The following is a 41831-nucleotide window of genomic DNA, read 5'->3' on the forward strand; positions in this document are numbered from 1 at the left end:
TCAGGGTGAAACTGAAAAGCAGATACGTTTTTTGACTCAATTGATGCAACAAAATCGATATAATAATCTGAATAAGAAGAAATAATTTCTTTATTTTCAGGAACGACATAATAAGAATTTACAAAATAAACGTACTCGTCAGTCAAAATACTGTTATTTTCAGTTGTTTTAAGTTTATTCCAACCAATTTGAGGAACTTTTCCTTCTGTAAATTTAACAACTTTTCCCGGAAAAATACTTAAACCTTTTACTCCCGGAGCTTCTTCGCTTTCTTCAAAAAGAACTTGAATGCCGAGACAAATTCCCAAAAAAGGAACACCCGAATTTATTTTATAAATTAAAGCATCAGTAAGACCTTTTGAGCTTAAAGACTCCATAAACTGCCCGAAATGCCCTTGCCCCGGAAGAATAATTTTATCAGCTTCCAGAATTTCCTCTTTTTTATCGGTCAATTTATACGTACAACCCAACTTATCGAGGATGTTGGTTACGCTTTTAATATTGCCTGCACCATAATCTAATACTATCAAACCGCTCATATTCTTAAATTACCCCTTTAGTAGAAGGTAATAATTCGGAATGTTCTTTATTTATGCTGCAAGCGTGTTTTAATGCCCGTGCAAAAGCTTTAAATATAGCTTCAATTTTATGATGAGGGTCTTCTCCGTCAAGAAGCCTTATATGCAAGGTCAACATACCCGCTGTGGCAAAACTTATAAAGAAATGTTTAACAAGGGCTGTTTCAAGATCACTTGTTATTTCTTCCTGAATATTTGCGGTGAAACCGCAAAAAGGTCTTCCGCTTATGTCTATTGAAACTTGCGCCAACGCTTCGTCCATAGGAATAAAAGTAAACCCGTATCGATTTATGCCTTTTTTGTCGCTCAAAGCTTTTCTGAAAGCTTCTCCTAACGAAAGTGCAACATCTTCAACAATGTGATGAGCGTCTTTGTCCAGAGAATTTACCTGAATATCAAGATCAAAATAGCCGTGAGAAGCAAGCTGCTCAAGCATATGATCAAAGAATTTTATACCTGTTTTAATATTTTTAACGCCTGTTCCATCAAGATTCAGATTTATTTTTATTTCTGTTTCAAGTGTTTTTCTCTCAACGCTCGCTGTTCTCATAATTATTTGACTCCGTTTGTTATTTTTTACCACTTTAAAAAATTTTCAACTCTGATATAATGTTAAAAAGGGCGGGCAGGTGTTGCAAGCACTTACCCATCAGAAGCCCTATTTCGTCAAAAGAAACAAAATAATTTTCAGAAAAAGCTCTAGTACTAATAGGGCTTTTTCTATTTTATCCCTTTTTACTTGCATCACCTCCTTTCCGATAATCAACTATTTTAAGTAGTGTGCCGGAAGTTAGTGAGTGGCTTCTTAGCCAATAAGCAAGAATAAGCTTTTGCGTTTTAGTTTTTAACGCTCCGCTTGGCAGATTAAATTTTCAAGGTTCTTTCTTAATTTATCATATCATTGCGGAAATTTTAAATAATTTTACCAGATCTTCTGTGTTTTGCAGAACTTCTTCTGCGCCATATTGAACAAGTTTTTCTTTAAGTTCAAAACTTTTATCCTGCGGAGGAAGCACACCTATAGCTTTAATACCTGCTTTTTTGGCTGAAATCATATCATCATGAGTATCTCCCAGATAATAAGCATTCTTTGGCGAAACTGTTTTCAAAATTTTCAATAATCCGTCAGGCTCGGGTTTGTGTTTTCCTTCAGGAAGGTCTTCCATCGTAATTACTGGGCTAAAACAGTCCTCAAGTCCCCATCTTTTAAGCACAAAATCTGCTTCCTGTGCGGGTCTTCCCGTAAATATCGCCAAATCATAATCTTTTGAAAGATTTTTTATAGCTTCGGGAGAAATAAGTATTTCTTCGTTTAAAATAAACCCGTCACCGTTATTTCCAAAATATAATTCCTGAAATTTATCTATAATTTGCTTTTTAGGAATATTGAAACCTGAATTTTTGAGCAAATACTCGGTTAAGTCCCAGTCATTGTTTAAACCGCCCAAATTTTTCGCATTTTGGATTTCTTCCTGCGAAATATCTTTCTCGGAAAAATGTCTGTAAGTTTCTTTTATTGCTGTTCGATAAGAATTTCTGGTATCTACAAGCACACCATCAACGTCAAAAACTATCAAATCTCTTGATTTAAGGCAATCAAGAATATATTTAGTATCTTCAACAGAGGGAAGTGCTATTCTAAGGCAATTTTCAAGGTTTGCAGTTTTTTCAAAATTCTTAACTTTTATCCCTGAATTCAAAAGTTTTTTGTAAATAAAATCAGATTTTTCACCGAAATCAACAAGTAAAAAGTTTGCATTACTTGGATAAACCTTTACAGCTAAATCTTTTAATCCGTCTGTGAGAAGTTTTTTTGATTGATTAACCTGAGAAACCACATTATTTAAGTATTCTACATCATCAAGCGCAGCTATAGCTGCTTTTACAGCAACGATATTTACACTATAAGGTCTTAGAGCCTTCTGTATATGCTTAATATTTTCTTTGTTGGAGATTATATAGCCGAATCTTAAGCCTGCAAGCCCAAAATCCTTGGACATTGAACGCGTTATAAAAACATTAGAGTATTTTTCAATTAAATCCAAAAAAGTCTCATCTGCATAATTGAAATAGGTTTCATCAATTAAAATATATTTTCCATTAGATGCTTCAATAATTTTGAGCATATTTTCTCTTGATATGACTTCGCCTGTGGGATTATTTGGCGTAGTAACAATGATTAACTTGGTATTTTTACCAATATTTTCAAGTATTTCTTCAACAGGAAAAATAAATTTTTCCGCATAATTAATTTCCTGATAAGTACATCCAAGAATATTTGCATATATTTTTGGCATTACAAAGCTCGGAGTAACTGCTAATACTGTATCTTCTTTCTCAACAAAAGTATCAAAAATATAATTTATCGCTTCATCAGCACCACTTGTCGGCAAAATCATATCAGGATCTATATTATTAGCACTTGCAAGTTTATTTATAACTTCACCGTAAGCAGGATAGTATTTTATATCTTTTGCAGTTATCTTCCTGAGTGATTCTAAGACTTTCGGGGAAGGCCCCATTGCATTTTCATTCGAATCCAATTTCAACCTGTATTCGTCAACGCACAAAGGTATATCATAGCCTTTAGCTTCTAAAATACTCTTTTTGGGAGAAGTCATTTTAAAATTTACCTTTTATTTTATTCTGCTGTTTTTACCAGTTCTTTTTCAGGCTCATTAAATTGGGCAATCGCTGATCCATGAGCTGTCTTACCCCAATCCATTGTTCTCTTGGAAAAGATTATCTTGAATATAATAAATGAAACAACAGGAACCCATACTATAAACATATAAAATATAGTTTCAGCCGCTTGTTTAGCTGCATCTAAAAGAGAAAGCCTTTTATATTTTCTTAAACTGTATATCAAGCCTGAAATAAAGAACAAAGCTATGGCAGGAATGATTGATAAAGTGACAAGAATGTTGTTTTCAATCCCTTTTATAAATTTAAATCCTTGAATACAATATTCTGAAACAAGCCATATAGGCAAAATAAATTCGGCTATATACGCCCACATATCAACACTTACCCTGAATGAAATTTCTTTTGAGAACATTACATCAAGGAAATAGTCCAGATATCTTCTTATGCTTCCCTCTACCCATCTTCTTCTTTGTCTTAAAAGAGGTAAAAAGGTTATTACACCCTCTTCATAAACACTTACATCAGGACATAATCTTATATCCCAACCTTTTAAATGAAGTCGCGTTGAAATATCCAGATCATCCGTTAAAGTAAAATTATTCCAGCCGCCTATATCAAGAAGTGCCTGTTTTTTGATAAGCTGACCATTTCCTCTTAACTCAACAGCACCTTTAATACAGTCTCTTCCAAGCTGAAAATGTGTATCGAGAGCATATTCATTGTCCTGACATCTTGTTAACAGGTTAAAATCTTTATTGCTGATTATTTTTCTTGCCTGAACTGCACCAACATCAGGGTCTGAAAGGTATGTAATAATTTTTTTCAGAAAATTAGGCTTAACTCTTGCATCGGCATCAAATACACAAATCACTTCCCCTTTTGTTACGGGCAAAATCTCGTTTAAAACTGCTGATTTCCCGGGAAAAGCATCTTTATCCCTGATATGACATTTTAAATTTTCATATTCAGCGGACAATTTTTCAAGGACTTTTGCGGTATTGTCAGTACTTCTGTCATCTATAACAATAATTTCGAAACTTTCATAATCTAACAAAAGAATATTGTCTATTGTGTCTTTTATAACAAATTCTTCGTTATGTGCAGGAATTAAAATACTTACAAAGGGCTTATATTCTCTTTTTTCAGCTTCTATTTTTTCAAAAAGCCCTTTTTTAATCAGTTTTCGTTTTTTTCTTTTCTGATGATACTGCGCTGCCTGAATTAAAAGAGTATATAAAACCATACCACCAAGTAATATATAAATTGGCGAGGGGATCGGGATATATTTTTGTAAAATTATCAATATAGCCCAGGACAGTATAATTAATATTCCCAATACAAATCTGTCCTTCAAATCTTTTTCCTCAAAATTTATTTATACATTTAATTAATTGTAGCATTTACTAATAATATTGCAATCTTGAGGAGTATTCTCTTAAAACTTCTGCCGCTTTTTTGCTTCCCTGAATTTTTTTCGCCATTTCCTTGAATTTTTCGGCATTTCGCTTATATTTTGGATCATAAATTATTGTTTTTACCGCTTCAGCAAGTTTTTCAGGCAAAAGTTCTTCATAGCTTAGAGTTATAGCTACTTCCATTTCGCTCATTCGCGATGCATTATTTTCCTGTTCAGTTTGTTTTGCATCCGGAACAATGACCGAAGCCTTGCCAAGCGTCAAAAGTTCCATTGCTGTACTGTGTCCTGCCTGAGTTATAACCACATCAGAAGCTTTTAAATAGGGCGCTATGTTCGGAACCATTGCTTTTATTTTCAAATTATCGGGAACGTCCTCAACTTCAAAACTTGTAAACACATCAAAATGGACATCTGGCATAATTTTAGCCGCCTCAATAACATAGTCAAGAAGAGGTCTTCTATACTCGTGTCCCCCTAGAGTAACAACCACATATTTATCATTTGGCTTGTCTATAGGTATAATTTCATTATCTTCAAAGGAAACAAGGGGACCGACAAATCTTGTCCGCTTCTTAACCTTGAAATTATGGCTTAAATTTGGCAAACAAACCGTATAAGGCGGAGGAAAATCAGGAATCATAATTTCTTCAGAAGAACTGAGCCAGGTTTTCATAACCCAGTCAAAAGATCTCCCGAATACCCTTACTAAAGCAGTATCCTGCTCGAAAAACGGATAAAAAGCGCTCTGGTTGGTTATAACGACACAAGGAAGTCCTAATTTGTCTGCCGCCATAACAGGCGCAAGCCTTCCGTCTGCAACAACACACGAAGCCCTACTGTCTCTTATTATCTCTATTTCTTTTTTTACAATACTGTTGAACGTATAAGCCCAAGTATGATTTTTTATTATGGTTTTTTTAACGTCAAATTCTCCTTGTTCACCAACGAGCTTCAACTCCTGAGGCAACTCAATGCAAGGATAACCGGCATATTTAAATCTTTCTAAAGCATAACTGTAAGTTCCAACCAATATTTCGTTTCCGGGGAATTGGCGTGCAATAGCCATAGCTCTGCTTGAATGCCCATAACCTTCGCTGCTTATCGAAAGATAAACTTTATGAGAAGGATTTAATTTTTTTTTCTTTAAAAATTTATATGCATTAAAGAATGACACTTTTAAATTTTAACTCCATGAAGTTCTTTTTTTACTCAGTTTTCTCTCTATTTTTTAAAATACCCCAAACACCAAATAGCGCAACAGGAATTCCAACCAAAAATAAAATTTTAACAACTCCAATTAAATCCGCAGCATAAGCTGCTATTATAATCGGTAAAGTTGAAGAAGTACTAAGTAATGTAAACTGGACCCCAAAAACTTTTCCTCGCATAGATTCAGGCACTTGTGTATGCAAAATTGTTTGAACAGGAATGGCTGACATCGCACATCCAAATCCTAATAAAGCTGCGAAAACATAACAATATACCATTCTTAAAGTAAATTTAACTGCCTCAAAATAAATTCCTGCAATGTGTCCTTCCGGAATAATTACATGTAAACCCTGAGGAATAAGTTTTAAAGCTGTTAAAAATACCAGACTCACTCCTATAATAGTAAAACCCGTAAAAGTCGTGAGAAGTTTTTTTTGTTTTTTAAAGAATTTACCTACTATTAATGAACCAATAACCATCCCCAATCCGCTGAAGGCAACTATATAAACAAACTTTTGAGCTCCGAGTGCGAGTTGGTTAGGATAAAGAATTTGCTGACTAATGCTTATCGAAAGAATACAGAGCATTACTATTATAGAAAACAATGCAGAAAGCTTTAACATGGCGTTTAAAACAATTGGATTGCTTTTTATATAAGCAAAGCCTTCTTTAAGTTCATCCGTAAACTCTTTAAAGGTCTTGTGCTGGTTTTTTTCGGCTTCTGTAGGTTTATATTTCAAAAACAAAAGAGATATTGTAGAAAGCACAAAAAGTGATGAAATAGCTATATAAACTTCTTTAAGTCCAAAAATATTGATTAAAGGGTCTCCAAGAACGAATCCGAAAATAATTGATCCCATCATTGTAGCTGTAAAGAGTGAATTTGCAGATAAAAGCTGGCTCTTTTTTACTGTTGTCGGGATTGTACTAGCTTCTGCAGGTACAAAAAATTGTGTTATGGCAGAAACAACAAAAGCAAGAGCGTAAATCCCAAACAATGATTTGCTAAACAAAGGCAATAATGCTATTAAAAAAGCTCTTGCGATGTTTGTAACAATAAGAATATGCTTTTTGTTCCATTTGTCTATAAAAACTCCGGCAACCGCAGTTAATAACACTGCAGGGATTGTAAATGCGACATACAATAAACTTTGAGGGGTAGTTGATGTAGAAATAAATTTGCTTGCTATCACAGCAACAAAAACCACAAAAATTACCCTGTCCGCAAGTTGAGAAAAAATCTGTGCTATCCATAACGCCAGAAAATTTTTATTTTTAAGTACAGACCTGTACCCATCAGGTTTTATATGGTTATTTTCGTTTATTTCTTCTTTCACAGTTTCTTTTACTTCTTGATCTTTTGTCAACATAACGCTTCAATCATTTCCGGTGTTTTAAGTTTCTTATCCGACCTTACAGAAACATATTCCTTCATTATATTAAAACACGAATAGAGCAGTGTTCTGTCAAAACATTCCTTGTCTTCGGGGAAATCATATATTTGTGCATCTCTAAACACATTAAGATGTCTCTTGTCTATTTGCAAAGTTTTAGGGGTATTTGCATTGCAATCGCTGCAAACAACTCCACCTGCTTCAGGGCTGATAAAATGATAACCGCCAAAATTATGCTCTGATTCATTACATTTTACGCATTGATTAATTTCTGCTGCATAACCGATTGCTTCCATGAGCCTGAGTTTAAATCTAATAACTGTCCATAAAATTTCTTCTAGAGATGAAAAAATTGAAATATTTTTTAATGCTTCAAATGAAATATCATAAATATTTTTGCAATTAGCATCGCTTTCAAGCCCAAAATTTGTTATAAGTTCAGCGCAATAAAAAGAATAAATAAGTTTCGTCATGTCATTGCGAAGACTCGAAAAGCTTTCTACAACTTCTGCCTGACAAACTATATCCAGATTTCTTCCCTTTGCAAGAAGCAAATTATTCGCGATAAGAAGCTGCATTCTGCCGCCAAGAGTGCTTGAAGATTTTTTAACACCTTTTGCCACGCATCTGATTAATCCATGTTCCCTCGAGTACATGACCATAATTTTATCTGATTCGCCAAGAGTATATGATTTTAAATTTATAGCCTGAGTTTTATAATTTGCCATTTAATTTCTCAAAAAACATTTAATCTACTTAAATTCTAGCATAATTCAGATAAAAAATATGATTTTTATAAGTTTATAAAGCAATTTGTACATAAACGAACGCTGGATTATTACAAAATGTAAAGATTTTATTTTTTGATATCAACTTTTATTTTTACAGTTGTTAAGCATAATGAGACTTAAAAAAGGAACATTAAAATAATGAATATCACTAACAGTAATAAAATAACCATTGGTTTTAACGCAAATAAAATACCATATAACACAGCAAGACCGATAGAAGAAAGAATTAATAAAGCATCTGTTGTAGATATATACTGCCATAAATCTCCTGATGATGATACTTTAAGCTCAGCACAACCACTTGCAAGATGGCTCAAATCAAAAAATAAAATTGCACGTGTCATAGCGGATGGTGATTTAAAAGGAAGCTATATAAGTGAGGATATTACTGTAACTTCACCAAAAATGCTGGGAACCAAAGGAGATCTTGCTATTATTGTTGATTTTAACGATTTATCAAGAGCCTCAACTGAAACAGCAAAATTACTGGAACAATATAAGCCCGAAAACATCGTCGGATTTGACCATCATACAACTAATGAAAATCCGGTAAAATCTTCCCCTAATGCGCCTATTTATATTGATACAACGGCAAAATCCTGTTCAAGTATAATTTTTAGATTTTTTGAAAGTTTAAAAATAAAGCTTGATAACGAAAGTTTGTTAAATCTGTTTTGTGGAATGTCCGATGATTTCAAAAAATCGGGATTGGTTGATATTTCTTCGACAAAAATAAATAAAACGCCTAAAATGCTCGAACATCCGACATCTAAAGAAGTCTTTGAGCAGATAGAAAACGCTCTGCCGGAAGGAGACAGGAATAAAATTATAAAGAACTTTAATATTCTTGAGAATTTAAACATTAAAGAAAAAGCTTTTCAAAACAAACTTTTTACTGAAAAAATTCAGTTCAGCCCGAGTAAAAAACTGGCATACATAATTATAGAACCGCAAGACAAAGAATGGATAGATTTAGGACAGGATAATAAAGTAACCAGCCGCATTCTGGGTGATTTTAGACGGCGAATACTGGCAAATAATCCTGATGACAGCTTAATCTCTCCACAAATTAAAAATAAGCTAAATAATGTTCAGGCAGTAATCACGTTTTACAGAGGCTCAAAACAGTTGAACCCTGCCGATGATGTTTACCAGATGAGCATTCTTTCAAAAGACGATTCAGCAATGAAAATATCAACTAAAGCTCTAATGTTGGGAAACAAAGAATTTGATGCCGGCGGACACCCTAACCGCTGCGGAGGAAGGATATCTTCAATCGATGAACACAAATGCACTCATTTTGTAAAATGCTTTATTGATGCAGCTGAAGAAATTCTTTAAAACAAATCTAAACTCCACTCAATTCAAATATATTAATGCTTAAAAAAAAACCCGCATGAGCGGGCAAATAAGTAGAGGTCAATTTGTTTCTATAAAAATTAAAAGAAGTAATTGGAATTTATTTTATAAATTAGTTTAATCTTTAATGTTTCGCTTATTACTTTGCATTTTCATAATATCCGTTTGTTGAGTCAAAACCACTCTGAATTGTTGCTAAAAGCGGAATCATAACCAAAATAATCAATATAAAGGTAATCAAAAAAAATGAAATTTTTTGAATCTCTTGTTGCATATTCCGGCACCCTATCTTAATCATATATTAATTATAGACCTACTTTCTTAATATCACAACAATAGTTCCGATTTTAAGAAAAAATAACAAGAAATGTTACGTTAATAAACATTTTAATCAAATATGATAAAATTGTCTTATGGACAAAAAAGAACCAATAACACTTGCAATAACTGCTGCAAGCGGAATAATTTTCGGTATTCGAACCCTTGAGTTCCTTCTAAGAAATGATTACAAGGTCGAACTTATAATATCTTCAAAAGCTTATTATATATTCGAACAGGAACTCGGGATCGAAATTTCGCATGATAAAAATATTATTAAGGGGCAAATCCTCGATTATTTGGATATTGATCCGAATATAGAAACTTTAAAAGTCTGGCTCGATGATGAAATATGGGCAAGTCCTGCCAGCGGGTCTTATAAATCAACGGGGATGATAATTGCACCTGCAAGCATGGCCTCTATTGCCTCTATTGCTTCAGGATTATCCGAAAATCTTATTTCACGCACAGCGGATGTTTCAATTAAAGAAGAAAGAACTCTGGTTATCTCTCCGAGAGAAACCCCTTTTAGCGCAATTCATCTTGAAAATATGCTGAAATTATCAAAATTAAGAGTAAAAATTGTTCCGCCTATCATTGGTTTTTACGGAAAAATCAAAACACTGGAGGATGGAATAGATTTTGTTGTCGGCAAAACATTGGACGCTGCCGGCATCCCCAACGATTTATATGAAAGATGGAGTTAGGACTTAAATATTTTTTATTTTATGGCATCAAAAATTCTAAACATTGGAAGATACATGCCAACGATTACAGCTCCGACCATTCCTCCAAGAAAAACCATCATTACCGGTTCTAAAAGAGAAGTTAATGATTCAACTCCTGATTCAACTTCAGAATCATAGAAATCAGCTATTTTTGTGAGCATTAAATCAAGTTCACCTGTTTCTTCACCTATTGCAATCATTGACGTTACCATAGGCGGAAAAATTTCTGATTTTTCAAGCTGTTTATGAATCATTCCGCCCTGTTTAACTTCTTCTTTTACATCCCTGACAGCTTTTGCAAGCACAGCATTACCGGAGGATTCTTCCACAATCTCAAGAGAAGTTAAAATAGGAACACCGCTTTTTATTAATGTTCCAAAAGTTCTGGTAAATCTAGCCACGGCGACTTTTTGCATAAGTCCTCCCGCAATGGGAAGCCCTAAAAAAAGTTTATCAAAAAAATATTTTCCTCTTTCAAGCGAATAAATTTTCTTAAATCCGTACCCCAAAAAGCCAAAACTAATTATTAAAAGCAAAGATCCCGGTGATCTTAAGAATTGACTTAAATTAATTAAAAATTGTGTATAAGCAGGCAGTTCACTTCCAAGACGGGAGAAAATCTCAGAAAATTTCGGAAGAATAACAGTAAGCATTACAAAGAATATTATAACTGCAAAAACGGAAACGACAGCAGGATAAGCCATAGCAGACTTGATTTTTGCAGAAAGCCTTGCCCTGTTCTCCATGAACAATGCAATACGGTTCATAACTTCATCCAAAACGCCGCCTGTTTCTCCTGCCTTAATCATACTGACAAAAAGCCTGTCAAAAACAGACGGATGCTTTCCAAACGCCTCGGAAAGGCTTATTCCCTGTTCAACATCATCTTTTACCTGTTTTAAGATTTTTGCCAATTTAGGATTTTCTGTCTGCAAAGATAGTATATTAAGCGACCTCATCATTGCCACTCCTGCATTAACAAGCGCAGCAAATTGCCTGCAAAAAACAACCAGATCTTTGAGACCAACGCCCATTATTTCAGCAAAAATTCCGTCCAACTCAAAATCCAATAAAGCTTTTTTATTATTATTAATTAATTCAAGTTCTATTACCCACAACCCCCTTTCAAAAAGTTGTGTTTGAGCATTCTCAATTGATTCAGCTATTACAACATTTTGATGCAAGGCTCCTTTTTCATCTCTAGCTTTATAGAGGAATTGAACCATCTCATACTCCTTGTAGTGGTTGAATTAATTATTTTATGATCTTTCGATATTTTTTACAGGGTGTTTTCAATCATACGTTTCAAATCATCTGGACGACTTGACTTTGTCATTGCATCTTCAAACGTAATCAGGTTTTTACCATAAAGTTCTTTAAGAGAAGCTTCCAGTGTCTGCATTTTATGAACACCGCCTGTTTGTATAGAAGAATATATCTGTACTGTTTTACCTTCTCTTATAAGGTTTGAAATAGCAGGAGTAACAACCATTATTTCCTGAGCAAGAACTCGACCCTTTTTAGTGCCTTCCTGAGATATTTTTGGCAATAAAGTTTGGCTGAATACTCCGACTAAACTGTTTGAGAGCTGAATTCTTATTTGTTGCTGCTGTTCTGCGGGAAAAACGTCTACAATACGGTCAATTGTCTGGGAAGCAGAAGAGGTGTGAAGTGTTCCAAACACAAGGTGTCCGGTTTCTGCTGCGGTTAATGCAAGCGAAATTGTTTCAAGATCCCTCATCTCACCAACCAGAATAATATCGGGATCTTCCCTCAATGCCGCTCTTAGAGCATTGCTGAAACTTCTTGTATCATGACCGAGTTCTCTCTGGTGAATAACACTTCTTTTTGAATAATGCAAAAATTCTATAGGATCTTCAATAGTAATAATATGCTCAACCCTATTTGTATTTACGTAGTCAATCATTGCTGCAAGCGTTGTAGACTTACCGCTACCTGTAGGACCGGTTACGAGAACAAGCCCTCTGGGCTTTTCTGCAAAGTCTTTTACAACTTCAGGCAGTCCTAATTGGTCAAATGAAGGAATATCCGTGGTAATTGTCCTCAAAGCAGCTGCAAAGTGTCCTCTTTCTCTATAAACGTTAATCCTAAAACGCCCTATAGCCTCAACACCATAACTGCAATCGAGTTCCCAGTTTTGTTCAAGTGTTCTTCTTTGTTCGCTTGAAAGCATGCTGTATATTATTTTTTCAACATCATCCTTTGTTAAAGGCGGGTGATCTACCCTGAGTAGTTTCCCGTCAATTCTTATAATTGGAGGTAAACCTACAGAAATGTGCAAATCACTTGCTTTTTTAGCAAATACTAAATTCAATAACTGCTCAATCATAACTTTATAACTCCTCTTTCTCTAACTTTCTTTTTTTATTATTTATTAAATCAATATAACACCACGGACAGTTTCTCATATCATTTGAAATATCGCCACCACAATTTTCACACAATGTATCAGCAATATCATCTATAAGTTTTAAACCACAACATGTACAAGAAATCCAGCCTTCTTGAATTGTACTGCCGCACCTTTTACAGGTTTTTTTAAGTTCGTACTGACAGAAAGGACATTTGTAAAATTCTTCTCCAACAGGTTTTCCACATCCCGGACAAAAAGCCGAAGCTCCTTCTCCTGTAAAAGTAACCCTTATCACCTCATCAATAGTTGTAAGTCCTTCCTTTGCTAGGTTAATACTGTACTCAACAAGAGTTTTCATCCCTGATTGTTGTGCGGCATATCTTAAGATGGCTGTATTTGCACCTTTTGCAATCAAATTACGAAGATCATCATTTATCTTCATAACTTCAAAAGCCCCGATACGCCCTTTGTATCCAGTCCAGTTGCATTTTTCACAACCTTTTCCTTTGTAATAACTTCCATTACCGGAAGTCCCTACTGCATGAGACACACTCGTCTCACTTCCTATACCAAGGAATTTAAGCGTTTTCTCATCAGGATAGTATTCTTCTTTGCAATTAGGACAAATTCTTCTTAATAATCTTTGAGCGATTATGCCTATTGTCGAACTTGAAATCAGGAAGGGTTCAACATCCATTTCCTGCAATCTCATAACAGCGCCCGGTGCATCATTTGTATGAAGCGTTGTAAACACAAGGTGTCCAGTAAGAGCAGCTTCTATTGATATTTTTGCTGTTTCTTTGTCTCTTGTTTCCCCTACAAGCATAATATCAGGATCCTGCCGAAGAAATGCCCTTAATATTTTTGCAAAATCAAGCCCTATTGTTTTGTTTACTTCTGTCTGTGTAATTCCTTGAAGATCGTACTCTATAGGATCTTCAGCCGTGGAAATATTTACTTCGGGGGTATTTCTTTCACTCAAAGCGCTGTAAAGAGTTGTAGTTTTTCCGCTTCCTGTCGGTCCTGTAACAAAAATTATGCCAAAAGGTCTGCTTATCATTTCTTTTACAATGTTTAAGGTTTCCCTGTCGGAAATAATATTATCAAGACCGAGAGAAATGCTTGATTTATCAAGGATTCTCATTACTATTTTTTCACCAAATTTACCCGGCAGCGTAGATACACGAAAATCTATAACTTTATTAGCCATTTTTACTCTAATTCTACCGTCTTGAGGGAGTCTTCTCTCCGCAATATCCAAATCAGACATAATTTTATATCTTGAAACAAGTGCATTTTGAACTTTTTTGGGAATTAATTTATATACGCTTAAAACCCCGTCTTGTCTAAATCTGACCATAAGGTCCTTTTCTCTGGGCTCTATATGAATATCGCTGACACTTCTTTTTATGGCAACGCCCAGAATACTGTTTGCAAGCTGAATAATAGGGGCTTCTTCGGCAGAATCGGTAAGATCTGCAACATCAATATTATCAGGACCGCCTTCTAGAAGGTCTATTCCCATTGAAGAAATAAGTTCATCGGCATTTTGCTCGATTACCAATGTTTTTTCTTCTTCATGCTTTGAGAATTTCAGGGCAATAAACCTGTTAAAATCATCTTCGAGCATAACGGTTTTTTTTATGCTGACGTCTTTAAACTCTCTAAGCCTGTCCTTTATTTCTTTTTCGGCAACTATATTATTAGGATCCACCATCGCAAGAGTAAAAACATTTCCTGATTTTTTCAAAGGCAGAAATTTATTATTTATTATTAACTCTTTGGTAAATAAATTTAATAATTCAAAATCAAACTCTGTAACGGACAAATCCGTAAAAGTTACACCATATTGAATTTCAAGAGCTGCTTTTATCTGAAAATAAAGTTCTTCTCTGTCAATTATTTTCAAGTCGCTAATTGACTCAAGCAAAGTACTTTTTGTTTTTCTTGTATGCTCAATCACCTGACTTAACTGATCTTCAGTTAATATTCCGGCATTTAACAATATATCATTCAAAAAGCTTTTCACTGCTTGCATTTAGCTATTCCTATTCATGATAAATTTTTTCTATTTTAGTAAAATCATCGGAAATTTTAATTAAACCATCCGCAGGAGTTGTAAATGCGGAGATTTCATCATTGAATTTCTGTATTGTAATAACTTCTTCAGAATTAAAAACTGTTATTCTTGTTAATTTCGAGAGCTGCATATTCATTAAAAATACTTTAAGATTTTCAAATAAAGCCGCTGAAATTATCGCCAGTTTTTCGGATTTTTCATCTTTATTTGTTGATTTAACAAGTTTTCCTGAACCATCTGATACCGCAAAGTTTTTTATCTGATTAAGTTCAACAAGAGGAGTCAAATCTGATTCCGAGATTAATTTATTCTCAATAAAACCGCCCAATTCAGTATAATCCACATGCTTAAAGGCTTTGTCACATATTGAAAACAAAAATTCATCATTAGTTTTTATTATGAAATTATTGGAATTTTCTGTTTCAAAATATATTTTTTGCGGATTTTTAAAAGAAATTTGTGCCAGATAATTTTGCAAAGTATGATAAGCTCCGGCAACTAATGCTCCTGTAATATGCATTTTCATTGTCTGATTGCCCGTATACAGAAGTGTTTCAGGAGGACAAAGACTGTTTTGCAGGGAATTTGCTTTCTCGTTATCCTGATTGCTCGCCAGAATAAAACCGCCTTTATCAATCAAGGCAATCTCTTTTATGTGATTAAATTCCTGTTTTAGTTTATTAAATTTTTCATATATTTGTTCCCCGCAAGCAGACGAAAATATATTTGTCTTGCCTTCGGCATTTCCTTCAGCAACGGCTGCGCTTGACTCTATAACTCCTTCAATATCTCTGTTATTGACAAGAAGCTTTCCTATGGCAGCTATCTTGCCTTTAGAGTCATTTTCTTTTGAAACAGGTGCCGAAACAAGCCTTATATCAGTTGGAATAAAATCAAAATATTCATTATCATCTTCTTGAGAGGGCAATGAAGATATTTTATTTTCATGACTAACCTCTTTAAAGTCTATTGAGGGAAGCGATTCAAGCTCAACAATCTCATCAGTTGCTATTAAAATTTTTTCTTTATTTATATCTGTTTCAGTACGGACTTCATCTTCATTTAATCTAAAAAACACTTCCTTACTTTGAGATTCTTGAGTATTTTGACTTTCATTTTTTGCCTGAGGATAAAGTTTTTGATACAAAGACTCCGGTTTTTCCGCGATAGCTTCTTCAATTTTATTTATAATTGGTTTTGTCGGCTCAGCAATTTTGACTCCTTCAAAAGAAATTATTTCAGGCTGAGCAGCCTCAACATTATTTTCAAGTTGTTTTTCGTTTTTATTCTGCACTTTTTTATTTTCTAAAGATTTTTCTTCAAACCTTACAATGCTGATAAGTGTAATAAAACCAAAGAAAAAGCTTAAGGCAGGAGTTAGCGGATTTATTAATATAATAAACTCTGAATTTAAAGAAATAAAAGCGAGATTAAAATACTTTATTCCATAAACAGCAGCAACAAGAACTAATGTGCTAAGAAAAACTCCTGTTATAGAAAGCTGTATTATCTGGATGGTAGTGGCTTTTGGATAAGCTATTAATGCTAAAACCAGATAACCCAGGATAAGTCCTATAATTAAAAGCGGTATCGGCAATCCGAACGGAGAAATATTTATATTTGAAGAACCTACTGACAATGCAACAGCAGCTAAAAAAGCAAACAAAGAAGGAGTATAATTTCTGAATTTTAATTCTTGCATAATATTCTTGACTCCAACAGGCATTAATAACAAGTTTAACTCTTTTTCATCATTTGTGAGATCATCTGCGAAACCCATTCTTTTTGATTTTACATTCATTTTCTGTTTTTTGCAATATTCAAAATTAATTTCTGTAAATACGAAATGCCCTAAAAAACGGCTACAAGCTATATATCTCTCGTCCTTAAAGACAAAATTATAAGTTTAAAAAAGTTAACGAAAAAACTTTAGTATCAATTCCGAATATTTTCTTATAATAAATTTTTAACTTAAACCCTGAATCCAATTAAGTTCTCGCGAAATTTTATCTATGTGATGTTTTAAAAAATTTAGTTGGAAAAATTTATCTTTATTTTCCTGCTTGCCTGCCAGAGTTTCAAGCAACTCTTCAGTGCTTAACAAATGGATTTTGTAATAATTTTTTATCGAATTTATTGTATATTCACGTGAATTTTCATCCAACAAGTCGAGAAGCATAATTTTTATATTTATAAGCTGATTCAAATGAGAGGGAGATTCAATTATTTCCGCAACCATAAGCTCTTTAAAATAATCTTTTCCTTTAGCCGTTATAGAATAAGTAAAACTTTTCTGACCTCCTGAGCTTAATTTTCGTTTTGCGCAAATAAAACCGTTTTTTTCAAGTTTTACTACGGCAGGATGAATTGACCCGAAACTCGCGCTTAAAAATACAGAAAAATTATTTTTTATTTTCTGTTTAATTTTATATATTGTGCACTCACTGCTAAGCAAAATTGCAAGTATAAGAAGTTCTGTCATTTTTTTAATCTTAATAAAAATTAAGTAAATAATAACAGATTATTGATATTAATGCATGGTTTGATATAACCTTTCATTAGATAAAAATTATAATTTTTTATAAAATACCAAAAAGAGTTTTTAATAAAATGTCAATAAAATTTGAATCATTTACAGAAACAACCGAAGACCTCGTTAAAAAAACAGGTATAAAACATGTCGCAATAATTATGGACGGAAACAGAAGATGGGCTCATATGAAGAATCTTCCCTCCGTAGTCGGGCATAATGAAGGTGTAAAAGCACTGAAACAAACTGTTCAGTCCTCTATTGATTTCGGGATAAAATATCTTACGGTTTACGCTTTTTCTACAGAAAACTGGGGCAGAAAAAAAGAAGAAGTTGATTTTTTGATGTTTCTTTTAAAAGAAACTATCAAAAATGAAACTGCCGAATTAAATAAAAAAGGCGTAAGAATAAGAATAATAGGAGATTTAGATCCTTTAAGCGAAGATTTGAAAAAAGTACTTGCAGGTGCAGAAAATCTAACCAAGAACAATGAAACGCTTAATCTTCAAATTGCAATAAATTATGGCGCAAGAAGTGAAATAACAAATGCGATAAAAAATATTGCCTCCAGTGTAAAATCAGGAAATTTAAATCCTGAAAACATAAATGAAGAAGTTATTTCAAGCCATCTTTATACAGCTAATATTCCTGACCCTGATCTTTTAATAAGAACGGGCGGCGAACAAAGAATCAGCAACTATCTTTTATGGCAAATAGCCTATACAGAGCTTTATATAACGGAGGCTTTCTGGCCGGAATTTGGAGAAATCGAACTTTCAAAGGCTGTTATGGAATTTGCAGGACGTCAAAGAAGGTTTGGTAAAGATTAATTTATGACACTAAAGATAAATAAGCTCATTTTTGCAACAAAAAACAAAAATAAACTTGCTGAAGTAACTGACTCTTTGAAAGAAACGGGCGTTTCATTATGCGGAATTGAAGGAGATTTTGATCCGGAAGAAACAGGTTCAACTTTTGAAGAAAATGCCTATATAAAAGCTTTTGAAGCAGCAAAATTAATGAATACACCAGCTTTTGGAGATGATTCGGGACTTGTTGTAGATGCGCTTGACGGTAGACCGGGAGTTTATTCTTCCCGTTATGCCGAAAATGACCTGAAAAGAATTGAAAAACTTCTTGAAGAACTCAAAAATGTTCCTCAAGAAAAACGTACAGCTCGATTTATTTGCGCAATGGTGGTGGTTAATCCTCATGGAGAAATTTTATATTCATGTCAGGGAACTTGCGAAGGAATAATTATAGATTCGCCAAAAGGCACGAAGGGCTTTGGATATGATCCTGTATTTTTTATACCCGAAAAAAACTCTACGATGGCAGAGCTAACAATGGATGAAAAAAATACAGTAAGTCATCGAGGCAAAGCTCTCAAAAAAATTATAGAATGGCTATTGAATAAATAAATAATTTAATTACTGATTAATTTATTGTCGTTGTTTTTAAGCAAAGGACAGATTCTTGACAGTATATTTATTATAATTTGGGGAGCGATTCAAAATGCGGCATTCTTCGCATAAATTTTTAGTTTTTCTGTTTATTACATTAATTATGTTATTTTCTTTACCTGATAAAGCATGTGCCTTTATAGACAAAGAATCTACGCAAAAAATATTTTCTCTGGGAAGAAGTGTAGGGTCGTCCTATTATCACTTGACTGCCCTCTGCGATAAAGCACGATTCAAACCGTATTCGGCCATTAAAAACGAATACGGTGATACTTTTCAAAGTCTTAATCTTATGGATATTATTCTGGATGACCTTGAAACAAATACAAATTCCCATCTACAGCTTAACAAATTAAGAATGAATTTCTATAATTCACTTAATGATAAAGATTTAAATGAAATTTCTATTTTATGCATAAGAGACGCATATATTTTATATTATGAAACTCTGGTAAAAGACATTCAGAGCCGTTTTTCTTCAGAAGAAAGCTGGCTTTTTGCTTTAGGATTCTATTCTTCTTTTCAGATGGAGTCTTTAAATTCTTCTTCCGAATCAAAGCTGCTTCTTTCAGGTTTTTCTAAAATACTTAACTCTAATCCTTTTTTGAACCTTCCTGAGCCGGTTTTAACAAACTTAAAATCAATAAATAATCTTGATAAAACTTATATAAGCGAAAAAGAGCTCAACTGCCTTAAACAAAATATTATCAGGGTTACCGAATATTTTGGCAGTTATCCTGAAAACCAGCAGGCATGCGGAGACAAATCCGTTCAGCCCTTATTAAGAATTAAAGAATTTACAGGTCTCTGGCAAGGAGTTATGGTTGATCCCGAAAATCAAAGACACAAAATAAAATTGATTGTTAATAAAGATATGAATATTAAAATGGATATTGACGGAATTGCCCAGAATATTTTGATTTCTGACGTTAAACTTATAGATAATTATTTCACTTTTATGTTTAAACCCTTTGGCACAGAAAAACTTTATATGAGATTCAACGCAAAAATTTCCAATAATACTTTTACCGGAGAAGTCATTGATGTATTAGGGGAAAAAGGAAACTGGCTCCTTTCAAGAGCTGTTCCAGAAAAACAATAACAAAAATCGGACATCTGTCAGACCTCCGATTTTTTTGTATTAAATATTTGATTAAATTAGGCTGTTAAAGAAAGTTTATTACTGTCGGCAGATGGGTTTAAATCAGCTTTTGCTTTGCCTTGCAACACTAATATATTCAACTTGTTGAAGATACTTTCTTTTTCTACAGTAACACTTTTATTTACAGTTAATTCATTTTGTTTTGCTGTAAGTTTATTTTCTATTGAAGAGATTACGGTTCCTTCATTGCTTATTGCAGCTTCATTTTGACGTTCTTCTTCTTGTTTAGCCAGTATTTTTTGTTCTAATTCGGCTTCTGTTGTTTTTTTAGCTACTATCTGTAGAGCTATTTGAGCTTTTTCAGTTTTTTTAACTTCTAAAGTTGCTTGCAAATTTTTAATTTGAGCATCAATTTGTGCATTAGCCAGAATATCACTAGCCGAGGTAGCCTTTAAAACTTTTTTGGCGGTTAATAGACTAATATTAGTATCAAGAGCACTGATTGCGTTTTCTAATACGCTTGATTTTGTTTCCAGTTCGGCTCTGTCTTGCTCTACAGTTGATTTATTTGATTTAAGTGTATCAATTGCAGCTAGATTATCAGTACTTTTTAGTTCCAGGTTAGTTTTAAATTTTGTTGCGGCAGCTTTTTCTGCACTTACTGATTCTGATTCGCCTCTAAGAGCATTATCTTTATTTAAAGAAGCATCGTAATTTCCTTTTGCTGAATCTGACGAAGTTCCTGTTTTGAAAATTGATCCGCTTTTTTGAGTTCCAGCTCCGGTTTGTTTTTGGCTGCCGCCAAAAATACCAACTTTGTTACTTGTAGCAATAACCGGGTTTTGAGTAATTGAATCATCTCTTTGGATTTGCAAAGATAAATTGTTCACACCACCTACAGACATGTACTTTCTCCTATATTTTACCTACATTTTTACTTTTTAAACTTTATATACTTTATACCCTGTATATATATAAAGTTTAAATACCTCCCTTGATTTCAATTTACAGAAAATATTTAATAAAACGTTACAATAAAAATCCTGCCTCGAAAAAACTCGTCCACTACTAAGTTTCAAGGTTGACCATAAAATGATTTATTAAAAAGCCCCTAATAATTTTATTGAAAAATTTATTAAACAAGGCGCTTGCTAATATACAAAGTATATACTATCAAAAATCTATCTCTCAAAAAGTAGCCTAAAGCGGATAATAAAAGCACGAAAATGTTGTTATACTTTTTAAGATATTTATCAAATTAACTTAAATCTATTTTTTAAATTATTAAAAACTACGGGATGAGAACATGACTAAAACAAGAATTTTAATAGCCATAGATGAACCCGAATGGGCAAAAACAATAGTTCAAACTGCTTATAATTTTATAGACAGAAAAAATTCCGAAGTAACTTTATTAAATGTAATTGAAACAAATATTGCTGAAGAAGGCTATTTTTACAGTAAACCGGAAAAATTTATTGAACATGAGGCAGAAAAATCAAACTTTTCAGTATTTGAAAATTTATTTGAAAACTCCGAAGTTGATTATAAAGGATTTTTATATAAAGAAGGCCATCCTGCGGAAACAATAATTAAACTTACCGAAAAAGGCGGCTATGATCTTTTGGTAATAGGCTCTCATAACAAAAATGCCATCGAACGATTATTACTTGGCAGCGTGGCTTATAAAGCGACACGATTTGCAAAAAGCTCTGTACTTGTAGTTGACAGCAAATGTCATATCGAAACAGAAAATACAGCAAATTTTTCTGTATTAATGGGTATAGAAACATCAGATGATTCATTTTATGCAGCAGAAAATTTATGGAAATTTATTGACAAAGAACGTGCAAATATAACCCTTTTAAATGTACTGGTTGAACCCAGCCTTATTATTCCTCCCGATGCATATATTTATATCGACATGGATAAAATTATGAAAGAGTCAGTTCTTGTTTCAGAAAATTTACTTAAACTCACTTCAAATAAACTTGAAGCGCATGGAGTTAAAGTTGTTAAAAAATATACCATTTTTGGTGATGCAGCCTCAATAATTATTGATGAAGCGGAAAAAAATAACTTTAACCTGATAGTTGTCGGTTCTCACAGCGGAAGTAAACTTTCAAGATGGTTTCTTGGCAGCATCAGTACAAAAGTCTATGAACATGCAAAACAACCGGTTTTAATAATAAAACAGCATTAATTTTTCTCAAGAATAATCTGGTTATTCTGCCTGTCTACAGTAGCTTTAAAGTCATTTATAAAGCTAAGACCTAGCAATCCTGCCATCTCTCCTGCAGTGCCTGAAGTATGCATGGGTAGATCTGCAACAAGGGCTTCTACGTTATAAGCTGCCAATCCGTTAACTTCAATTTTTTTAAGAATTACCTTCGGGGCTTCAATATAACCGCTTCCTGTCATAATTTTGATTTTTGGAGCATTCGCTGTTAATATCCCCAAACTATTTGCAACTTGAGTCGAAATTGTCACAAAAGATGCACCCGTATCAAACACAAATTTTACTTTTAGCGAATCATTCAGGTTTACATTATTTACAATAAGAATATTGCCCATTGTATTAACATTCAATACAGCTTTCGTAACTTTTGAATAAGAACCTGATGAATCGCCAAGCAACTTTAATCCGGCTCTGGAAAGATTTACAACTTCCTGATTTGACGAAGTTTCAATAATGTTTTTGTATAAAATTCTTGCACCATTATTATTTTTGTTTTGAACAAGAGTTATAGCGAGGTAATATTTTATAACTACATTATTGGGATCCGCCAAAAAAGCCTTTTTAAAATAAATTTCAGCATTTTTATAACTGCCGGAATTATAAGCTCTTACTCCATCTTGAAAATTGCCCGCAAAAGCTTCTTTTGGCAATAATATCAATAAAAATAATATAAATATTAATAAGGTTATTTTAATTATTCGCATAAAAAACTCCGATGTCTTATTTAAACTATCGGAGTTTTTTTATTAATCTTTAAAAATAATTATTTAAATTTATTTGTTTAACTTGAATCGCTAATTAGCTAAAATTATTGCAAATATTGATTTTTGAGAATGTCATCCTGAGCAAAGCGAAGGATCTGTCCAATTTATGATTTTAGCTAAAAATGCTTACTGGACAGATTCTTCGGGTTAAAACCCTCAGAATGACAATTTGTAAAAATAAATTAATTGGCGACCGGGATTATTTTTTATTTTATTCAGTAATTATTTTGATTCCCGAACTGGTTCCGATTCTGCTTGCACCGGCTTCAATAAGCGCTTTTGCCCCTTTAGCATCACTTACTCCGCCGCTTGCTTTTACAAGAAGTCCAAAAGATTTAACTGTTTCATTCATAAGTTTTACATCTTCAACTGTTGCCGGTTTGCTTTCTTTTAGCACTCCTGTTGAAGTTTTTACAAAATCAGCTCCTGCTTCTGCGGAAAGTTTGCATGCAGTTACTTTTTCTTCTTGGGTCAAAAGTCCCGTTTCAATTATTACTTTAAGTTTGGCTTTTCCTTTGCAGGTATCGGCTATTTGTTTAATTTCATTTTTAACCAATTCAAGATTGCCTTCTTTTAAAGCACCTACGTTTATAACCATATCGATTTCTGTTGCGCCGTCTGCGAGGCATTTTTTTGTTTCTTCAACTTTTATTTCTGTATAAGTGGCACCATGAGGAAATCCTGTAACCGCTGCAATTTTTATATCTGAGCCTTTAAGTGCTTCTACGGCGTTTTTTACTTGAATCGGATGAACGCATACAGCATAAAAACCGTATTCTCTGGCTTCTTTACATAATTTTTCAACGTCCTGTTTTGTAGCTGCTGATGAAAGCAATGTGTGGTCAACGTATTTTGTCAAACTTATCATTTTATACTCTCCAAACACTCTACCTATGAGTACTTTACTTATAATGAATAAATAATATCAGAAAAATGAATAAATCCGTTATTTTTCTTCATGTATAATTTAAGGTATAGTGCTTTAATAAAGAAATCAGGCATAAAAAATGAAACAAAAATTTTTAATAATTTTAGTATTGGTTATCTTCGTGCTTGTGGGCTTCAAAAAATCTTTTGCACAGCAGACTGAACCTTGTTTATCACCTCAGTCAGGCGATTTAATAAGAGTAGGCATAAGTACAAATAATTTTAGTTCTCTTGAATACAAAGAAATAAGCATTACCACAGACGCAGGCTTTATAGCCACCGACAAAAGTTCCGATACAGAAGTTATAAAAGCTGCTCCTAAAGACATATTAAAATTTCAAATAAATAAAGACAGCTTTATTATTTACCAAAACGATAAAAAAATTGCGGAAAATATTGCAGGACCGCTTGAAATAATAGCCGAAAATGATTATCCTCTACAGGTTGTCGGCTTGAAAAGAAACGGAAAACAGGCTGCTTACAGAGGAATTATTGAAATTACAAAAACACCTGGGAAAACTGATAAGTTGTCCGTTATAAATATGCTTCCTCTCGAAGAATACCTCAAAGGAGTTGTTCCTAACGAACTTCCTGTCTCCTTTGGATTAGAAGCTTTAAAAGCACAGGCAATTGCAGCGAGAAATTATGCATTAAGACCAAGAGATAAAGCAAATAAGCTCTTTGACGTATGTGACTCGGTTCAATCACAGGTGTATTTTGGCGCAAATACAGAAAATCCCATTTCTAACGAGGCAATAAAAGAAACCAGCGGTCTTTTAGCCTTGTACGACGGTGACATAATTCTTGCTCTTTACAGTTCAACAGCAGGGGGTTATACAGAAAATTATGAAAATGCTTTTTCTGAGCCGGGAAGCGAAAAATTCCCCGCAAAACCTTTGCCTTATCTGAAAGGGAAACCTGATACCGAAGGAACACTTCCTTTAAATGACGAAACTGCGGCAAGAAATTTTTATACTTCGTCGCCACCTGCATTTGATATAAATTCAGGGTATTACAGATGGACAAGAACGTGGACTGAAGAAGAATTAAGAAAAGAATTAAACAACAACTTTAATAAATTTTCAAAATCCAGCCTTCTGACTCCTGCGTTTGAAAAAGATACTGATATAGGCAAAATTAAAAAAGTGGAAGTATTATCGAGAGGTGTTTCCGGAAAAATAATAGCATTGTATATAACAACAGAAAAAGATTCCTGGACAATCAAAAAAGAACTTTTAATAAGAAGAATACTGACAACTCAAGGAAAAGCCCTTCCAAGCGCTAATGTTATTTTTAACAATATTAATGACGAAAACGGCGATCTTGTAAGACTTGAAGCTTTTGGAGGAGGACTCGGGCATGGAGTCGGAATGAGCCAATACGGAGCAGGTTTCATGTCAAAAAGCGGATGCACTTTTGATATGATTCTTCAGCATTATTACGACGGAATTTCTATAGGCACCAGACCAGTTATAATAAATTGCCAGCAAAGACAGGAAAAGGGAATTCGCCCTTTTAGAACGTCTTTTCCTGAAAACAATAAATCAAAAGAAAGCCAGTCATCACCAATAATACAGGAGTTTTTCGCGCCTGATGCTAAGGCTGATCTAATGATAGAAAATCAGCAAATGGTTGAAAATTTTGATTTTATGATAAATTCTAATAAGATAAGTTTAAATAAAAACTATCTTCCCGAGGGAACAATCAGGATGCCTCTTGATAAATTTATTATTAAGGGCTTGAATGAAATAGTATTTTATCCGTGTGAAGCGGGAGCAAAAGGTCAGAAAAAGAACTTTGCTTCTTTGGAAGACCTCAACGCATTCTCCTTGGAAAAAAATGTGAATAAAAATGTAAAAGTTTGGGTAGAAGTGGTTAAAAGTAAAAAATGAATTCTAAAAATATTTTCAGGGTTGCATGGTTAATAGCAGTTATTACTATAGTAAGTAAAGCAGTCGGATTTTGGAGAGATGTAGCCATTGCGCAAGCATATGGCGCTTCAATGGCAAGCGATGCGTATTTTTATGCATATCAAGTTCCTGCTCTGGCTTTAATATTGTTGGGCGGCGTCAGCGGCCCGTTTCATACAGTAACAGTTTCAATATTTTCCAAAGAAGATATATCAGGAAAACCCAGTCAGGATGCACAAAGGGCTTTAAATACTTTTTTGAATATTACGGGCGTTGCCTTTACGCTGCTTACATTTCTAATTTATTTTTTCTCAGAACCTGTAGCAAAACTAATAACAGCCGGAGGAAGTATCCAGCTTCAATCTATGGTTGCAGAACAACTTAAGATTATGTCCCCTATAATTTTTATAGGCGGTATTGTAGGAATTTTATACGGCATATCAAATGTTTACAACCGTTTTCTTCTTACAACATTAAGTCCGACTATGGCGAGTTTTGCAATTATAGCCGCATTATGGTTCGGGCATGATAAAACAGGCTTGATTCTAGCGTGGTCAACGCTTGCCGGTGCGGTTCTTCAGCTTATAATCCAAATTCCTGCATATTTTCAGGTTGGATTCAAATATTTGCCTGATTTTGACATTAAAATGGATAAAATTAAAAAAATAGGAGAAATTATTTTCCCTGCAGTGGTTGGCTGCACTATAGGGCAATTAAATATATATATAGATATGTTTTTTGCCTCTCAATTATCTGAAGGAAGCTGGTCAGCAATAAGCTACGCAAATAAAATCTTTCAATTCCCTGTAGGAATTATTATGACGGCAATGCTTGTTCCCTTATTTCCTGTTTTTTCTAACTTAGTCGGAAAAAAAGACTGGGATTCGCTAAGGTTTTATTTCCATAAAGGTTTAAGTTCATTATGGTTTCTTGCGTTCCCCATTTTTTCGATATTTTTTGTATTTTCACATGACACAATTCATTTTCTTTTCCAGAGAGGAAAATTCAATGCAGAAGACACAATTCTGGTAACACAGGCTCTTATTTTTCTTTCATATGCTATTTTTCCTTACGTAGCAAGAGATCTTTTAACAAGAATCTTCTATGCGTTTGATGATACAAAAACCCCGTTTTTAATTGCGGTAATGTCAATATTTACAAAGGCTGTAATGAATTATTTTCTGGTAAAACCTTTTGGTCTTGCAGGAATTACTCTTTCTACTGCGGCAATGGCAGGTATAAACCTGATATGGCTGTCTTTTCTGATAAGAAAGAAAGTTGATCTCGATTTTGGACGCATAAAAATTCCTCTTTTGAAAATAACCGGAGCAACACTGATTATGACCGCAGTTGCTTTTGGTTCGAATATATTACTGCACCATATACTCGGAGAAAGCAGTATTTTTCTGGCATTAAACCTTTTAGTCAGCGGGACTCTCTCAGTTATAACTTATTTTGTAATGACCCTCGTCTTAAAACTCGATATCGCCGAACAGTTATTACACAAAGTAAAAGCAAAACTCCTTAAAACTGATAAAAATCAACCTGTCGAAAATAATTAATAAACTGCTATGCGGCACCGCTGCCGTTAATTACAACAGGAATTGTTTTTAAGATAATTTGTAAATCCATTAAAATATTCCAGTTTTTTATGTATTTATAATCAAGGCGGACAACAGCATCAAAGTCTTTAATGTCAGACCTGCCGCTGACTTGCCACATTCCTGTCAAACCGGGAATCGTTTCAAATCTCACATAATGCCAGTCTTTATAATTTTGTAATTCTCGCAACAATGGTGGTCTTGTCCCAACAATACTCATCTCACCTCTAATTATATTGAATAATTGAGGCAACTCATCAAGACTGTATTTTCTGATAAATTTTCCTACTTTTGTAAGTCGAGGATCATTAACAGCTTTAAACATGATAGGATTTGTTTGATTATGTTTTTTTACCTGTTCAAATTTTTCTTCTGCATCAACAACCATGCTTCTAAATTTATACATATAAAATTCTTTTTTATTAAATCCCACTCTTTTTTGTTTAAAAACAGCAGGTCCTTTTGAGTCCAACTTAATTAATACAATCAAAAATAAAAACAATGGAGCCAATAAAATTATTGCTGTCGAGCTTAACACAACATCCATAACTCTTTTCATTTTCCACTGAAAAGGTTTTCTTTCGCTTAAAGGAAACGGTAATTCAAATATATGCAATAAATCTGCATTAATATTTATCTTATTAATACTTCGTTCGCTCAAATTAGCAAGCGCCATACTCTACTGTCACTCCAAATTATAGTGTTTATTATTTTGTAAAATTTTTAATTCTTATTCAACACTAATAAACTAAATCGATACTATACTATACATATAATAGTAGTAAGTAAATAAAAAAATGCAAATAGTTTTATTTAATAAAATGTAAAACCTCTCTCCACCCAAATACAGCAAGAAGCCGTCTTGTTAAAATAAAACCTATCTCTAAATATTTCTTAATCTTTACGTTTTGACAAATATATTTTATTAATTTAAATTAATAATGCTAAACTTATATTAATAAAATAATAATTTAGTATTAAAAGTTTTATCGTGTGAAGAAGTGAAGAAATATATAGCATTAGTTTCAATTTTATTATATTTATCAATGCCAATGGTCTATGCTGAAAATAATAGCGGGAATAAAGCAGAGATTTCGGCGCAAAATATAATTAAATCGCGGCTTGAATTTAATTCAAATAATTATTCCAGAAACTATGTTCTGGGACCAAATGATATTATCAGCGTTTTTGTTTATGATTCTGAAGAATTTAATCAGTCAAATATTCGCATTCAACCCAACGGCAACATTATTATAACTCCTTTGGGTGAAATAAAAGTTTCCGGAATGACATTGGAAGCCCTACATCTCTTGCTCGTCAATAAATACAAAAAATACCTTAAAGACCCGCAGGTTACTCTCATATTAAATGAGACAAGACCATTTGTCGTTTATGTTACCGGTGCTGTTATAAACCCTGGCAGTTATGAAATGAGTACAAACACTTCGAATAACCAGAGTTTAAATAATCAAAATACAGACGTTTTGTTGGAAAGAAAATCTCCTTTGCTTTCCAACATACTTGTTGCAGCAGGCGGTATTCAATTTGATGCTGATCTTGAGCATGTAAAAATCACCAATTCTTTTGATAAGAGTGAAATTAATGCTAATTTAATGAAGATATTGGAAAAAGGCGATTCCTCTCAAGATATTTATTTGATGTCCGGTGATAGCGTTTATATTCCCAAATTGGCGACACCTCTTGCGGTTAGCGAAGAAAAATACAAAAAATATGCTACAGCCACTTTTTCTCCGAAAATTGTTCCGATTAAAGTTTACGGCTATGTTAATAAGCCTGGTTTAATAAAGTTAGACAGCTCTGCTTCAATAACTTTAAATTCCGCAATTATGGCAGCAGGCGGGTATCTTACAGATTCTGCCTACGCTCCCAAAAAAATATTTATCAGCAGGGCTGATGTTTCAGGAAAACTCGTAACAAGAGTAGTTAATCCGATGAGCAACGATATAATTTTAATGCCTGATGATATAGTTTATGTACCGGAAAAACCAAGACCGCTCCTCGGCAAAACTTTTGATTATGCAATGAGAGTACTAAATCCTGTAAATACATTCGCCAATACATACAATAATTGGGCGCTTATGTATGATCCTCACAGATATCAAGTCATAGGTAAATAAATAAAGATATATGGATATTAATAATTTAAATAAAAGCAGATATATTCGTAATTTTGGTAAAGACAAAAAACTGATTGTTATTATTACCATTATTATTTTAATCTGGTCGCTTATATATCTGATGATTTTTTATAAACCTTCCTATAAATCCATTGCCAAAATCTGGATAAAAGATCTGACCGGTCAAGAATTTGTTACCAGCTTGGGTCATCAAAATCCTCTGGCATCACTAAATTCTGCACAAAATCCTCTCCTTACCCAGATAGAAATATTAAAATCCAATCAGTTACAAGATTTTGTTTACAACTATCGTCTGAAAAAAAAGAGTAAAACCAAACCTTTAAATTCTGATGATTTAATTGATGTAAAAAATAAAGAAGGCACTGATATCCTGAGCATAACTTTAACATGCAATGACCCAAAAGAAGCTCAGGATTTATTAAACGCCTCATTAAAAGAATATGACAATATTAACCTTCTTATAAACAGAAAAATCAGAACGACAAGACGTAAATATATTGATTTGAAGCTTGATGAAATTGAGAAAAAACTCTATGAAACAAGAAATAAAATTAAATTATTTAAATCTGCAAATTTGGCTATAAGCATAGACGAAGAATCTATAAAATTGGTTGACCAAAAAATAGCAACTTCATCAAAACTGGAAGATGTTACCGCAGATATAAACAATACCGCATCTTCAATCGTGGAATTGGAAAACAAATTATCACTTAAAGCCGGTGAAGCACTGGATGCAGTTGCATTAGGTTCAGGTAATCAATCTTTGATAAAATTAAGAGAAGATTTGAATACTTCTATACAACAGTACGAGTTTGATTCTTCCAAACTTGCGGAAACAAATCCCAAAATGATCGCCCAAAAAAATAAAATCGCAGCTATAAATTCTCAAATAAAAGATCAAATAAAACTCAGTCTTGGTAAATATGCTAAAAACAAAGGAATTAATATATTTGATTCGGTTAGAGAACAACTCGTAGAAAATCTTATAACGGCTCAAACCAAACTTATTGGTCTACATTCCGAAAAAAATTCTATAAACAACAGTATTACCAAAATTAATTCAGAACAGTCTAAAATGCCTGAAAAAATGTTTACACTTGATAACCTTCAACAGGAAGAACGAACTTTAGGCAGGGCTTATGACGAACTCAGAGAGAAACAGATTGAAGCAAGGATAAAAGAAGCTGAAGCTGTTAGCAATATTATCGTGATTGATTCTTCAACACTTCCGGAGGGGGCTTCTTTTCCGTCACGAAATCATGTACTTATAATTTCTCTTCTTCTCGGAATTATATCGGGATTTAGTATTTCAATATTAAAAACTTTGTTGGAAGATGTTTGTGATGACGTTGAAGAAATAGAACAAATTACAGAAACTTCTACAATCGGAACAATTCCATGGCTTAAATACCATATTTTAAGCGAGCCATCGGAATTTATACACAAAATTGCCTACAACAATATTGTTTCTAATCTCATGATCAAGTGCTATAAAAATAATAATAAAGTTTTAGTTTTTACTTCCTCTTCTCTTAAAAAACCTCAATCCTCTGTTTTATATTATTTAGCCTGCCGTCTTAAAAAGCTCGGCCATTCTGTTGCGGTTATTGACAGCGATTTCAGGATACCAACTTTGCTAAAAGACGCTGCCATAGAGCATAAGGTCAAAACTAACTTGTCTGATCTTATATTATCTCTTGAAACCAAATTCAGAACGACAAAAACAGTTGATGCGCAGGAAGTGTTAAATGCTTTAGTTGAAGATGAAAAAGGAATAAAACATCTCGGCAACAAAGAAATGGTTTTTGAGCCTTACGAATTCTTCGGGACTTCTTCTTTTGAATCTCTTGTCGGGATTTTAAAGGCCGAATTTGACTGGGTACTAATTGATACAGGCGCGGCACATATTACACCGGAATTTTTAATTATTTCGAGGTTGTCTGACGGTGTTATTTTATTTGTAAATAAAACCATTACTTATACAATATTAAAAAACATTACAAAAACTCTTAAAAATGCGGGTATTCCTATTATAGGCACTATCGTCCGAGAGTCAGAATCAAAATTAGAAAACGAATACAAAAAATATTTAAGGTATCAAGAAGATCGAACCATTATTGATTAAATAACTTGAATTGCTTAATCGCCAAAATCGTCGTTGCGAGCATAGCGAAGCAATCTATAAACAAATTGCCTGATCGAATCTAAAGCTTCTCCTCGCAGCAATTCGAGTTTATTAGTTTTTTATTACAAATGTAAACTTTATAAAACCGAAAATACAGGAGTTTAATTTTTTCGATAAAAGGGTTTAAATATAATATGTGTTGGTTTTTCTAAGAGGTCTTGTAATTAATGAAAAAAATTATAAGCTTGGTTTTGTTTGCTATAGTTTTGTTATCAGGATTATATTTAGATGTATCCCAGATAACCGTTCCTGATTATATAGATAAAATTTATCATTTTACGGGTTTTTCTTTAATAACAATCCTGTCCATATCTGTTTTTATTGCTTTTTTTGACAAAAAAGGTTTAAATATTTTCCTTATATTTGTGCTCATATTTGGAGGAATAATCTCAGCACTGGCCGAATTTGTACAAAAATTTACGATCACAAGAAGTTGCGATGTTAATGACTGGATAGCCAGTTTGTGCGGTATAATTTTTGTTGCTGCATTTACATATTTTGCTAATTGCAAGCGAGAAAGAAAGATGGAATTGCTTGAAGAAAAATTTGAATTATACTGAAACGGATTTGTTTCTGTAAAATAAGTTCAAAGCTATTTACAACTGCTCTTATGGTTCCACATAGGCAGGAGAAACAGTATACACATAAAAGCAGAAGCTATCCAAAAATACAAAGCTCCGTTCCAGCCAAACTTGTCAATGATTGTTCCTGTACCGACTCCTGAAAATATTGCGCCTATATAGCCAAATGATCCTGTAAATCCAGTTGAGGCAGAAGCGACTTTTTTAGAGCTTGATTCAACGGCACATAATCCTCCGATAAGCATTTGCGGACCGTAAGTAAATATTCCGATCAGCCCGAGGAAAACAAAATCCAACGCTTCATTTGAAGTATTAAGTTTCAGTCCTATTATAGAAAAGATTACTCCGATTAAGAAAAATACATTTATCGGCGTTCTTTTTCCTTTAAAAACTTTGTCAGAGAGATAACCCGCTGCAACAGTACCGATAATCCCGAAAAGAGGTAAAAAACTCAATTTCCATGCCGCAGTTTGCAAAGAATTTTTCTTTGCTTCTACCAAATATTTAACAACCCAATCTTCTGTCCCAAAGCGGATAACATATACGAATATATAAGCAAAAGCAAGCAGCCACATTGTTTTATTGAATAAAATATGCTTTTTGAAAATTTCAAAATAGCTTTCGTTATCCTCAGAAGTTTCAACGGTTTTGCAAACTATATTTTTTTCGGGTTCTCTGTATTCTTCAATATCCGGCAAACCTAAAGTTGTAGGCTTGTCTCTGAGCCTGTCAAACAGAAAAATACTTATGAATACAGAAATTATTGCCGGTATATAAAAAGCAGCTTTCCAGCCGAAGTGGGCAATTACAAATCCCGAAATAACAATGCTTAAAAAAGTACCTGTCTGGTGAGATGTTGACCACAAAGACCATTTTATTCCGCGTTCATTATTGGAATACCAGAACGTAAGACTTTTAGCTATTGCAGGAAAACCCATTGATTGAAACCAGCCGTTGCAACCCCAGAAAAAAGCCAGAGCCCATATTAATACAGTAGCTGAAGGCAGACCAAAGAATGTGAATTTCCCCGGAGTAATAAATACAGCACTTATAACAAAACAAAGATTTGCCAGCGCAGAAACGATTAAAGCTGTAGGCAGGAAAGTTCTTACATTTGAACGATCCGCAAGAATCCCGTTTACAAATTTTCCGATTGCATAGGTAAAATATAAAGTGCTTCCCAATAAACCGAGTTCTGTGTTTGAGTACCCTAAAGCAGCGCCCATTACAGGCATTGCAACAGAGATATTCTTTTTGCAAAGATAAAAAGCCACATAACCTATAAAAGCAGCATAAAAAATCCTTAAACGCCAATGAGAATATGTTTTTTTTATTTCATCTTGATTTTCTATTTCCGAAATATCTGAAGGAGCCTTAAAAAAATTCAAAAAAGGAATTATTATTTTACCGTATATGCCTGACTGAAAAGGTTTTTGTTCTTCAACCGATGCTTTCGTTGACGATAATTTAACTTCCATATTGCAATTCCCCGCATAGATAATAGTTAAAAGATTAATAAAATTTATTATCTCACAAAATTACAATGAAAACTTTTTCTTAGGGACTGCGGTTAAAGCTTATATATCTTGATTTTTTATTTATCAGACAGGCTCTTACTTACTCAAAACGTTGTTTCGTGCAAAATCATTTAAACTGGAGATAGAGTATCTGCTTATATCTGCATTATTATTAAAAGGCGGGGTTTGCAAATTAGGCTTAGAGATATTTTGAGGTGCAGGGTGCTTTGCAACAGGAGAATTATTTTTTGCAGCGTCATGTTTGCTTTCCATATATTTATTTTTAAACCAGGAAGCAAGAGGAGTTGCAATAAAAGGTACTACCACTCTTTTAGCAAGAACTGTGGTTATTAAGATAGTTGATATGGCTTTGAATCCGGTGTTGCATTTTTTTGTTATTTTATTATGCTCAATCGTCCGTTCAAGTTTTGCCAGCAGGTCTTCGCCAAAGTTTTGACCATTACTTAAATTATTAACGTAATTTTTATAATTTTCGGCAACATTCCCGAATAATTTGCCGTTAATTTTGTCCTGAACTTTTTTAGTTGTAAAATAAAAACCTGCTGCCAGTTGGGTTGCAATCATTAAAACTCCGTTTGCCAGGTCTAAAGAAGCAACGAATTTTCTTTTTTCTTCAGGAATATTATTATTGTTCATACTTTGATAAACATAAAAGCCGCAATTTATAGCATCTTTGGCCACATTTGCCAGAACCAAACTTCTTGCGGCATTTTCAGGATTTTTTTGAATATAATCCAGTATATTATTCATTGTTTTGCTTTTAGCAAGTTTTTCAAAAATTGGTTTAATCATAATTTATGCACCTGCTTTCAGGTTTAATTTTTCGGCATGAATATTATGGTTATCGTTTTTTTCCGCTTTTTGAGCTTTATTATCATTTAATTTAGGGAATGCTAACTTCATAAACTTTGGATATACCCAGTTTAGCAAACCGCAGGCAATAGGCAAAGTTATTAAAGCAATTCCTATGCCGGAAACTTCTCTAAATTTCATTACTCTGTTTGTAATAGCCTCAGCTTGAGTTTTTAAAGCGTCTATTCTCTCAGAAATCTTGTTGACTGTTGTATCATTAGCGGCGGCTATTTTAGGGTTGGTATATTTTTCTTTTAGCCTTGTAACTTCTTTCATAAAGTTATCGGACTTTCTTGTGTCTAATTTATAACCCAAGCGTCCTTCAGAAGCCATTTTGTCGATGATTTTCCTGATATTCATAGTAATTCCGACTTGAGAAACAACAGCTATAACTGCTGATATAGGCTGTCTCCATGCGGCGTAGGTTTTTGTGTCCTGATCTTCTTTAGACAAAGGATTATATTTGATCATAAACGGCGCAACCAGACCTGTACCCAGTCCGGTTATAATAACATTAGTAATGTCACCGGAATATTTTGATTCCGAAAATTTTTCGGCAAGCCGAACATACCATGCCTGTGTTTGCAAAAACCCTTTCCTGATAAGTTTGGACAGGGTCTGAACTTCGGCTCTGTTTGAAGAAAAAGACACAAGTTTATTATTTTTATTGAAATTATTTTTAATCTCAATAAAACTATTTTGCGAATAACTTTGCGGTTGAATTTTAGAATAAACTTCCATTTCAAATTCCTAGAACAAATTTTATCCCTTATACTATATATAAAACAGAAACCTGATAAAAATTGCTAAAATATAAAATTTTCAAACCGCTAATTTTTGGCAACAACTATTAAACATTCTGCAAGTTGATAATTTTCTTCTGTTGTTAAAACTATACTTCTGGGCATATTGTGATTTCGTTCTCCTAAATCTCCAGAATTTTGGTTATAGATTTTTTCTATTTGAAAATATTCAGAAATTAATTTTTTTAATTTGAAATAATCGTAACATTTAACATGGTGAGGATTTTTTTCCATGTTCCAATCGTTTGGCGTTGACAATATATAATAACCCTTAGGCTTTAAAACTCTTTTTATTTCCTGCAATTGTTTTATTTCATTTTCTATATGTTCTAAAGTTTCAAAAGAAGTAACGATGTCAAACGAATTATCTTCAAACGGTATTTCCAAAATTGAGCCTTGTTTGTAAGAAACATCTTTATTTGAGTATATTTCATTTGCATAATTGACGGCTTCCTGATTAAACTCAACTCCATAAACTTTTTTGGCTCTCCCTAATTTAAAAAGGCAATCTGCTCCATAACCAAGTCCGCTCGCTATATCCAATACGACTTTATTTTCTGTGTATTCACAGGCAAATCTATATCTGTCAAGATGAAAATCGCATCTGATTTTATTAAAAATATCAGTTCTATTTGCATCCATACGTTCTATTTTATTTTTTATTAAAAAATCGTCTGTAATAATTTTTTTATTACTCGCTTCTTGAGTATTATATAAATTATCAGATAAAGAGGCTAAATCATAAAAAAGCTTTAAGTCCGTCAGGTTTAATGCAGCTAATTCATTGCACATGCTTTCTCTGTTAGCTTTAGAGTTTATTAATACAAATTCAACACTGAAATCTTTAATTTGTTGAGGACTGATAATCGGAATTTCATCAATCTTGTGACCTTGTTTTAATTTATCATTATCAATAAATGCAACGACTTCAAATCTGTCTTCTTTTATATATTTGATATTATGAAAATCGCCTACTCCAAATATTGCCAATCTGCTTTTCATAAAATTTTCTCACTCTTATCCATTAAAAATATCTTTGATTATCTATATTAATATCCCAATTAACATTTATTCTGCAAATTTTAGCAGGAACACCTGCTATTAACAAATTAGGTTCTAAAAATTTCTTTGTAACCGTACTGTTCGTAGCCACAATAGAATTATCAGATATTTTTGTATTATTAAGTATTGTAACTCCTCCACAAATCCAGCAATGATCTCCTATATTAATATCTCCAGGAGGATTTAATCTTTTGTTAGTATTAATATCATAAATAGTGTGATTATCTGTTGTTGATAATTTGATAGAATATGCAAATAAACAATCATTGCCTATATTAATACTGGTATTTTCTTCTCCCAGAACAAATAAAATATCCTTCCCATTAAAATTGCAGTAATCTCCTATTAAAATATTTGAATTGTCAGCTACACTTTTAGGTTGGGGATAAATTAAAAAATAAACATTTCTGTTTATTTTTACATTATCACCAATATGAATATTATTATTATTTCCTACGATTTTAATATTTAAAAACCCTAAAACTAAAAAATTTTTGCCGAATATTATATTATTATTATCACCGGTTATATCAATTGATATATTTAATAATTTATTATTAATTTGTTGTTTGTTTCCATTTTCATCAATACTAAAAATAGTATTATTTATTCCGTCGATATTAAATCTATTTTCCATAAAATCACCAGACTCCACCCGATCTAAACACTACGCAATATTTTTCACAATCTATAATAGCATATCAAAGGTAGATGATATAATAAATTTGTTGTTTATCTAAATTTATCAATAAAAGGAATAATTTAGTGCCTGAAAAACACACGGAACTGTATTGGCTGATAAGGCAAAAAGATGACATATTGATTTTTTCTGATTCTGACGATGTAATTCAACAGATGGTTAATTCATTACATACAAATAATGCTTCTATAAACGAGTGGACGAACAAAAAAGCAGACCTGATTTTAATTGACAAAAATATTGATATAGATAATTTTGAAATAATCAAAAATCATTTAAAGCCCGACAGCAAAATTATTATTCATAAAAACAACAAAAAATTAAATGAAATTTTATCGGGTGAAGACCTGTTTTTTGAACAGGAATACGGGGATTATAATGTATTTTATAATAATTTCTTAAACCCCTCTGAACTTAAGTTTGTTCATCCGCTATTTGAAAAATATTTTGAAAAACTGGACACAAATTTATGCAGTTTTTCTAAACATTACTTTAATCCTTATATTTACAGGTCTTTAATACAGATTGGCACAAGAATCGAGAATGAAAAGCTTCTTAAAGACCTCTGTTCTAAAGTAATTGAAACTTATCCCGAAAATACTCCCGACAAAGGCGGTTGTTTCTGTGTTTTGGGCTATAAAAAATTTAACGCAAAAGCAAAAGACAATGATTTTTTTAACCAAATTGAATTTTATTGCCAAAACAATTTAAATTCACAAAATCCTCACGTAATAAGATGGATAATTTCTTTATATTTCCTGCTCGGGATATATTTTCAGGAAATTATTAATGACAAGAAAAAAGCCATAAAATATTTTGAGAAATGCTATAACACCGATTACAAAAAATTTAATTCGCTTATATGCACAAAACAGGTTTTAAGTTGCGCAAACATCGGTTATTTATATCTTTCAGAGTACAACAAACCTGATATGGCTAAAGAATGGTTTAAAAAAGGAATTGACAGAACAAAAGAAGCAATCTGTCTGGATTTAAATAAAACTGTCGGAGATGACGGTTATTATATTCCGTTCGGGTTCATTGAAACGTCAGAATTGTGCGATATAGCTTCGCAATGTGTTTTTGCTTATAATAACGCAGAAATTTATTCTAAAAACCGCACAGCCTTCGACAACGGCTTTAATAAAAAGCGATTCGGCTTGATTACTTATTGCCAAAAACTCGAAAAAGAGCTGGCAGAATTAAAAAACAAGGGGAATTAAAAGCAACATGCCAAAGGTAAGCATAATAACAGCAAGTTATAATTATGAAAACTTTATATCAGAAGCGATTGAGTCTGTTCTTTCTCAAACTTTTAAAGACTGGGAATTAATTATTGTTGATGACGGTTCGAACGATGATTCCATTGAAGTTATCGGTCAATATGTACAAAAACACCCTAATATTTCCCTTTTTACTCATTTTAACAATGAAAACAAAGGACTAAACGAAACAATAAAGCTTGGTCTTGAAAAATCTTCAGGAGAATATATAGCTTTTCTTGAAAGCGATGATTTTTGGGAAAATAATTATCTGAAAACAAAAATTGATATTTTCGCCCAAAATCCCGAGGCAAAACTTGTTTTTAACAATATAAATATTTTTGGCTGCGAAAATGAAACAGTTAATGCTAAAAAGCGTTTAATAAACCCTGTCAATGCCATAAATCAAAGCTATCACTGGCCAAAAGACTTATCTCATGTTTTTTTAGTGAGTACAATAATCCCTACGTTTTCCTGTGTTATGGTTGAAAAAAATGCTCTGCAAGAATGTAATTTTAATCTTGCTTTTGATGCATGGCTCGATTCGTGTTTGTGGGCGCAAATCGCTTTTAAGCACAAGTTGTATTACACAGATGAAAAACTTACACACTGGCGAATACATTCCGACAGTTACACAAATTCAGTTATTAACAAAAAAAATAAAAGTAAAAATATAAATAATTTTTTCTGTTCGCTTTTAGAACTTTTTAAAAAAACTGATCTTCAAAAATACACTTCAACTTTATTCAAAGCCTGCGTTTATAAAATGATAAATTGTAAAGTTAGGCAGCTTGAATCAGGCAAAGATAATTTTATTGAAGCAATCAAAGATAAAAAAGTTTATTTATATGGCGCAGGTTCTTTTGCAGAAGAAGTTCTGGAATATTGTAATGCCTTAAAATTAAATATTGCAGGTTTTATTGACGGAGATAAAACTAAATCACAACAAAACACAGGTAAATATAAAATATTTTGCAAAGACGATATTGCGACACTAAAACCTGATGTAATAATTATTAGCGTCCAAAACTGGGAATCTTGTTATTTTGAACTACTTACATATTTGATTGAAAAAGATTTAAAAATAATGCCGGTTTCAAACTTTTTTGAGTTACTTCGCTACAAAACCCTGCTTAATGAGGACAATCTGGAATTGCTTAATCAGGAAAATATAGAATCATTAGAAAAACTTTATTTCTCAATTTAAACTCTGTATTTTGTTTTTAGACATGTAAATGATAAAATTATTTCTGTGTTTAAAAAGATGCAGGGAGAGGATAATGCAATATACTCAGGCAAATATCGGCAGAATTTTTGCAATAAAATTTGATGCGGAAGAAGATATAATCTCCGGACTTAAAGATTTAATAAAAAAAGAAAATATGCAGGCGGGCGTTATCCATCTTATTGGTGCGCTTACAAACACAGATGCCGTTGTCGGCCCTAAAAAGAAAGAATACCCTCCTAACCCTGAATGGTGGAGCTTTAAAGATGCAAAAGAAATTATTGGGCTTGGCATTTTTGCGTGGGAAGATGACGAGCCAAAAATCCATCTTCATGCCGGATTTGGGAATAAAAAAGAAACAAAACTTGGCTGTATAAGAACCAGAGCAGAAGTTTATCTGACTGTTGAAGGCATAGTGCAGGAATTTATAGACACAAATATTACAAGAAAGCTTGATAAAAGATATAATGCAAGTTTATTAAGTTTTGAATAAATATCGAAATATAAATTCAAATTAAAATTTTTTATAACTTTTGCATGATAATATAATAATTCATGCATAAACTTTTAACTTTTTAGAAAGAAATTAAAGTGATTGAAAACGATTTTAAACCTGCCAGAAGAATAGTAATAGGAGCAGACAGAGCTGAAAGGCTTCCTCCCCAGAGCATTGAAGCAGAACAGGCTGTACTTGGCGCTTTGCTTATTGACCCTAATGCAATAACAAGAGTTGTTGAGTCTTTAAGACCGGACAGTTTTTACAAACAATCACATAAATTCATTTATACCACTATAGTAAAGCTTTTTAACAATAATGACCCTATAGATATTGTTACCGTTTCAGAACATTTAAGGACTATAGACAAACTTGAGCTTGTCGGCGGAAGAGCTTATATAAACGACCTTGCTCTTTCGGTAATTACGTCCGCAAACCTTGAATATTACTCAAAAATAATAACGGAAAAATCCGTATTAAGAGAGCTTATCAAAGCTGGAAGCGAAATTGCTTCTCTCGGCTATGAAGATGAACATGTAGAAAAAGCTGTTGATAGTGCTGAACAAATTGTTTTTGCAATTTCTCAAAGAAAAAATACAACTAATTTAACTGCTATCGGAGAACTTGTTCTCGATGGCTACAACCTTATTGAAAAGCGCTATAACAGCAGGGATGAATTAACCGGTGTTTCCAGCGGTTTCTATGATTTAGATAATCTAACGGCAGGATTTCAGCCGTCTGATCTGATAATTGTTGCAGCAAGACCTTCAATGGGAAAAACTGCTTTTTGTCTTAATATTGCTCAGGAAGTCGGAATAAAAAATAAAAAACCTGTAGCCGTATTCAGTCTTGAGATGTCAAAAGAACAGCTTGTGCAGAGGATGCTTTGTTCAGAAGCAGAAATTGATTCTAACCGTTTAAGAACAGGACACATGCATACAGATGACTGGGCAAAACTTTCAAAAGCTATGGGAGAGATGGGAGATTGTCCAATATTTATTGATGATTCCCCGGGCGCAACTGTTACCGATATCAGAGCCAAATGCAGAAGACTGTGCATGGAACAAAAAGAACTCGGTCTTATAATTATCGACTATTTACAACTTATGGAAGGCAGCGGCCCGAAGAAATTTGACAGGGTACAGGAAATTTCGCAAATTTCCAGAGGCTTAAAAAACCTTGCCAGAGAGCTAAAAACACCAATAATTGCACTTTCCCAGTTATCAAGAGCCGTAGAAGCAAGACAGAACAAAAAACCTATGCTCAGCGATCTTAGAGAGAGCGGAAGTATTGAACAAGATGCTGATATCGTTATGTTCATATACAGAGAAGATTATTATGATCCTGAAAATTTAGATAAAAAAGGAAAAGCCGATATAATTATTGCAAAACAAAGAAACGGTCCTGTCGGATCTGTAGAACTGCTCTTTCATGGCAGCATAGTCAAATTTAAAAACCCGGTAAATCCGAGAACTAATGCTTTTTAACAGGAGTTACGCAGCATAAGTTAAAGTCTTGTTGTCATTGAATTTTATAGT

At 33.1% G+C, this 41831-nt stretch carries 36 protein-coding genes (1 of these 36 only partly in view); 15 read left to right on the forward strand and 21 right to left on the reverse strand.

Going from position 1 to position 41831, the window contains the following annotated elements:
- The 7 genes from hisH to recO all read right to left on the reverse strand — a co-directional run.
- Positions 1 to 539: the 5' portion of an imidazole glycerol phosphate synthase subunit HisH gene (gene hisH / locus WCG23_01495; GenBank protein ID MEI8388535.1), read on the reverse strand. It extends 55 nt beyond the left edge of the window; only the first 539 of its 594 coding nucleotides appear in the window; it begins with the start codon at positions 537 to 539; the stop codon falls past the left edge of the window.
- A gap of 4 nt (positions 540 to 543) precedes the next feature.
- Positions 544 to 1128, reverse strand: coding sequence for an imidazoleglycerol-phosphate dehydratase HisB (hisB, locus tag WCG23_01500; protein ID MEI8388536.1), 585 nt, complete (start codon positions 1126 to 1128; stop codon positions 544 to 546).
- Between the two features lie 343 nt (positions 1129 to 1471).
- A complete protein-coding gene (gene hisC, locus WCG23_01505) occupies positions 1472 to 3199 on the reverse strand; it encodes a histidinol-phosphate transaminase (GenBank protein MEI8388537.1) in 1728 nt (575 codons plus the stop codon).
- A 20-nt stretch (positions 3200 to 3219) separates the two neighbouring features.
- On the reverse strand, positions 3220 to 4578 hold the full coding sequence (locus WCG23_01510; GenBank protein MEI8388538.1) for a glycosyltransferase: 1359 nt from the start codon (positions 4576 to 4578) through the stop codon (positions 3220 to 3222).
- 49 nt (positions 4579 to 4627) lie between these two features.
- Positions 4628 to 5815: a glycosyltransferase gene (locus WCG23_01515; protein ID MEI8388539.1), complete on the reverse strand. Its 1188-nt coding sequence runs from the start codon at positions 5813 to 5815 to the stop codon at positions 4628 to 4630.
- A gap of 31 nt (positions 5816 to 5846) precedes the next feature.
- Entirely contained in the window at positions 5847 to 7220 is a 1374-nt protein-coding gene (locus WCG23_01520) for an MFS transporter (protein MEI8388540.1), read from the reverse strand.
- The gene (gene recO / locus WCG23_01525; protein MEI8388541.1) at positions 7214 to 7972 is read right to left on the reverse strand and encodes a DNA repair protein RecO; all 759 of its coding nucleotides are present in this window, start codon (positions 7970 to 7972) and stop codon (positions 7214 to 7216) included. Before recO ends, WCG23_01520 begins: the two co-directional genes overlap by 7 nt.
- Positions 7973 to 8173: 201 nt before the next feature.
- Between recO and WCG23_01530 the strand changes: the two genes are divergently transcribed.
- Both WCG23_01530 and WCG23_01535 read left to right on the forward strand, forming a co-directional pair.
- Complete coding sequence (locus tag WCG23_01530) at positions 8174 to 9376, forward strand: DHH family phosphoesterase (protein MEI8388542.1); 1203 nt, start codon at positions 8174 to 8176, stop codon at positions 9374 to 9376.
- 431 nt (positions 9377 to 9807) lie between these two features.
- Positions 9808 to 10419 carry a UbiX family flavin prenyltransferase gene (locus WCG23_01535; protein ID MEI8388543.1) on the forward strand — a complete coding sequence of 204 codons (612 nt, stop codon included), beginning with the start codon at positions 9808 to 9810 and terminating at the stop codon, positions 10417 to 10419.
- A 14-nt stretch (positions 10420 to 10433) separates the two neighbouring features.
- Here the strand turns inward: WCG23_01535 and WCG23_01540 are convergent, their stop codons facing one another.
- The 5 genes from WCG23_01540 to WCG23_01560 all read right to left on the reverse strand — a co-directional run bounded on the left by WCG23_01540 (position 10434) and on the right by WCG23_01560 (position 17376).
- Positions 10434 to 11666, reverse strand: coding sequence for a type II secretion system F family protein (locus WCG23_01540; GenBank protein ID MEI8388544.1), 1233 nt, complete (start codon positions 11664 to 11666; stop codon positions 10434 to 10436).
- 53 nt (positions 11667 to 11719) lie between these two features.
- Entirely contained in the window at positions 11720 to 12790 is a 1071-nt protein-coding gene (locus WCG23_01545) for a type IV pilus twitching motility protein PilT (GenBank protein ID MEI8388545.1), read from the reverse strand.
- A 4-nt stretch (positions 12791 to 12794) separates the two neighbouring features.
- On the reverse strand, positions 12795 to 14852 hold the full coding sequence (locus tag WCG23_01550; protein ID MEI8388546.1) for an ATPase, T2SS/T4P/T4SS family: 2058 nt from the start codon (positions 14850 to 14852) through the stop codon (positions 12795 to 12797).
- Between the two features lie 10 nt (positions 14853 to 14862).
- Entirely contained in the window at positions 14863 to 16695 is a 1833-nt protein-coding gene (locus tag WCG23_01555) for a hypothetical protein (protein MEI8388547.1), read from the reverse strand.
- A 165-nt stretch (positions 16696 to 16860) separates the two neighbouring features.
- Positions 16861 to 17376: a PadR family transcriptional regulator gene (locus tag WCG23_01560; GenBank protein ID MEI8388548.1), complete on the reverse strand. Its 516-nt coding sequence runs from the start codon at positions 17374 to 17376 to the stop codon at positions 16861 to 16863.
- A gap of 128 nt (positions 17377 to 17504) precedes the next feature.
- Between WCG23_01560 and WCG23_01565 the strand changes: the two genes are divergently transcribed.
- The 3 genes from WCG23_01565 (at position 17505) to WCG23_01575 (ending at position 19989) form a co-directional block, all read left to right on the forward strand.
- Entirely contained in the window at positions 17505 to 18254 is a 750-nt protein-coding gene (locus tag WCG23_01565; GenBank protein ID MEI8388549.1) for an isoprenyl transferase, read from the forward strand.
- 3 nt (positions 18255 to 18257) lie between these two features.
- The gene (rdgB, locus tag WCG23_01570; GenBank protein MEI8388550.1) at positions 18258 to 18845 is read left to right on the forward strand and encodes an RdgB/HAM1 family non-canonical purine NTP pyrophosphatase; all 588 of its coding nucleotides are present in this window, start codon (positions 18258 to 18260) and stop codon (positions 18843 to 18845) included.
- Between the two features lie 94 nt (positions 18846 to 18939).
- The gene (locus WCG23_01575) at positions 18940 to 19989 is read left to right on the forward strand and encodes a hypothetical protein (protein MEI8388551.1); all 1050 of its coding nucleotides are present in this window, start codon (positions 18940 to 18942) and stop codon (positions 19987 to 19989) included.
- A gap of 56 nt (positions 19990 to 20045) precedes the next feature.
- Here WCG23_01575 and WCG23_01580 read toward each other — a convergent pair whose 3' ends face one another.
- The gene (locus tag WCG23_01580) at positions 20046 to 20894 is read right to left on the reverse strand and encodes a hypothetical protein (GenBank protein MEI8388552.1); all 849 of its coding nucleotides are present in this window, start codon (positions 20892 to 20894) and stop codon (positions 20046 to 20048) included.
- Between the two features lie 401 nt (positions 20895 to 21295).
- Between WCG23_01580 and WCG23_01585 the strand changes: the two genes are divergently transcribed.
- Entirely contained in the window at positions 21296 to 22192 is an 897-nt protein-coding gene (locus tag WCG23_01585; protein ID MEI8388553.1) for a universal stress protein, read from the forward strand.
- Here WCG23_01585 and WCG23_01590 read toward each other — a convergent pair.
- Positions 22189 to 22932 carry a retropepsin-like aspartic protease gene (locus WCG23_01590; GenBank protein ID MEI8388554.1) on the reverse strand — a complete coding sequence of 248 codons (744 nt, stop codon included), beginning with the start codon at positions 22930 to 22932 and terminating at the stop codon, positions 22189 to 22191. The two genes, WCG23_01585 and WCG23_01590, sit on opposite strands and share 4 nt — an antisense overlap.
- 271 nt (positions 22933 to 23203) lie before the next feature.
- Positions 23204 to 23857 carry a deoxyribose-phosphate aldolase gene (gene deoC, locus WCG23_01595; protein ID MEI8388555.1) on the reverse strand — a complete coding sequence of 218 codons (654 nt, stop codon included), beginning with the start codon at positions 23855 to 23857 and terminating at the stop codon, positions 23204 to 23206.
- 142 nt (positions 23858 to 23999) lie between these two features.
- On the opposite strand from deoC, the gene WCG23_01600 reads away from it, so the two are divergent.
- On the forward strand, positions 24000 to 25811 hold the full coding sequence (locus WCG23_01600) for a SpoIID/LytB domain-containing protein (protein MEI8388556.1): 1812 nt from the start codon (positions 24000 to 24002) through the stop codon (positions 25809 to 25811).
- Positions 25808 to 27391 (forward strand): murein biosynthesis integral membrane protein MurJ, encoded by a 1584-nt coding sequence (gene murJ, locus WCG23_01605; GenBank protein ID MEI8388557.1) that lies wholly within the window; start codon positions 25808 to 25810, stop codon positions 27389 to 27391. The genes WCG23_01600 and murJ overlap by 4 nt, the downstream gene beginning before the upstream one ends.
- Positions 27392 to 27398: 7 nt before the next feature.
- Here murJ and WCG23_01610 read toward each other — a convergent pair whose 3' ends face one another.
- A complete protein-coding gene (locus tag WCG23_01610) occupies positions 27399 to 28106 on the reverse strand; it encodes a sugar transferase (GenBank protein MEI8388558.1) in 708 nt (235 codons plus the stop codon).
- A gap of 325 nt (positions 28107 to 28431) precedes the next feature.
- On the opposite strand from WCG23_01610, the gene WCG23_01615 reads away from it, so the two are divergent.
- The 3 genes from WCG23_01615 (at position 28432) to WCG23_01625 (ending at position 32334) form a co-directional block, all read left to right on the forward strand.
- Positions 28432 to 29568: a polysaccharide biosynthesis/export family protein gene (locus WCG23_01615; protein ID MEI8388559.1), complete on the forward strand. Its 1137-nt coding sequence runs from the start codon at positions 28432 to 28434 to the stop codon at positions 29566 to 29568.
- A 10-nt stretch (positions 29569 to 29578) separates the two neighbouring features.
- On the forward strand, positions 29579 to 31714 hold the full coding sequence (locus tag WCG23_01620) for a Wzz/FepE/Etk N-terminal domain-containing protein (protein ID MEI8388560.1): 2136 nt from the start codon (positions 29579 to 29581) through the stop codon (positions 31712 to 31714).
- Between the two features lie 227 nt (positions 31715 to 31941).
- Positions 31942 to 32334: a VanZ family protein gene (locus WCG23_01625; protein MEI8388561.1), complete on the forward strand. Its 393-nt coding sequence runs from the start codon at positions 31942 to 31944 to the stop codon at positions 32332 to 32334.
- 32 nt (positions 32335 to 32366) lie between these two features.
- Here WCG23_01625 and WCG23_01630 read toward each other — a convergent pair whose 3' ends face one another.
- The 5 genes from WCG23_01630 to WCG23_01650 form a co-directional block, all read right to left on the reverse strand.
- Complete coding sequence (locus tag WCG23_01630) at positions 32367 to 33833, reverse strand: MFS transporter (protein ID MEI8388562.1); 1467 nt, start codon at positions 33831 to 33833, stop codon at positions 32367 to 32369.
- A gap of 135 nt (positions 33834 to 33968) precedes the next feature.
- The gene (locus WCG23_01635; protein ID MEI8388563.1) at positions 33969 to 34685 is read right to left on the reverse strand and encodes a hypothetical protein; all 717 of its coding nucleotides are present in this window, start codon (positions 34683 to 34685) and stop codon (positions 33969 to 33971) included.
- A 3-nt stretch (positions 34686 to 34688) separates the two neighbouring features.
- A complete protein-coding gene (locus WCG23_01640) occupies positions 34689 to 35486 on the reverse strand; it encodes a hypothetical protein (protein MEI8388564.1) in 798 nt (265 codons plus the stop codon).
- A gap of 89 nt (positions 35487 to 35575) precedes the next feature.
- On the reverse strand, positions 35576 to 36550 hold the full coding sequence (locus tag WCG23_01645; protein ID MEI8388565.1) for a class I SAM-dependent methyltransferase: 975 nt from the start codon (positions 36548 to 36550) through the stop codon (positions 35576 to 35578).
- A gap of 22 nt (positions 36551 to 36572) precedes the next feature.
- A complete protein-coding gene (locus WCG23_01650) occupies positions 36573 to 37247 on the reverse strand; it encodes an acyltransferase (GenBank protein MEI8388566.1) in 675 nt (224 codons plus the stop codon).
- A 128-nt stretch (positions 37248 to 37375) separates the two neighbouring features.
- Here WCG23_01650 and WCG23_01655 point away from each other — a divergent pair, with 128 nt between their 5' ends.
- From WCG23_01655 to dnaB, 4 genes are all read left to right on the forward strand, one after another.
- Complete coding sequence (locus WCG23_01655; protein ID MEI8388567.1) at positions 37376 to 38533, forward strand: hypothetical protein; 1158 nt, start codon at positions 37376 to 37378, stop codon at positions 38531 to 38533.
- A 7-nt stretch (positions 38534 to 38540) separates the two neighbouring features.
- Positions 38541 to 39779 (forward strand): glycosyltransferase, encoded by a 1239-nt coding sequence (locus WCG23_01660; GenBank protein MEI8388568.1) that lies wholly within the window; start codon positions 38541 to 38543, stop codon positions 39777 to 39779.
- Between the two features lie 73 nt (positions 39780 to 39852).
- Entirely contained in the window at positions 39853 to 40290 is a 438-nt protein-coding gene (locus WCG23_01665; protein ID MEI8388569.1) for a DUF296 domain-containing protein, read from the forward strand.
- A gap of 98 nt (positions 40291 to 40388) precedes the next feature.
- Entirely contained in the window at positions 40389 to 41780 is a 1392-nt protein-coding gene (gene dnaB, locus WCG23_01670) for a replicative DNA helicase (GenBank protein MEI8388570.1), read from the forward strand.
- Positions 41781 to 41831 lie beyond the last annotated feature (51 nt).

It is taken from the genome of bacterium (assembly GCA_037147175.1).
GTDB lineage: Bacteria > Cyanobacteriota > Vampirovibrionia > Gastranaerophilales > UBA9971 > UBA9971.

Coding starts and splice junctions, on each gene's coding strand:
- recO (MEI8388541.1), bottom strand. CDS start 7,972: ATGGCAAATTATAAAACTCAGGCTATAAATTTAAAATCATATACTCTT.
- hisC (MEI8388537.1), bottom strand. CDS start 3,199: ATGACTTCTCCCAAAAAGAGTATTTTAGAAGCTAAAGGCTATGATATA.
- rdgB (MEI8388550.1), top strand. CDS start 18,258: ATGACACTAAAGATAAATAAGCTCATTTTTGCAACAAAAAACAAAAAT.
- WCG23_01535 (MEI8388543.1), top strand. CDS start 9,808: ATGGACAAAAAAGAACCAATAACACTTGCAATAACTGCTGCAAGCGGA.
- WCG23_01580 (MEI8388552.1), bottom strand. CDS start 20,894: ATGTCTGTAGGTGGTGTGAACAATTTATCTTTGCAAATCCAAAGAGAT.
- WCG23_01625 (MEI8388561.1), top strand. CDS start 31,942: ATGAAAAAAATTATAAGCTTGGTTTTGTTTGCTATAGTTTTGTTATCA.
- WCG23_01635 (MEI8388563.1), bottom strand. CDS start 34,685: ATGATTAAACCAATTTTTGAAAAACTTGCTAAAAGCAAAACAATGAAT.
- WCG23_01650 (MEI8388566.1), bottom strand. CDS start 37,247: ATGGAAAATAGATTTAATATCGACGGAATAAATAATACTATTTTTAGT.
- WCG23_01590 (MEI8388554.1), bottom strand. CDS start 22,932: ATGCGAATAATTAAAATAACCTTATTAATATTTATATTATTTTTATTG.
- WCG23_01620 (MEI8388560.1), top strand. CDS start 29,579: ATGGATATTAATAATTTAAATAAAAGCAGATATATTCGTAATTTTGGT.
- WCG23_01610 (MEI8388558.1), bottom strand. CDS start 28,106: ATGGCGCTTGCTAATTTGAGCGAACGAAGTATTAATAAGATAAATATT.
- hisB (MEI8388536.1), bottom strand. CDS start 1,128: ATGAGAACAGCGAGCGTTGAGAGAAAAACACTTGAAACAGAAATAAAA.
- WCG23_01640 (MEI8388564.1), bottom strand. CDS start 35,486: ATGGAAGTTTATTCTAAAATTCAACCGCAAAGTTATTCGCAAAATAGT.
- WCG23_01560 (MEI8388548.1), bottom strand. CDS start 17,376: ATGACAGAACTTCTTATACTTGCAATTTTGCTTAGCAGTGAGTGCACA.
- WCG23_01565 (MEI8388549.1), top strand. CDS start 17,505: ATGTCAATAAAATTTGAATCATTTACAGAAACAACCGAAGACCTCGTT.
- WCG23_01585 (MEI8388553.1), top strand. CDS start 21,296: ATGACTAAAACAAGAATTTTAATAGCCATAGATGAACCCGAATGGGCA.
- WCG23_01520 (MEI8388540.1), bottom strand. CDS start 7,220: ATGTTGACAAAAGATCAAGAAGTAAAAGAAACTGTGAAAGAAGAAATA.
- WCG23_01600 (MEI8388556.1), top strand. CDS start 24,000: ATGAAACAAAAATTTTTAATAATTTTAGTATTGGTTATCTTCGTGCTT.
- WCG23_01545 (MEI8388545.1), bottom strand. CDS start 12,790: ATGATTGAGCAGTTATTGAATTTAGTATTTGCTAAAAAAGCAAGTGAT.
- WCG23_01665 (MEI8388569.1), top strand. CDS start 39,853: ATGCAATATACTCAGGCAAATATCGGCAGAATTTTTGCAATAAAATTT.
- WCG23_01550 (MEI8388546.1), bottom strand. CDS start 14,852: ATGCAAGCAGTGAAAAGCTTTTTGAATGATATATTGTTAAATGCCGGA.
- WCG23_01575 (MEI8388551.1), top strand. CDS start 18,940: ATGCGGCATTCTTCGCATAAATTTTTAGTTTTTCTGTTTATTACATTA.
- WCG23_01630 (MEI8388562.1), bottom strand. CDS start 33,833: ATGGAAGTTAAATTATCGTCAACGAAAGCATCGGTTGAAGAACAAAAA.
- WCG23_01540 (MEI8388544.1), bottom strand. CDS start 11,666: ATGGTTCAATTCCTCTATAAAGCTAGAGATGAAAAAGGAGCCTTGCAT.
- WCG23_01555 (MEI8388547.1), bottom strand. CDS start 16,695: ATGAATGTAAAATCAAAAAGAATGGGTTTCGCAGATGATCTCACAAAT.
- WCG23_01645 (MEI8388565.1), bottom strand. CDS start 36,550: ATGAAAAGCAGATTGGCAATATTTGGAGTAGGCGATTTTCATAATATC.
- WCG23_01530 (MEI8388542.1), top strand. CDS start 8,174: ATGAATATCACTAACAGTAATAAAATAACCATTGGTTTTAACGCAAAT.
- WCG23_01660 (MEI8388568.1), top strand. CDS start 38,541: ATGCCAAAGGTAAGCATAATAACAGCAAGTTATAATTATGAAAACTTT.
- murJ (MEI8388557.1), top strand. CDS start 25,808: ATGAATTCTAAAAATATTTTCAGGGTTGCATGGTTAATAGCAGTTATT.